General features: G+C 32.6%; 52 protein-coding genes and 4 pseudogenes (1 of these 56 cut by a window edge). 41 read left to right on the top strand and 15 right to left on the bottom strand.

Translation table 11 applies throughout. From position 1 onward, the window contains the following. A protein-coding gene (locus BAU27_RS16040; protein WP_071745563.1) for a DUF1259 domain-containing protein crosses the window boundary here: on the bottom strand, positions 1 to 19 show its 5' end (the start). 398 nt of this gene lie to the left of the window's left edge; the window shows 19 of its 417 coding nt (coding positions 1-19); it begins with the start codon at positions 17 to 19; the stop codon falls past the left edge of the window. A gap of 201 nt (positions 20 to 220) precedes the next feature. On the opposite strand from BAU27_RS16040, the pseudogene BAU27_RS16045 reads away from it, so the two are divergent. From BAU27_RS16045 to BAU27_RS16070, 6 genes and pseudogenes are all read left to right on the top strand, one after another. Next, a pseudogene (locus tag BAU27_RS16045) lies at positions 221 to 445 on the top strand (IS3-like element ISBt2 family transposase); the annotation flags it as partial. Between the two features lie 270 nt (positions 446 to 715). Beyond that, a complete protein-coding gene (locus tag BAU27_RS16050) occupies positions 716 to 1,483 on the top strand; it encodes an ABC transporter ATP-binding protein (RefSeq protein ID WP_071745564.1) in 768 nt (255 codons plus the stop codon). A 14-nt stretch (positions 1,484 to 1,497) separates the two neighbouring features. Next, complete coding sequence (locus BAU27_RS16055; RefSeq protein WP_071771434.1) at positions 1,498 to 3,381, top strand: FtsX-like permease family protein; 1,884 nt, start codon at positions 1,498 to 1,500, stop codon at positions 3,379 to 3,381. Positions 3,382 to 3,540: 159 nt separating this feature from the next. Continuing rightward, positions 3,541 to 4,803: an MFS transporter gene (locus BAU27_RS16060; RefSeq protein ID WP_071771435.1), complete on the top strand. Its 1,263-nt coding sequence runs from the start codon at positions 3,541 to 3,543 to the stop codon at positions 4,801 to 4,803. 56 nt (positions 4,804 to 4,859) lie between these two features. Next, complete coding sequence (locus BAU27_RS16065; RefSeq protein WP_071771436.1) at positions 4,860 to 5,726, top strand: ABC transporter permease subunit; 867 nt, start codon at positions 4,860 to 4,862, stop codon at positions 5,724 to 5,726. A 1-nt stretch (position 5,727) separates the two neighbouring features. Continuing rightward, the gene (locus tag BAU27_RS16070; protein WP_071771437.1) at positions 5,728 to 6,732 is read left to right on the top strand and encodes an ABC transporter permease; all 1,005 of its coding nucleotides are present in this window, start codon (positions 5,728 to 5,730) and stop codon (positions 6,730 to 6,732) included. A 49-nt stretch (positions 6,733 to 6,781) separates the two neighbouring features. On the opposite strand, the gene BAU27_RS16075 is transcribed toward BAU27_RS16070, so the two are convergent. Further along, positions 6,782 to 8,482: a pyruvate oxidase gene (locus BAU27_RS16075; protein ID WP_071771438.1), complete on the bottom strand. Its 1,701-nt coding sequence runs from the start codon at positions 8,480 to 8,482 to the stop codon at positions 6,782 to 6,784. Positions 8,483 to 8,563: 81 nt separating this feature from the next. Next, positions 8,564 to 9,301 carry a ZIP family metal transporter gene (locus BAU27_RS16080; protein WP_071771439.1) on the bottom strand — a complete coding sequence of 246 codons (738 nt, stop codon included), beginning with the start codon at positions 9,299 to 9,301 and terminating at the stop codon, positions 8,564 to 8,566. A 123-nt stretch (positions 9,302 to 9,424) separates the two neighbouring features. Here BAU27_RS16080 and BAU27_RS16085 point away from each other — a divergent pair, with 123 nt between their 5' ends. The 4 genes from BAU27_RS16085 (at position 9,425) to BAU27_RS16100 (ending at position 11,770) form a co-directional block, all read left to right on the top strand. Next, positions 9,425 to 10,213, top strand: a complete 789-nt coding sequence (locus tag BAU27_RS16085; protein ID WP_071771440.1) for a class I SAM-dependent methyltransferase — start codon at positions 9,425 to 9,427, stop codon at positions 10,211 to 10,213. 48 nt (positions 10,214 to 10,261) lie between these two features. Beyond that, positions 10,262 to 10,891: an immunity protein Imm33 domain-containing protein gene (locus tag BAU27_RS16090; RefSeq protein WP_071771441.1), complete on the top strand. Its 630-nt coding sequence runs from the start codon at positions 10,262 to 10,264 to the stop codon at positions 10,889 to 10,891. A 64-nt stretch (positions 10,892 to 10,955) separates the two neighbouring features. Continuing rightward, positions 10,956 to 11,405: a hypothetical protein gene (locus tag BAU27_RS16095; protein WP_071771442.1), complete on the top strand. Its 450-nt coding sequence runs from the start codon at positions 10,956 to 10,958 to the stop codon at positions 11,403 to 11,405. Positions 11,406 to 11,503: 98 nt separating this feature from the next. Further along, positions 11,504 to 11,770 (top strand): hypothetical protein, encoded by a 267-nt coding sequence (locus BAU27_RS16100; RefSeq protein WP_071771443.1) that lies wholly within the window; start codon positions 11,504 to 11,506, stop codon positions 11,768 to 11,770. Between the two features lie 234 nt (positions 11,771 to 12,004). Here BAU27_RS16100 and BAU27_RS16105 read toward each other — a convergent pair whose 3' ends face one another. Further along, positions 12,005 to 12,754, bottom strand: coding sequence for an alpha/beta fold hydrolase (locus tag BAU27_RS16105; protein WP_071771444.1), 750 nt, complete (start codon positions 12,752 to 12,754; stop codon positions 12,005 to 12,007). A gap of 409 nt (positions 12,755 to 13,163) precedes the next feature. Between BAU27_RS16105 and BAU27_RS16110 the strand changes: the two genes are divergently transcribed. Continuing rightward, complete coding sequence (locus tag BAU27_RS16110; RefSeq protein WP_071771445.1) at positions 13,164 to 14,030, top strand: MBL fold metallo-hydrolase; 867 nt, start codon at positions 13,164 to 13,166, stop codon at positions 14,028 to 14,030. A gap of 74 nt (positions 14,031 to 14,104) precedes the next feature. Here BAU27_RS16110 and BAU27_RS16115 read toward each other — a convergent pair whose 3' ends face one another. Beyond that, complete coding sequence (locus BAU27_RS16115) at positions 14,105 to 14,707, bottom strand: DUF2441 domain-containing protein (protein ID WP_071745574.1); 603 nt, start codon at positions 14,705 to 14,707, stop codon at positions 14,105 to 14,107. Positions 14,708 to 14,919: 212 nt separating this feature from the next. On the opposite strand from BAU27_RS16115, the pseudogene BAU27_RS16120 reads away from it, so the two are divergent. From BAU27_RS16120 to BAU27_RS16155, 8 genes and pseudogenes are all read left to right on the top strand, one after another. Continuing rightward, a pseudogene (locus tag BAU27_RS16120) lies at positions 14,920 to 15,402 on the top strand (DUF2798 domain-containing protein); the annotation flags it as partial. Between the two features lie 183 nt (positions 15,403 to 15,585). Further along, complete coding sequence (locus BAU27_RS16125) at positions 15,586 to 16,011, top strand: DMT family transporter (protein ID WP_071771446.1); 426 nt, start codon at positions 15,586 to 15,588, stop codon at positions 16,009 to 16,011. An 18-nt stretch (positions 16,012 to 16,029) separates the two neighbouring features. Continuing rightward, positions 16,030 to 16,722, top strand: a complete 693-nt coding sequence (locus tag BAU27_RS16130; RefSeq protein WP_071771447.1) for a Crp/Fnr family transcriptional regulator — start codon at positions 16,030 to 16,032, stop codon at positions 16,720 to 16,722. 19 nt (positions 16,723 to 16,741) lie between these two features. Next, positions 16,742 to 17,206, top strand: a complete 465-nt coding sequence (locus BAU27_RS16135; RefSeq protein ID WP_071745578.1) for a DMT family transporter — start codon at positions 16,742 to 16,744, stop codon at positions 17,204 to 17,206. 25 nt (positions 17,207 to 17,231) lie between these two features. After that, positions 17,232 to 17,423, top strand: coding sequence for a hypothetical protein (locus BAU27_RS16140; protein WP_071771448.1), 192 nt, complete (start codon positions 17,232 to 17,234; stop codon positions 17,421 to 17,423). Positions 17,424 to 17,465: 42 nt separating this feature from the next. Further along, complete coding sequence (locus BAU27_RS16145; protein ID WP_254797969.1) at positions 17,466 to 17,978, top strand: HEAT repeat domain-containing protein; 513 nt, start codon at positions 17,466 to 17,468, stop codon at positions 17,976 to 17,978. 747 nt (positions 17,979 to 18,725) lie between these two features. Continuing rightward, positions 18,726 to 19,133 carry a GNAT family N-acetyltransferase gene (locus BAU27_RS16150; protein ID WP_071771449.1) on the top strand — a complete coding sequence of 136 codons (408 nt, stop codon included), beginning with the start codon at positions 18,726 to 18,728 and terminating at the stop codon, positions 19,131 to 19,133. 66 nt (positions 19,134 to 19,199) lie between these two features. Next, positions 19,200 to 19,853 (top strand): MBL fold metallo-hydrolase, encoded by a 654-nt coding sequence (locus tag BAU27_RS16155; protein ID WP_071745581.1) that lies wholly within the window; start codon positions 19,200 to 19,202, stop codon positions 19,851 to 19,853. Positions 19,854 to 19,986: 133 nt separating this feature from the next. On the opposite strand, the gene BAU27_RS16160 is transcribed toward BAU27_RS16155, so the two are convergent. Continuing rightward, positions 19,987 to 20,604 carry a TetR/AcrR family transcriptional regulator gene (locus BAU27_RS16160; RefSeq protein ID WP_071745582.1) on the bottom strand — a complete coding sequence of 206 codons (618 nt, stop codon included), beginning with the start codon at positions 20,602 to 20,604 and terminating at the stop codon, positions 19,987 to 19,989. 121 nt (positions 20,605 to 20,725) lie between these two features. Here BAU27_RS16160 and BAU27_RS16165 point away from each other — a divergent pair, with 121 nt between their 5' ends. Then, positions 20,726 to 22,957, top strand: a complete 2,232-nt coding sequence (locus tag BAU27_RS16165) for an MMPL family transporter (RefSeq protein ID WP_071745583.1) — start codon at positions 20,726 to 20,728, stop codon at positions 22,955 to 22,957. A gap of 48 nt (positions 22,958 to 23,005) precedes the next feature. On the opposite strand, the gene BAU27_RS16170 is transcribed toward BAU27_RS16165, so the two are convergent. Further along, positions 23,006 to 23,191, bottom strand: coding sequence for a DUF4021 domain-containing protein (locus tag BAU27_RS16170; protein ID WP_071745584.1), 186 nt, complete (start codon positions 23,189 to 23,191; stop codon positions 23,006 to 23,008). 341 nt (positions 23,192 to 23,532) lie between these two features. On the opposite strand from BAU27_RS16170, the gene catA reads away from it, so the two are divergent. The 4 genes from catA to BAU27_RS16190 all read left to right on the top strand — a co-directional run bounded on the left by catA (position 23,533) and on the right by BAU27_RS16190 (position 26,581). Next, a complete protein-coding gene (gene catA, locus BAU27_RS16175; protein WP_071745585.1) occupies positions 23,533 to 24,183 on the top strand; it encodes a type A chloramphenicol O-acetyltransferase in 651 nt (216 codons plus the stop codon). A 269-nt stretch (positions 24,184 to 24,452) separates the two neighbouring features. After that, on the top strand, positions 24,453 to 24,932 hold the full coding sequence (locus BAU27_RS16180) for a GNAT family N-acetyltransferase (RefSeq protein ID WP_071771450.1): 480 nt from the start codon (positions 24,453 to 24,455) through the stop codon (positions 24,930 to 24,932). A 54-nt stretch (positions 24,933 to 24,986) separates the two neighbouring features. Beyond that, positions 24,987 to 25,913 (top strand): GNAT family N-acetyltransferase, encoded by a 927-nt coding sequence (locus tag BAU27_RS16185; RefSeq protein WP_071771451.1) that lies wholly within the window; start codon positions 24,987 to 24,989, stop codon positions 25,911 to 25,913. A 158-nt stretch (positions 25,914 to 26,071) separates the two neighbouring features. Beyond that, positions 26,072 to 26,581 carry a GNAT family N-acetyltransferase gene (locus BAU27_RS16190; RefSeq protein WP_071745588.1) on the top strand — a complete coding sequence of 170 codons (510 nt, stop codon included), beginning with the start codon at positions 26,072 to 26,074 and terminating at the stop codon, positions 26,579 to 26,581. Between the two features lie 42 nt (positions 26,582 to 26,623). Here BAU27_RS16190 and BAU27_RS16195 read toward each other — a convergent pair whose 3' ends face one another. After that, positions 26,624 to 27,511 (bottom strand): DMT family transporter, encoded by an 888-nt coding sequence (locus BAU27_RS16195; RefSeq protein ID WP_071771452.1) that lies wholly within the window; start codon positions 27,509 to 27,511, stop codon positions 26,624 to 26,626. Between the two features lie 171 nt (positions 27,512 to 27,682). On the opposite strand from BAU27_RS16195, the gene BAU27_RS16200 reads away from it, so the two are divergent. From BAU27_RS16200 to BAU27_RS16220, 5 genes are all read left to right on the top strand, one after another. Next, the gene (locus BAU27_RS16200) at positions 27,683 to 28,243 is read left to right on the top strand and encodes a helix-turn-helix domain-containing protein (protein ID WP_071745590.1); all 561 of its coding nucleotides are present in this window, start codon (positions 27,683 to 27,685) and stop codon (positions 28,241 to 28,243) included. Positions 28,244 to 28,276: 33 nt separating this feature from the next. Beyond that, a complete protein-coding gene (locus tag BAU27_RS16205; protein ID WP_071771453.1) occupies positions 28,277 to 29,224 on the top strand; it encodes a hypothetical protein in 948 nt (315 codons plus the stop codon). A gap of 165 nt (positions 29,225 to 29,389) precedes the next feature. Continuing rightward, positions 29,390 to 29,539, top strand: coding sequence for an aspartyl-phosphate phosphatase Spo0E family protein (locus tag BAU27_RS16210; RefSeq protein ID WP_000424364.1), 150 nt, complete (start codon positions 29,390 to 29,392; stop codon positions 29,537 to 29,539). Positions 29,540 to 29,651: 112 nt separating this feature from the next. Further along, positions 29,652 to 30,380, top strand: coding sequence for an alpha/beta fold hydrolase (locus BAU27_RS16215; RefSeq protein WP_071745591.1), 729 nt, complete (start codon positions 29,652 to 29,654; stop codon positions 30,378 to 30,380). Positions 30,381 to 30,440: 60 nt separating this feature from the next. Further along, positions 30,441 to 31,841, top strand: coding sequence for a protoporphyrinogen oxidase (locus BAU27_RS16220; RefSeq protein ID WP_071771454.1), 1,401 nt, complete (start codon positions 30,441 to 30,443; stop codon positions 31,839 to 31,841). Between the two features lie 65 nt (positions 31,842 to 31,906). Here BAU27_RS16220 and BAU27_RS16225 read toward each other — a convergent pair whose 3' ends face one another. Continuing rightward, positions 31,907 to 32,455, bottom strand: coding sequence for a hypothetical protein (locus BAU27_RS16225; RefSeq protein ID WP_071771455.1), 549 nt, complete (start codon positions 32,453 to 32,455; stop codon positions 31,907 to 31,909). A 231-nt stretch (positions 32,456 to 32,686) separates the two neighbouring features. Here BAU27_RS16225 and BAU27_RS16230 point away from each other — a divergent pair, with 231 nt between their 5' ends. After that, a complete protein-coding gene (locus BAU27_RS16230; RefSeq protein WP_071771456.1) occupies positions 32,687 to 33,238 on the top strand; it encodes a GNAT family N-acetyltransferase in 552 nt (183 codons plus the stop codon). A 41-nt stretch (positions 33,239 to 33,279) separates the two neighbouring features. Here the strand turns inward: BAU27_RS16230 and BAU27_RS16235 are convergent, their stop codons facing one another. Together BAU27_RS16235 and cspD are read right to left on the bottom strand one after the other, a co-directional pair. Continuing rightward, positions 33,280 to 33,465 carry a cold-shock protein gene (locus tag BAU27_RS16235; protein ID WP_000286203.1) on the bottom strand — a complete coding sequence of 62 codons (186 nt, stop codon included), beginning with the start codon at positions 33,463 to 33,465 and terminating at the stop codon, positions 33,280 to 33,282. 86 nt (positions 33,466 to 33,551) lie between these two features. Further along, positions 33,552 to 33,755: a cold-shock protein CspD gene (gene cspD, locus BAU27_RS16240; protein ID WP_002012849.1), complete on the bottom strand. Its 204-nt coding sequence runs from the start codon at positions 33,753 to 33,755 to the stop codon at positions 33,552 to 33,554. Positions 33,756 to 34,139: 384 nt separating this feature from the next. Between cspD and BAU27_RS16245 the strand changes: the two genes are divergently transcribed. Both BAU27_RS16245 and BAU27_RS16250 read left to right on the top strand, forming a co-directional pair. After that, complete coding sequence (locus BAU27_RS16245; protein ID WP_071771457.1) at positions 34,140 to 35,036, top strand: CPBP family intramembrane glutamic endopeptidase; 897 nt, start codon at positions 34,140 to 34,142, stop codon at positions 35,034 to 35,036. After that, the gene (locus tag BAU27_RS16250) at positions 35,036 to 35,695 is read left to right on the top strand and encodes a DEAD/DEAH box helicase family protein (protein WP_139254659.1); all 660 of its coding nucleotides are present in this window, start codon (positions 35,036 to 35,038) and stop codon (positions 35,693 to 35,695) included. Before BAU27_RS16245 ends, BAU27_RS16250 begins: the two co-directional genes overlap by 1 nt. Positions 35,696 to 35,730: 35 nt before the next feature. Here BAU27_RS16250 and BAU27_RS32925 read toward each other — a convergent pair. After that, a pseudogene (locus BAU27_RS32925) lies at positions 35,731 to 35,937 on the bottom strand (hypothetical protein); the annotation flags it as partial. A gap of 358 nt (positions 35,938 to 36,295) precedes the next feature. Here BAU27_RS32925 and BAU27_RS16260 point away from each other — a divergent pair. From BAU27_RS16260 to BAU27_RS16275, 4 genes are all read left to right on the top strand, one after another. Further along, positions 36,296 to 37,036, top strand: a complete 741-nt coding sequence (locus BAU27_RS16260) for a Cof-type HAD-IIB family hydrolase (protein ID WP_071771458.1) — start codon at positions 36,296 to 36,298, stop codon at positions 37,034 to 37,036. Positions 37,037 to 37,138: 102 nt separating this feature from the next. Continuing rightward, entirely contained in the window at positions 37,139 to 37,744 is a 606-nt protein-coding gene (locus tag BAU27_RS16265; RefSeq protein ID WP_071771459.1) for a PRK06770 family protein, read from the top strand. 122 nt (positions 37,745 to 37,866) lie between these two features. Then, a complete protein-coding gene (locus BAU27_RS16270; RefSeq protein WP_071745598.1) occupies positions 37,867 to 38,283 on the top strand; it encodes a MarR family winged helix-turn-helix transcriptional regulator in 417 nt (138 codons plus the stop codon). A gap of 140 nt (positions 38,284 to 38,423) precedes the next feature. Next, on the top strand, positions 38,424 to 39,620 hold the full coding sequence (locus tag BAU27_RS16275; protein WP_071771460.1) for an MFS transporter: 1,197 nt from the start codon (positions 38,424 to 38,426) through the stop codon (positions 39,618 to 39,620). Between the two features lie 17 nt (positions 39,621 to 39,637). Here the strand turns inward: BAU27_RS16275 and BAU27_RS16280 are convergent, their stop codons facing one another. Beyond that, positions 39,638 to 40,510 (bottom strand): LysR family transcriptional regulator, encoded by an 873-nt coding sequence (locus tag BAU27_RS16280; RefSeq protein WP_071745600.1) that lies wholly within the window; start codon positions 40,508 to 40,510, stop codon positions 39,638 to 39,640. Between the two features lie 129 nt (positions 40,511 to 40,639). Here BAU27_RS16280 and BAU27_RS16285 point away from each other — a divergent pair. Next, positions 40,640 to 41,682, top strand: a pseudogene (locus BAU27_RS16285) (aspartate-semialdehyde dehydrogenase). Between the two features lie 112 nt (positions 41,683 to 41,794). Here the strand turns inward: BAU27_RS16285 and BAU27_RS16290 are convergent. Further along, positions 41,795 to 42,226 (bottom strand): hypothetical protein, encoded by a 432-nt coding sequence (locus BAU27_RS16290; protein WP_071771461.1) that lies wholly within the window; start codon positions 42,224 to 42,226, stop codon positions 41,795 to 41,797. A gap of 392 nt (positions 42,227 to 42,618) precedes the next feature. On the opposite strand from BAU27_RS16290, the gene BAU27_RS16295 reads away from it, so the two are divergent. The 4 genes from BAU27_RS16295 to BAU27_RS16315 all read left to right on the top strand — a co-directional run bounded on the left by BAU27_RS16295 (position 42,619) and on the right by BAU27_RS16315 (position 45,972). Beyond that, a complete protein-coding gene (locus tag BAU27_RS16295; protein ID WP_071771462.1) occupies positions 42,619 to 43,743 on the top strand; it encodes a C45 family autoproteolytic acyltransferase/hydrolase in 1,125 nt (374 codons plus the stop codon). 53 nt (positions 43,744 to 43,796) lie between these two features. Then, positions 43,797 to 44,060, top strand: a complete 264-nt coding sequence (locus tag BAU27_RS16300; protein WP_071745604.1) for a hypothetical protein — start codon at positions 43,797 to 43,799, stop codon at positions 44,058 to 44,060. A gap of 201 nt (positions 44,061 to 44,261) precedes the next feature. Further along, a complete protein-coding gene (locus BAU27_RS16305; RefSeq protein WP_071745605.1) occupies positions 44,262 to 44,576 on the top strand; it encodes a hypothetical protein in 315 nt (104 codons plus the stop codon). 1,144 nt (positions 44,577 to 45,720) lie between these two features. Next, positions 45,721 to 45,972, top strand: coding sequence for a DUF3947 family protein (locus tag BAU27_RS16315; protein WP_002136277.1), 252 nt, complete (start codon positions 45,721 to 45,723; stop codon positions 45,970 to 45,972). A gap of 362 nt (positions 45,973 to 46,334) precedes the next feature. Here BAU27_RS16315 and BAU27_RS16320 read toward each other — a convergent pair. Beyond that, positions 46,335 to 47,295, bottom strand: a 961-nt coding sequence (locus BAU27_RS16320) for a YVTN family beta-propeller repeat protein (RefSeq protein WP_175546547.1), incomplete at its 5' end; no start/stop codon positions are given.

Genomic DNA, 47,295 nt, shown 5'->3' on the forward strand with positions numbered 1-47,295 from the left:
GGAAATTAAGGTTGTTCATAAATCTGATGCCCCTTTCTTAGCAGATAAAAGTTACTTCATAAATATTAATACTCGTCCATTAGCTTTTATATAAGTAATTTAAGAAATTCCCATAAAGAAAAGACACCCATATATGAAGTGAACCCAAATAGTGGTACATGAAAAAACATCTTCTGAATTCGCATACTAAGTATGCAAATTCAACGGAGGTGTTTTTTATTTGAAGGGAGGGGTACATTGCCCAGAAGAAGTAAAGTGGAAAGTGATTGAGTTGAAAAAGGATGACTATTCAAATCGTACCATTATGGAAATACTCGAAATTAAAAATGTTTCCCAAATTTAGACATGGATGAAATGGTATCGTACAGATCCAACTTATTATTTTCAACAACCTGTAGGAAAACAATATCCTTTTGGAAATGGGCCGAAAGAGCTAAGCGAATTGGGCAGATGGTTTAGGTGTTTTGATATGTGTCCCGTTTTCTGGTTCACTTCAACTTCAAAATGGTGTGTTTTCTTTTTTACCTTACAAAATTGTAAGGTAAATGTAAGAGAAATCGAATGAACAGGTCTTAGAAAGATGAGAATATTAAGGGGTGATATAATTCATATTTCTTTTTAGTTCGAAAAGTTAAAAAATTTAAGGGTTTATATGACAAAAAGATAAGAAATATGTGAGAAATTTATTCTATACAAAAGGGATGGAGTGAAAGAGATGTCAACAAATGTAGTTACTGTAGAAAGTGTAGAAAAAACGTATGGGAAAAGAAATGAGAATCAGTCAAAAGCATTAAGGGGTGTTTCATTAAGTATTAAAGAAGGGGAGTTTGTAGGGATTATGGGTCCTTCTGGATCTGGAAAAACGACATTACTAAATGTGATTAGTACACTTGATCAAGCGACAGGTGGAAGTGTAACAATAGCTGGCACAAATATTACTTCTATGAAGGGTAATGCATTATCAGATTTTCGTTCTCAAAAATTAGGATTTATTTTTCAAGATTTTAACTTACTAGAGAATTTATCAATTTATGAAAATATCGCTTTACCACTTTCTCTGCAAGGTGTACCGTCAAGTGAAATTACTGGGAAGGTAAATGGAGTAGCAAAGAAATTAGGGATTACTGAAATTTTAACAAAATATCCGACTGCTGTTTCTGGAGGACAAAAGCAAAGAACAGCGGCAGCACGAGCTTTAGTACATAATCCAGCAATCGTATTAGCAGATGAACCGACTGGGGCACTTGATAGTAAAAACGCAAAAAGCTTATTAGAAGCGATGCAAGATTTACATGAAAATCACAATGTAAGTATTTTGATGGTTACACATGATGCATTTAGTGCAAGTTATTGTGAACGTATTTTATTCATTCAAGATGGTCTTCTTTATAAAGAATTAAAGCGTCAAGGAACACGAGAAAGTTTCTATCAAGACATTTTAGGTGTGCTTGCTCATATGGGCTCAGCAACTGAGTCTAAGTAAGGGGGCGGGACTATATGTTATTCAAATTATCACGTCATAGTATGAAAAAGATGTTAAAAGATTATATGGTTTTACTTATTGGTCTCGTTATTAGTATTAGTATCTTCTACATGTTCCAAACGATGGCGATGAATAGTGAATTTACAAAAGATAATAGTCTCATTAGTAGTATTAGACTCGTCTTCTGGGTTGGTGCAATATTGCTTGCTTTCATTACAGTTTTTTACATCATATATGCCAATTCTTTCTTACTCACATTAAGAAGAAAAGAACTTGGTATGTACATGATGCTTGGCGCGAAAAAGAAAAAAGTAGCACAGTTATTATTTATTGAGACTTTTGGTATGGGTATTGTCAGTATTATTATTGGGATTTTAGTAGGGATGTTACTTGCTAGTGTAGCAGGGAATTTTTTAATGAATGGAATGGAAATTTCAGCAAAAGGTAATTACGCATCTGTGTACACACCAGCTATATTAGTTACATCTATTTTCTTCTTAATATTATTTTTCATTACTGGTCTAATGAATAGTATCCGATTATTACGTAAAACAGAATTAGAGTTAATACGTGAAGATGAAACACAGGATGAAGTGAAAAAAAGTAAAACTCGCACAGTTATTATGACAGTACTAGGTGTATTGCTAGTAAGTACAGGATACTATTTTATGGTAAATATAAAAATGTTTGCTGAACTAGGCTTTATAATAGCGACAATTGTTACGACATTAGGAACGTATTTCATTTTTAGTTCGTTACTCCCACTTTTTGTAATGAAAATTAAGGGGAATAAAAAACGAAATGAAACGGGATTAAATAGTTTTACTTATGCACAGTTACGTTTTCGAGTAACTAGTTTATCGAGAGTATTAGGCACTGTAGCGATGTTAATTGCATTAGGCGCAGGTGCGATGACGGCAGGTATGGCGTTCCAAAAAAATGTAGGTATTATGACAGACTTTTCTCGTGTATATGATGTTGTAATTCATGATCCAAATGAACAAGATAAAGCTTCATTAAAAGAAATGGAAATCGTTGAAGAAAGCAAGTACAAGTATAAAGTAGATGGAGAAGCGGTTTATTATTTACGAAACGACTTAACTGCTAAACCACCACTTGTTTCAGATCACTTTGATACAAAAACTTTAAAAGAGCCTGCTCGTAAACGTGTGGCTGAACCTTTAACTGAACCTGTCTATTCTGCTTTAGAAGCTCCTGAAGCAGCGAATAAGCTTCCTCATATGCCAAAAGATTGGGAAGATGCAGTTGTAAGAGAAATACAAATTACACATAATCAATTTAATGGAAAACCTGTAAGGATTGCAGATGAAGAACACTATAAAGGAATTCAAGGAACAGAACACACTGTAACATTAGCAAAAGTAGATGATATGAAAAAATATAAACCGTTGTTAATCGAAATAGATAAGAGACAAAAAGAACAAATTGAAAAAACAACAGGTACAAAAGTAGACTTATTTACGAAAATGACAATTTATCAATTTATGAACAGTTTCATGAGTGGGACAATGTTTATGGGATTTTTCCTCGGAATTGCCTTTTTAGCAATGATGGCAAGTTCTCTTATGTTTAAAATATTAACGGGTGCTTCTCGTGACGTACGCCGTTATGAAATGTTAAGAAAAATTGGTGTGAGACGTAGTATGTTAACAAAGAGTATATATAAAGAAATTTCATATTTATTTATCTTCCCAGCGATTATTGGAATTTCCCACGTGTTAGTAGGGCTTAACTTATTTAGCTTTATATTAGTTGACCCGTTTGTAAAGGTGTGGGTGCCAATAGGGATTTTCTTAGTCATTTATTTCATCTATTACTGGATTACCGTCCAACTTTATAAAGGTATGGTAATGCCGAAAGAAGAAGTAGCGAAATAAAATAGTTTAATGGAAAAGTCCTTGTATGAAAACAAGGGCTTTTTTAATAGGATGTTCTTTATAAAGAAGGGAAAGATTGGATAATAGTCGAAAAATATAACAAGACTTCCGAGAAATGACTGAAATAATACTATTTTGTCGAGAGAAAGGATATTACGTATGAAAGAAATGCTACAGTTATTTCGCAACAAAGTGTACGCACGTTTTTTTCTAGCAAATATTTTAGAGCGACTTGGTTCTATGATTGCTGGAATTTCTTTAATGTTTTATTTGTTAAATCAATACGGAAAACAACCAGTTTACGCAACGATGACGCAAATTATGATTGCATTACCTGCATTAATCTTTTTTCTATTAGTAGGGACAGTAGTGGATCGTTTTGATAGACAGCGTATTTGTACGGTAAGTAATATATGTTGTTCGCTTTGTAATATTGGAATTCTAATTTCGCTTTATTACGGGATGATTATACTCGTCTTCATATTTTTATTTTTGGAAAATGCATGTATACAATTTTTCTCTCCATCAGAACAGTCGATGATACAGGGGGTAGTTGAATCAGACCAATATGGTGTAGCAGCGGGTATGAATCAAATGGTAAATAGTTTGTATGCTTTGTTTGGTGTAGGAATTGCAACAATGGTGTATTGGACTTTTGGAATTTACGGAAGCATTTTAGTAAATACGCTCACCTTTATTATGAGTGGTATTTTGATTCAAACGATCTCCATTCCAGAAAAAGTTCGTTTACCAAATGGTAGAACAAAATGGAAAGAAGTTAATTTGAAGATGTTAATAACAGAGTTTCAAGAAGGGATCAAGTATATATATCAAAATGAAACTTTAAAAAAATTACTTTTAGGATTTATCGTATTTGGACTATTAAACGGTATTTTAAGCGTATCCACTACTTACATATTAAAATACAAATTAGCACCAGCAACGTATGAAAGTTTAGCAATGGTGGGCGGTGTAGTTGGAGGGATTTCATTACTAATTGGAAGTATAGTAGCAACAAGTATAGGTAAGAAATATGCACCAAAATCTATTATTGTTTTTGGTATGGCAGGCTCAGGAGTCTTCTTCGGTATGTGTTACTTTGTAAATCACGTATGGTCTTTTTATGTATGTATCGCTTTTGCGACTTTCTTTTTACCATTTATTAATGTTGCAATAATGGGCTGGATGTATGAAATTGTAGAAGAGTCATTCATGGGACGTGTACAAAGTTTACTTAGTCCATTAACGACAGGATTCCAGCTTTTATCTCTCGGTGCGATAGCAATGTTGTTCCCGAAATGGATTAGTGCAGATACATTGTTTATTATTTTATTTGGTTTATTATTTTTGGTTACGTGTTTATATCAAGCTATTTTACCTAGTGGGAAGAAGCAAATGCAGGGTATATCTGAAGAGATGTAACATATGTAGGTTTTTTATATCTGAATATTCTACCGAATTGTAAGGGGGATAGAGTGATGTTGATGCGAGTTGCTAAATGGTGTGGGATTACTTGTTTACAACTAGTAGCTGCAATCTTATGTATAATCTGCCTAGGTGCGTTACCGCGTTTATTTAAGGGATTGCAAATTGATTTAATCGGTTTTTGGAACACAGTTCTGTTTCTTGGAGAGAAGTTACTTCAACCAGGTGAAATTACTTATGGATTTCGGAACTCAAGAAAGTTATTTCCACAAATATGGATTCATTATGTAGAGACAATGTTTGTATTTATTTCGGCATTTATCCTTTCTTTACTCATTGCGTATGTTATCGTTGTGTGGGTATTGCAGCGCTCTCAATCAAAGCAACGTATATGGAATGGAGTTTTCGTCGCACTTGAAAGTATCCCGGACATTTTATTAATTTTACTATCTCAACTTCTAGTAGTAATTATCTTTCAAAAAACAGGATTTATGCCAGTGAAACATGCGGGATTTGGTGAGGATAGAGCTCGCATGTTACCAATAATATGCCTTGCTATACCTACAACGTTATTATTTATGAAGCTACTATTATTACGTTTTAGAGAAGAATTAGAGAAAGATTATAGCATATTTGCAAAGAGCAAAGGACTGAGTTTAAGACATATTTTGACGCATCATATTTCAAGAAATGTCTTGCTAACAACAGTCTATTATGCAAAAACAAATATTTTATTTATGTTATCAAATTTATATATTATTGAATGGCTATTTAATACGTACGGCATGTTTGTTTTTGTAAAAGAAAATTCTAAATTAGAAATATTTACTGTGAGTTTAGTTATATTATACGTACCGCTTTTTATACTATTTCGTATATTACATACGCTGCTGCAAAATGTTATAAAGGAGCGTGTGTAACATGTGGCAAGTTGTAAAAAGAGATGTTAGATTTTGGATAGGTGTTACTTTTTTGAGTGTATTAATGATTGTTAGTATTGGAAATACGGTGTTTTTTGACGGGAATATTCGTGAAATGACGATGATGTATAACGAAAAGGGAGAATTAGAGGCTGCTCCGTTTTCACCATCTAGTAAATTTTGGTTCGGAACTGATGTGAAAGGACGCGATCTTTTTCAATTAATAATAGAAGGGGCAAAATGGACCGTAGGAGCGAGTATCGTTATCGCAGTTTTACGTGTAGTAATTGGCGGAGCTATTGGTTTATTACTTGGTATGTACAGTAAACGCTCATTTCCAGTTATTTCATCCTTTTTTGATCCCTTTAGTATTGTACCGATGATTATGATTTCCTATTTTATATTAAAGGAAGTTTTAATGTTCGACAGTGGGGAGGCAGCTGCTCCGTTTCATTTGCGAGTTGCTTTTCAAATTTTAGTTCTTACATGTCTTGCAGTACCAACAGTTATGTTGTATGTAGCACAAGAAGTAAAACGTATTAAGAAAGAAGAATTTATGTTGGCGGCAACAGTGCTTGGAGGAAGTAAGTGGCAGAGACTGAAGCGCCATGTATGGCCACATATGTTACCATCTTTTCTTTTATTAGTAGCTCAACAATTTGTAAGCACTTTATTACTTCTTTTACACCTTGGTTTGTTACAATTGTTTTTTGGTGGAACGATACTCTTTGGTGGTATAGATCCAGATAGTGTAACAAAAGAATGGACAGGCTTAATTGGCCAAAATTTCCGACACTTAACTACACACACATGGATTGTACTAATACCAATCGATTTCTATAGTATGACAATATTGTCGGGAAATCTGATTAGTAATAGTATGCAAGATGCAATAAAACTAGGAAACGTAAGAATGCCAAAGAAGAAGGGTAAAGAAGTGAAAGTAGAGATACCATCGCAGCCTACCGTGAACGATTTTTCATTTCATAGAGAGGTATCAAAATAGAGAAAGGTAGCTGAAAATAATAAGTTTTCAGCTACCTTTCTTTTATATTTTAAAGGGGAGGTAAATCAATCTTACCTTCTTCAAATAATTCTTTTAACATATGTTTCGTATAACCAGCAGCTTGACCAAATGTGATTTTTGCTGGCATTGGTGCTTCATTTACATCTACAACTACATCAATAATGCACGGTTTATTTTGTTTTACTGCATTTTCAAAGGCGGGAAGTAAGTCATCTAAATGTTCTACACGGTATCCAATACCACCGCACGCCTCTGCGTATTTTGCGAAATCAGGATTCGTTAAGTCTGTACCAAATTCAATATTACCCATAACCTCTTGTTCGAATTTAATCATAGCAATTTTATTATTGTTTAATACAACAACAACGATTGGTAGTTTATATTTAACAGCTGTTACGAAGTCATTCATTGTCATTCCGAATCCGCCGTCACCACAAACTGCAAATACTTGTTTATCCGGGAAAGCAATTTTTCCAGCAAGGGCACCAGGTAAACCACAACCAAGCGTGGCAAGCCAGCTAGAAATGATAAATTGCTGATTCGTCATACGGAAGTGTCTTGCTGTCCATACTGTTACATTTCCGACATCGACTGATAGAATTGCGTCATCTTCTGCTACTTTCTGCAGAGCGTGCATAACTCGCTGTGGTTTAATTGGAGTGGAAGAGTCTTCTTCTTGATTGTGTAATTTTTCTTCCCACTTTTTCATCATTTCTTGGTGGTGTTCTAAGAAAGTATGGTCTTCAAGTTTTTCTACATTTTCAATTAACCATTTTAATGTTTTATCAGCATCACCAGCTAAGCCGATGTCTGTCGCATAACGTTTCCCGATTTGAGCCGGATCTGTATCAATATGAAGTGTTTTTGCTTTCTCAGGTAAGAAACCAGTGAACGGATAAGAAGTACCAACCATAATTAAAGTATCCGCATGCTTCATTGCCTCATAAGAAGGCTTTGTTCCAATTAATCCTAACCCACCGATGCAAAGAGGGTGTTCATCAGGAATAATCCCTTTAGCAGGTAACGTAAGTACGATTGGAGCACCAATGTGTTCTGCAAATGCAAGTAAAGACTCTCTTGCATGTTTTGCTCCTTTCCCGGCTAAAATAACAGGTTTTTTCGCTTCATTTATTGCGAGTTTCGCTGCATGTAAATCTTTTTCTTGCGGAAATAACTCAGGCAATGTAAAAGAAGTGTTTGTAACACGAGCACCATTTTTTATTTCGAATTTCGGAACATCATCTGGAATTGTTAGAACAGATACACCTTTTTTCGTATACGCCATTCGAATCGCTTGATTCACTACAGCAGGTAGTTGTTCTGCTGACATAATGCGTTGGTTATAAACCGCAACATCATCAAACATTCTTTCTAAGTTTACTTCTTGGAAAAAATTGGTTCCGAGTAAATCAGATTCCACTTGTCCTGAAATTGCTAATACCGGGGCTTTATCGAGTTTCGCATCATATAAACCGTTTAATAAATGAATAGCGCCAGGTCCTGCGATTGCCATACAAACACCTAGTTTTCCTGTTAATTTTGCATAGGCAGCCGCTGCTAATGCGCCAGCTTCTTCATGACGAACTTGAATGAATTTAATTTTATCTTGTTTTTTTCTTAAAGCTTCAATAATAGAGTTGATGGAATCTCCAGGCATTCCGTATATATGTTCTACTCCCCAGTCAATTAATAGATCAACTAATGCTTCACCGGCTGTTTTTCCAAACATAATTGTTCCTCCTTTTAATAGGTAGATACTATTATGTTTTGGAGAAAAAGGAAAAATATACAATTGATAAAATTTTTATCTTTAATGATGACCGGCGAATAGTGTAAATACTGTTATTAGTAAAAATCCACTAATAGACCACGATAGAAACGGAAGGAAAGGTAGCTGTTTTTTTGCTTTCCAAAGCATTTCATGAATTGTGACATATCCAAGTGAACCAATAGCACTTCCCATAATGAGTCCTTGTAAATGAAGAGCTTTTCCTTCCATAAAAATGCCAAAAACTGTACCAGTTCCGAGAATAAGAGAAAGTAATAAAGTTGTTAATAAAAAGGAAATATATTTATGTTTTGTAAAGAGAAAGGGAATAATTAATGCTAATCCTTCTGGAATATGGTGAACGACAATTGCTATTAAAAACGGAATGGCAGAGTCATTATGATTTATAAAAGCTGTACCTAACGCAAATCCACTCGGTATATTATGAATAAATATAGCGAAAGAGAGAAAAAGGAAGGTTTGCCATGCTTGTTGATCCTTTTTATGTATCATTGGATGATGACAATAGTTATCTAATAAGCTCATAACTAAAATACCGATAGCTATACCAAGTATAGGCCCAATTATTTCATAGCTTGAAAATGTTTCAGGAATAATTTCAAGTGATAATAACCCAAGTAAAATGCCGCCACATAATGCGTATAAACGATGCATTTTTTCTTCAATTAGCTGGCGTGTTGCTACTCCAACAGCACCGCCTAATAGTAATCCACCGAATGAAAAAAACGTAACAATCATTGGAATCCATAATCGTTCCATAGTATCACACTCCGATTCTATACCCTTGTTTTTAGCTTACGAGAAGGAAAGTTAGATTAGTCCAAATTATTATGATTAATTATAGAGAAAAAACTGTAAATTCATTATAATTTATATATTGAAATGAAATGGAGAATACAAATGCAAACAAAATGGAGTTTATCTGAATACGAAAATCCAAAACGGTATGATATTGAAAATAAAAGTTTGTCAGATTTTCCGTTTTTACTATCATGGGCAAAAAAACTAAATATACAAAATGAATGGATTCTAGATATTGCCTGTGGTACAGGAAGGGTTACAATTCCATTTATAGAAAATGGATATCAAATGATTGGTGTAGATATACATGAAGGAATGCTTGCTGAAGCAAAGAAAAAAACTACGGATTGTAAGAAGGTAAAATGGTTACAACAAGACTGTTTACAATTAAGAATGAATGAAACAATTCCGTTAGCATTTATGGTAGGACACGGATTCCAGCATTTTCTTACGAATACTCATCAAAATCAGTTATTAACATCTATTCATCATGTGTTAGCTGAGAATGGTATATTCATATTCGATACACGTTTTCCTTCAAAAGAAGAATTAATACAACCATCTACAGAAGAATATTGGACTACTGTTACTGACGAAAAGGGAAGAAAATGTGATCTATATACTGAAATGACATATGATTCAATTCAGCAAATACAGCACTACATAACCACAAGAAGGTTTTATGAGGGTGATACTCTAGTAGAGGAAATAAAAACAACGATAGATCTTCGTTATACGTACCCGCAAGAATTAGAAAGGTTGTTAGAGTTGAACGGGTTCGAGTTGCTACATATATATAATGATTGGGAAGGGAATGAGTTAGGAGAGGATTGTTATTCAATGGTAGTAGTTTGCCGGAAGAAAAAATAGTATTATTTTAATAAATATGAGTGTAAAAAGCCTTTAAGGAGAGAAAAAATGTCTTGGTACTTAGATAATGTTTATGAATTAAATAAAGAAGCGCCGTATACATTCTACCTTCCTAGCTCAGAAGTGTTGGAGAAATTAAAGGTTGGAGATTTGGTAAAGCTAATTTTTGTATCTAAAAATGAGGAAGAAGATGGATTTAATGGTGAAAGAATGTGGGTTGAAATCACTGAAAGAAATGAGAAGAAGTTTGTAGGGGAACTGAGCAATGAACCATATCGCTTAGATTTAAAAATAGGTGATAAAATTTCATTTGGAATTGAAAATATATGTGATACGGAATATAACGATCCAGCTTCAAAAGCTTGGGATTTTTATTTTGATACGAAGGTAATTGTTAGTAATGATGTACTTGAAAAAAGAGAATTTAACTTTATGCTTAAAGAGGATTCAAGAGAAGAAGGTGACTCTGGCTGGTCAATATTAAGTGGCTATGAAAGTGATGACTATGTAAATAATCATAAAAACTTTCAAATTATTTCAATTGGAGTCATATTGAATATGGATGATTCTATTTTAGAATTTATTGGGGAACCATCTTTATGTGCATATGAAAGAAATGATAGAGGTAGATTTTATAAGATTGAAGACTATGATTGGGATACTTATTTAAATGGATAAGGAAAGATACGACATGCTAAAGAAAATACAGTATGTATATTGTTTTTAAGTAGGTGAATTTCAAATGATTTTTTCATTAGGTAAAATAGATATTTTTCTTCCAGATGCAACATCCTCATACTTTTTTATTGTTGAGGACTTAGCAGAGATATTAAAAATTGAAACAAACTACGATGCATTAAAACAGTTTCGAAAAATACTTAGAAACGAGATAGAAAAAGATTTATACAAGCGTATAGATTTTGGTCAAGATTCAAACGAGGTAGTAATTCGTACTACTAATGCTCTTACTATACTTAAGATTGCTGTAATTATTAATGGAGTAATTAATGTTACGATTTCAGAAGAAGAAATGACAGAAGCTGAACAGAAGCTCCTTTCTCACAAACGCCCTAAAAAACAAAAGTGGAAAGTGGGAGACATATTTTGGCTTAATCTTAGTAATGTACATATGGGTTTGGACAGGTATTATGGAAACCTTTTGGTAGTCCTGTTTGTGGACTATTTGATTTAAATACAGAGACCATTCCAAATGTAGAAGAGGTTTCAAATCATTCTTTTATCTCCGTATTAACAGTACTCTCTAGTTCATTAGACAAGGGTGATTGGAAGGTGATTGACAATGCAGATGTAAGGATTGATGTGGAGAAGGTTCCTAGGCAACATCGTGGATTGGATGTTGCTGGTTCAATGAGTTATAGTGACGACACTCTTCTTGAGTTAGCAAATGCTTATTACGGACTTTTTCCGTGGAACGTTTTCTATGAAGAAGATTATTTTGACAACATTTTATTATCACCATTTAAACGCCCTAACATTGCCAAAGTTTTATCGTCAATAGAAAGAGAAGAGTTTAGAAAAGAAAAAAAGTGGAATTAAGAATAAAATGGTAGCCGAAACTACCGTTTTAATTTTTAGTTTAAATAAAAGCATCAATAGTAAGTTTTTTATATTTTTGTAATACGTATGTTTATGTAAATGAAATTGAATGTGAAATGATTAGGATATGTTAGTATATTACTTGTTTTTGCCACTGCCAAATAAGGTAAAAAGTAACTTGAAGATGTGGGAGTATATGAGATTTTTAAAGGGATTCCAAAAGAATCGCTTATTTTATATTGTTTTTAAAAAATGTTGTACTATATCGAGGTATTTATCTGGATGAATTAAACTAATTTCTCCATGTCTATTTTTTTTTATGACTTTTAGCAAACTATCATTAATGGTAGCGTGAAGTAGAGCTGCTGATTTTTTCATTATTGATAATTCTTTCTCACCAACTAATATTAATGTTTTGGCTTTAGTCTTGCATAATGTTGAAGGGATTGGATAGTCTCCATTGTTTTTCGTAATATTAATTAGGGTTTCTTTTGTCATTCGTGAACTATCTTCATAATATGTTTCAAATAATTCTTCTGGTACATTTAATGTTTTTGCCTGTAGTTTTGCATACCATCTGTTTTTAATTAATCCATAGCACATATTATACATTGGTACAGTTAATGTGACTGCTATTTTCATAGGATAAACCAACGCACTTTCGATAACAGCATTCTCTGTAATATCAAATTCTTGAGATATTATTTCAACAACGATTTGAGCGCCGATAGAAAGACCACAAATCGCAAAAACTTTTCCATTACAATTTTCTTTTATATAATTAATAACCTGTTCGGCCGATTTTTTTATACTTACAAAAGTATTATTCCAATCATCGCCATGTCCATCAATAATAGGCGTAACAATATAATACTCTTTTTTCAATGCTTCAATTTGTGGTTTTAATGACCACCATGACAGTCCACCACCATGAAGGAGAATGATAACTGGCATATTTTTGTTACCAAATTCTTTGAATAACATATTTATCCCTCATCTATATATCGAATAGTGAATAAGAAATCTTTTTTTATTACTGAACGAATACATATAATTGCTAATATATTTAGTTTCAACACCATTAAAACCTATCTACCCACGTTGTGTATTTGTTGTGTATAGGAACTGGAACGTGTATTCATTTTATCTAATCGTATTCTATAGGAGTTTCTGTATCAAAAAAAGATCAGTGATTTTCTTTTAATTATATACGATAATTATAATGGGGGAGGAACATCGCCAAAGTTTTATCGTCAATAGAAAGAGAAAAATATAGAAACGAAAAAAAATGGAATTAAAAAGAGAGCTTTTTTGTGATTTTAATATTACTAACTTAACCTATCGAGTAAAACAATTTTTTTGTTTTACTTATAAATAAATGGAGGTACTAATTATGCAGCAAATTAAAAAAATAGGAAATTCATTTTGGTATATGACACCTGTTTCTGACACGGATAGACCTATATTAGGAATGGTCGTTGGAAAAGAAAAAACTTTAATGATTGATGCAGGGAATTCAGAAGCACATGCACAATTATTTTTAGAAATGTTAAAAGAACAGAATGTATCAAGTCCTGATTTTGTGGCACTAACGCATTGGCACTGGGATCATATTTTTGGATTGTCTATACTACAAAATGCATTAACTATTGCACATACTGAAACGAAAAAGGAGATGCAGACATTAGTATCTTATGAATGGACAGATGATGCGTTGAACGCACGAGTAGAAGAAGGTACAGAAATTGAATTTTGTGCGGATTGTATCAAAAAAGAGTTTAGTGAACAACCAAGAAATATTAAAATTATCCCACCGAACTTAACGTTTCAGAATCAACTTGAATTAGATCTTGGTGAAGTGACATGCGTGTTAAAACATGTTGGCGGAGATCATGCACATGACTCTGTTGTTATGTATATGAAAGAAGAAAAGATATTGTTTTTAGGAGACTGTATATATGCTGATATTTTTTCTTCGAAGTGGAATTATACGACGAAACGAACGTTTAAATTAATAGATGAATTAGAGAAATTTGAAGCTGAGACATATATTCTTTCTCATGGGACAGCTATAAATCGGGATGAGTTTTTACAAGAGATGCATTTGCTGAAAACAGTAGGAACTTATACAGAAATACATAAAGGCGATGAAGAGAAGATAAAGGAAGCTTTTAAACGAGATATAGATAGAGAATTAAATGAAGATGAACTAGAAACAATAACGTTTTTTGTAAATGGCTATGAAATGAACAATCTGTAAAATACAAATCTAATCAAATGGCATTAAATTACACAAAAAGAGTATTGAGAGTAAGTGCAATACTCTTTTTGAAATTAAATTTGAAGTGATGAAAAGTCATCAATAATTTCCACTACTTCAATTTTCCCATTAATCAATAGCTCAGGAAGTTCATTTTCAACGTTTCCCTTCCAATACTCTTTAGCTTGTTCAATTTTTTGAGAGAATGGAATACCATCTTCTTTCGGTAAAAGATTACCGTCACCTTCAAAAGAATTTCCAGTCACTTGTAGTTTAACAATCTGCAAAACTTCTCGATTGTAGGAATCAAATAATGCTTTCCATTTCAAAGCATCTTCATAGTTTTTGGCAGCATATAAGCAAGATAATCTGGAAGGGTATTCAGGATATTCTTGTAGCCTAACCATTTCTACAATCGTTTCTCTGACCGCTCTAATTGTTTGATCCATATAACTCATAACCACTTTCGCATTTTCATTTTTTATATATAATCCGCCATTTGTATAATGATTTTTTAAAATTTGCATCGAATCTTCACCATTAGAATTTAATTGCGCTCTTTCAAAAAAGAAGCGATATAGGGTATTTGTTTGATTTTTGTCAAAATGAATGATTTGTCCTACACTCATTTTTTTCCTTGTAACGATGTGATAAGCGTAAAATTCTGTTTCATGCATGGTTCTCCTCCTAGAAGTTATATATTTCAATGTTAAATTTAATAATTCGACATTGAAATATATAAAACCTTTATAAATAAAAGTGAGAGTTCGGGTTGAGAGGAAAGAAAAAATATGAAAACGTTTTAAATTTGTTCACAAAATGTTCACTTACGAAGAGGTTTCCAATATCGATATAATGACAAAGACTCAAAGAGAAGGGATGATGAAAATTGCCAACGACAAGAAAGGAAAACCTCCAATTTGGTATGATGATGTGCCTCGGGATGGTTATAGTTATGACGTTTTACAATATATTATTGAATGGAGCAGGAGGGCCAATTCATATTAAGGAGATCGCATTAGAATTACTAATTGGATTTATGATTGCACTATTAATTGAAATATGTATCGTTGGACCTTGTGCGAAAAAAATTGTATTCGCGTTACCATTTGATAAATCGAAGAAAATAAATATTATACTTGCGATGGCGACAGCAATGGTAATCGGGATGGTTTTCTTTATGTCATTTTACGGAATGGCTATGATGTATTTACATAACGGGCTACATGGTGACTCATTTATTTCTATTTACTTTTCAATTTTTATTAAAAACTTCATGATGGCGTATCCACTACAATTAATCATTATGGGACCGTTAGTACGTTTCTTATTTGCAAAGTTTGTTATGAAGAATAAACCTGTTAATATAGCGTATTTATTATTTATAAAACGTTATATATCGATAAAATTACAAAAACGCATCTCAAATATTTTGAGGTGTGTTTTTTCTTATTCATTCCCAGTTATTTTCATAGTAATGTGACATTTGTCCTTTTGCCTTTGTAGGATTATAGCTTTTAATTAAGTCAGAAATAGAAAATTAGGAGATGATTTTTTGAAGGGCATTGTATTTGCTATTTTTGCTGGTCTATTTATAACACTTCAAGGAACCTTTAATGCGAAACTTAGTTCACATATCGGCATATGGTCAACGAGTATTATAACGCATTTAATTGGGTTTCTTATTGCAACTACTGTATTTTTGGTAAAGAAAGAAGAGAAAGTAACGGATTTAAAGGGTGTGAAAAAAATATATTTAGCAGCCGGTGCATTCGGTGGTTTGATTATTTGTGCAGAAACTATGGCGATATATTCAATGGGAGTTACATTAACAGCCGGAACACTTATGGTTGCTCAATTGTTAACAGCAACCTTTATTGAAATGAAAGGATTATTTCAAATAAAAAAGATACAGATGGAGAGATATCATATTGTGGGAACAATAGTAATGATTATAGGTATTGTTGTATTTAATATGTAAGGAATGAAGGGACTGTAAGTGGAGAATAAATCAAACTTAATTATTCAATATTTGAAAGCTTATAATATGCTTGAAATTTTTTCAGGAATAAGTACTGATTATTTTCAAGTAAATCATTTTGAAAAAGGCAAGCTTATTTGCAATATAGATGATGAAATGGATCGTTTGTATTTCGTTGTTAAAGGTAAAGTAAAAGTTTACACGATTACACCAGAAGGAAAGAAACTAATCCTTCGCTTTATCAATCCATTGGCGGTTGTTGGTGATCTTGAATTAATACAAAAAAGCAAGACGCATAATGTCGTTGAAGCTTGTTCAGATGTTGTAGCTATCTCCATTTCTAATACGGTTATTAGAAACAAGTTATTACATGATCCTATATTTATGAACTTCTTGCTTGAAAACATTGCGAACACGTTAAAAATATCGACCCGTTTTACAGCTCTTAATTTACTTTATCCTGTAGAAGTACGTGTAGCTAGTTATTTACTTTCAATTTCAACAGATAGTAACGGGAATATGTATAAAGAGGATTTGGATGCAACTTCGGTATCAAGTATTGCGGATTTTATAGGAGTAAGTTATAGGCACGTAATTCGGGTGTTACAAAAATTTTATAAAGAAAAATTAATTGAAAAGAAAAATGGAGTTATTGTAATTAAAGATTTTTTTAGAATGAAGGAAGTTGCTAAAGATAATATATATGAGTAAGAAAAGGGAGAGGAAGATTTTGATTGGATTTAGTTTAGCCATATTAGCTGGAATATTAATTAGCTTACAATCTGTTTTTAACACGAAAGTGAATGAAAATGTAGGACAGTGGTTAACAACTACATGTGTTCTTGGAATAGGTCTCATAAGTTCTGTTATATTTTATATCATTACAGAGAAAAGTATTATCATTAATTTTTATACTGCAAATTATTTATTTTATATAAGTGGATTGTTTGGCATTGGACTAATTATTTGTATAATGGGTGCAATAAAGAGTTTAGGTCCAGCGTATACGGTGTTAATTAGCCTTATTACTCAATTAGTCGTTGCATTATGTATCGATACATTCGGATGGTTTGGAATGGAGAGCGTACCATTACAAATAAATAAATTAGTTGGAATTGGTCTATTAATTGTAGGGGTAGGAATTTTTAAAAATCTTTTTTCGAATAAGAAAGCTATTAAAATAAATGAGCGATAAAGAGCGGGGATAAGTGATCCAATTTATGTTGCAAGATTTTATACAGTTTTTGGTTAATCCAGTAACAAACGAAAACCTTAAAACCCACACCAGGATAGGAATGTATAAAAAAATGAATAGAGTCATAGAAAAAGAAAAAGAAAAAGAAAAAGGCAGATCCCCACTCTCACAAGGAATCTGCCTTTTCCTTGCTACCGATAATGATGCGTTATGTTAATTGAGCATGAATGTGGTATACAATAAATTAGAGGTGAAAATTATGAATCGAGAACAAGCCATTCAAATACTTGAAAAATACTCTCCTATGCCCGATGACGAGGATTTAACTGAAGAAATGATAGATGAATACGCAAGTGCAATTACATATTTTGAGGAGAATCCACATCCAAGTTGCATAGAGCCTATTATGATGACCTTTAGTTTAGATGATTGTTATGGTGTATATGACCATGCAACAGGTGTATTATGTGAGTTTAGTAACGATGAGGTAGTACCATACCTAATTAGAGCTATACAAGATAAACATGAAGGTAGAAGGTACTGGGGAACAGAAGTAGCTAAATTCTTTCCGGATATAAGATTAATTAGTTCTTTATTGACTTGTATTGACGATCCAAACGATGAAATTCGAGAATATGTAGCTTATGTATTAAATAAGATTGGTGATAAGTCAGTTTTGCCTGTATTACTTAATAGACTACTAAAGGAACACAATGAAGATGTTTGTGAGGAATTAAAACAAGCTATCTCAAAACTAGAAAGACTTAAATAACTTCCGAGAACGATAATTATGTAAATAAGCTGTCCATATGGGTAGCTTATTGTATATTTTTGCTTAGCGTGTTTTTCTTCAAAAATGCTGGCGATACGCCAACGCCAGCATTTTAAGAAACTTATCGTTCACCAAAACGAAAAAAATTTGAAGTACTTCAAATTTTTAGCTAGATGACTATGTATCGGTCCCCCATAATAAAAAGGCAGGAACATATCAAATGTGTTCCTGTCTTTGATTTAATTAAATTAAATTTAACATCTATGACCTAAATATAAATTTATTGAGGTCTTTTTTTTTTTGTTTTTGTAGTTATGTGAACTAAAGTAGAGGAGTATTAGAAGTGGTTTTAGGAAAGAAGAATATGGCCGGAAATAAAATATTACTAAACATATATAACTAATGAATGCAATGTCTTTTTCAGTTATTATGTTGTAAATCATTTTATGATAAAATCTATTACATAATTAAATAAAGGGGTAATATTCTGTGGGTTATTTCTCAAATAGTTTATTAGTTTTGTTTGTTCTTATCGTATGTAGCTGTATGATTTTTGGTTGATAATATAATGATAGTCTTATATAAAAGAAGTTAACTCTGGTGAGGTAACTTCTTTTTATTTTATGTTGAGAAGGAATTCTATTTTTCTTATTGAAGTTTGTACTAGTTATTTTCACGTCGATCAGAATTTTTTTATAAAGGGTAGTTTTATGAAATATAAACAAGCCAGAGAATAGGGAGTATTACATGGAAAATAGTATACGCTACACAAGTGAACATCCTACAGATTTTAATGGATTATTAGTCTTATACGAATCTTTAGGATGGAATTCTCTTAAATTAACGGTTAACGAATTGGAACAAATGTGTAAACAAAGTTGGTATGCAATTTATGTTTTTAAAGAGCAACAATTAATTGGGATGGGGCGTGTTATATCCGATGGAGTAATAACAGGTGTTATTTGTGGTGTATGTGTATTGCCAGAATATCAGTCCATTGGTATTGGAAAAGAAATAGTAGAACGATTAATCCAGCACTGTGAACAAAACAAGGTTATTCCGCAACTAATGTGTGTAGATAAATTGCAATCTTACTATGAAGCTATAGGGTTTCAGGCATTCTCTATTGGGCTGACAAAACAAATTATAAGATAGCAGTGCTTTAAATTCTCGGTGTAATCGTACATATTTTCAAACTTCATTATAAAGGAGAATTACTGTATGGAGATTGCTAAAGGAGTAGGAATGCTATATCTTGAGTTTCAAGAGTATATTATTCACCCGATTCTTTTATGGGATGATGAAATGGCAGTTTTAATAGATACTGGTTTTCCTGGACAATTTAGAGATATACAAGTAGAGATGGAGAGGATTGGGGTATCATTTGAAAAGCTAAAAGTCGTGATTTTGACGCATCAGGATATAGATCATATAGGTAGCCTTCCTGAATTATTGGAGAACGGTGTAAGCGATATTAAAGTTTATGCGCATGAGCTAGATAAGCCATATATTGAGGGGGATTTACCTTTATTGAAAGATGGAAATGTAGAGAATCCACCAAAAGGAAAAGTAAGTACTACTGTGATTGATGGGCAAGAACTTCCATATTGCGGTGGGATACTAATTCTCCATACTCCAGGGCACACACCGGGTCATATAAGTTTATATTTGAAACAAAGTAAAACGCTTGTCGCTGGGGACTCTATGTATAGTTTGAATGGAAAGTTAGGAGGAGTTCATGCCCCAACTACACTAAATGTAAAGGAAGCACAACAATCTTTAGAGAAGTATTTAAATCTAGATATCGAATCTGTAGTTTGTTACCATGGGGGATTAAGTAAGGAGAATATAAATGTTCAACTTCAAAAATTGTAAAAGTTGAGGATAAATTTTTTTTGTTAAATAGTGCTAAAGTATCATCTGAATACTAGTATATAAATAAATAATAAAAGAGCATGTTTGAAAAAAATTCAAACATGCTCTTTTATTAAAGGAAATCTATTTAATTTTAATGACTTAACCCATTCCAATAAAACGAAACGATTTCTTTTGCTAATTCATCTATATTTGCAAGAATAGGATTGTGATTTTCATCTTTAAAATTCCCGATTGATAATAAAGATACGAATGCATGAGCCGTAAATTTAGCGTTTCCTTTCGGGATTTCTCCAATTTGCATTGCATTATCGAGTGCCTTTTCTAATACTTCATACATGCTATCTTCAGCATTTTTTAATTGTTTCAATTGCTCTGCAGATAACGATAGTTTTGCATCTTTCATAAAGTTCTTCATATCAATATCCATCGTTGCGTGTAAGTATACTGTAGCAAAGTCCAATAATCTTTCTTCTAAATTCTTATTTGTAGAGAGGATTTGATCCATATTTTCTCTTATTCGCACCATCATTTGAATCATAGTAGCGGTAAATAAATCCGCTTTTGTTGAATAGTAATAGTAGACGGTTGCTTTTGTAACACCACATTCTTTCGCGACCTCATCCATCGAAACAACTTGATAATTTTGAGTGAGAAATAACCTAGTTGCAACTTCTAAAATGATTTCTTTTGTAGATTTTGTATTTTTATTTTGACGAGGCCTTCCGAGAGGACGTTGTTTTTGTTCCAACTACATTCGCTCCTGACATTTATTATTGAGATAATTATAACATAATTTTTAATCATTCTTGATTAATTAACTGACCAGTATATATAATTAATATTGGAAGGAAAAAGGAAGGTGGGTTTTTATGAAAAAGCACCCGTTACATATGTTAGGAAAGCTTGTAGCAGGGAAGAATACGCAATGGATAACATTATCGGTATGGATTCTTATTACATTAGTACTTTCATTTACGTTACCACAAGTAAATAGTAAGAAAGAGCCGAATCCGAAAAATTTACCTGAAACAGCTATGTCACAGCAAGCTGAAGCACTTATGAAAAAAGAATTTCCTAATAATGCAGGAAATCCGTTGTTAGTAGTATGGCATAGAGATGGTGGATTACAGTCAAAGGATTATAAACTCATACAAGACGTTTATAAAGAATTAAAGGCCAGTCCTTTAAAAGAACAATCAACATTACCACCATTTGATACAATTCCAGAGCAAGTATTATCAAAAAGCGCATCAAAGGATGGTACATCATTTGTTACACCGGTATTCTTTAATAAATCTGCTGGAACGGATATATTAAAAGGTAATTTAGAAGAGTTACGAAAAATAGTGAATAGTAAAGTGGAAGAAGATCCATTCAAACAAAAGATAAGTGATTCTGGTTTACATGCTCGATTATCTGGACCTGTAGGTATTCAAACAGATGCAGTTAGTTTATTTAGTCAAGCAGATGTGAAATTATTAGTTGCTACCGTATTACTCGTATTAGGTTTATTAATTTTATTGTATCGTTCACCAATTTTAGCAATTTTACCTTTACTTGTTGTGGGATTTGCATACGGTATTATTAGTCCTACACTTGGTTTTTTAGCCGATCACGGATGGATTAAAGTAGATGCCCAGGCGATATCAATCATGACAGTATTATTGTTTGGTGCTGGAACGGACTATTGTTTATTTTTAATTTCGAGATATAGAGAGTACTTGTTAGAAGAAGAAAGTAAATATAAAGCGCTGCAACTTGCGATTAAAGCATCTGGCGGGGCAATTATAATGAGTGCCTTAACTGTTGTACTTGGATTAGGAACATTATTACTTGCTCAGTATGGTGCCTTTCATCGATTTGCAGTACCATTTAGTGTTGCTGTATTCATAATGGGGATTGCTGCTTTAACAATTCTTCCGGCATTTTTATTAATTTTCGGCAGAGTTGCATTCTTCCCGTTTATACCGAGAACAACTTTGATGAATGAAGAGTTTGCAAGAAGGAAAAAGAAAGTAGTAAAAGTCAAAAAATCAAAAGGCCTATTTAGTAAAAAACTTGGAGATATTGTAGTACGAAGACCGTGGACAATTATAATGTTAACCGTATTTGTATTAGGTGGATTAGCTTCATTCGTACCGCGCATTCAATACACTTATGACCTATTAGAATCATTTCCAAAAGATATGCCTTCACGTGAAGGGTTTACGTTGATTAGTGATCATTTTTCGGCTGGTGAACTAGCACCTGTAAAAATTGTTGTTGATACGAAAGGAAAAGAGCTTCCTATTAAACAAGAAATTGAGAAATTTTCTTTTGTAAATACAGTGAAAGAGCCAAAAGAGGGAAAAGACAATAAACAAATACAAATGTATGAAGTTTCTTTAGCGGAAAATCCGTACTCTATTGAAGCGCTAGATCAAATCCCTAAATTGAAAAATAGTGTAGAAAAAGTATTAAAAGATGCGGGGATTAATAATGTTGAAGATCAATTGTGGATTGGTGGAGAAACAGCGTCACTATATGACACAAAACAAATTACGGAACGTGATGAAGCAGTTATTATTCCAGTAATGATCAGTATTATAGCTTTACTATTACTTGTCTACTTACGATCAATTGTAGCGATGATTTATTTAATAGCAACAGTTGTTTTATCATTCTTCTCTGCATTAGGAGCAGGATGGATATTACTTCATTTTGGTATGGGAGCTCCAGCAATACAAGGTGCGATACCGTTATACGCATTCGTATTTTTAGTTGCTTTAGGTGAAGATTATAATATCTTTATGGTTTCAGAAATATGGAAAAATAGAAAGAATCAAAGTCATGTAGAAGCTGTAAAAAATGGCGTAATGCAAACAGGAAGTGTCATTACATCAGCAGGTTTAATTTTAGCAGGGACTTTTGCAGTGTTAGGCACACTTCCAATTCAAGTTCTTGTCCAATTTGGTATTGTAACTGCAATTGGTGTATTACTAGATACATTTATTGTAAGACCATTACTTGTACCAGCAATCACAGTTGTTTTAGGCCGCTTTGCTTTTTGGCCAGGGAAACTTTCTAAAAAGAGAGAAGAAGTACAAAAATTGGATATATAATAGAGAAGAGCCAAGGATATTTTCATTGGCTCTTTTCTATGTAGTTCATTAATTTTTTGAAGTCAAATCATCAGTTACAACGTGATCAGCATCTTCAATGGTTGTTTCGGGCATTCCATATAAGCCGTTCATTGCTTGTTCTTCGATATTAAGATTTGCAGTATTATTATTATTTTGGATAGAGGTAGTGTTTTCGATAACATTTTCTTTTTTATTTACACTTTTGTCATTCATGTTTGAATCCTCCAAACGTCATTTGATTTATCCCGCATTAACGGGCAGTAAGACCTCCACCTCAAAATTCGGCGAAAACAAAGAAGATCAACTGCCCGTAAAAGCCCGATTGGTTCAACTAATAATCAGTGGGGGATGAAGTGCCCCTCCACTGATTAAAGTTTCACTTTATTAATAGTATGTGGATGGATTTCAAGAAATATGTGAATGGATTTTTGCAAATGTTATATAATTAAATAAAAACTTGAGTATAAATTTAAACTATAAGGAGTGAGCAAGTGTGGTGAAAACAAGAAAGTTAGCCTTCTAAAATAAAAATGAAATTTTAGGAGGCTAATGAAATGAAGTTTCATGTAATTGACAGAGCAAATTGGAATAGAGAGCAGTATTTTGAACATTATTTAAAATTAAAGTGTTCGTTTAGTATGACAGCGAATGTTGATATTACGATGATGCTAGAGGAAATACATCAAAAGGAAATTAAATTTTATCCGACTTTTATTTATGTAATTTCTAAAGTGATAAATAAACATACAGAATTTCGAACATGTTTTAATGATGAAGGAGTTTTAGGGTATTGGGAGGAAATGATACCTAGTTATACAATCTTTCATAAAGATGATAAATCTTTTTCAAGTATATGGACGGATTATTCTAGCGATTTTCACATTTTCTATAAAAACTATGAAGAGGATATGAGATGTTATGCTAATGTTCATGGTTTCTTCACGAAAGAAAATATTCCGCCAAATGTTTTTCCGATTTCTGGTATACCTTGGACTAGTTTTACAGGATTTAATTTAAATATTAATAATGATGGTGATTTTTTATTACCAATTATTACTTGTGGGAAATATTTCAATGATGGAAGCAGGGTTATGCTACCTGTTTCATTGCAAGTACATCATGCGGCTTGTGATGGATATCATGCGAGTCAATTTATAGAGGATTTACAGGAGCTAGCTAATACTTGTAACGAATGGCTTAAGTAATATCTAATTATTAATTATATAAAATTGAAAATGAATAAGCGTTAAAATAAAAAGAAGAGAACATACGTATATTACATGTTCTCTTCTTTTTATTCATTCATACTAGGTAATGGTGGAAAATATAGGTTGATTTGTAGTTTAATAGTAAAGAGAGTGATTGGTTTTAATTTTCTTTATTTTATAATTATTTAAGGGTTCAAATGTTTTAATAGGGGGAAGGTAAAGTAAAATTCATACGTATTGAAAAAGATGAAAACCTAATTAATAATATGGCAAAATTGTATTGTAAAGCATTTGAGAAAACAAATTTTACTGAAATGATTGAGAGAATGAAAAGACATATAAAATATGTAGATTTTAAAGGTATAGTAGCAATAAATGATGAAAATGAAGTAGTTGGTTTTACTTATGGTTATCGCTCAATGGGGGGACAGTACTATAATCAATTAATGAGAGAAGCATTACATCTGGAGCAAGTAGATCAGTGGCTGCAAGATTGTTTTGAATTTGTAGAGTTAGCGGTTCACCCACAATATCAAAATGAAGGTCTTGGAATGAAATTACATAATGAATTATTAGAAGGGATTTCAAATAGAACGAGTATTTTAACAACACAAATAAACAATGAAAAAGCGCGTTCTTTATATAAAAGATTGGATTGGGTGGATGTATTAGAGCCATTTCACCCAAGTGAAAGTGATGTTCCATATGTAATAATGGAAAAAATATTAAAGACAAAAGTAAATTAATAACTATATCGTTCACACAAGTAATCGGATTATAACAATGAAGGGGAAAACAAAATGACAATAATTTCTATAGAAAAAGCTACAATTTTAGATGCTGAAAAGTTAACAGAAATAATGAAAAGAACATTTGATGAAGAAGCGAAGCGATGGTTATACGGCCAAGATGATGTAATTGATTATAACATCCAACCACCAGGCTATTCTTCAATTGAAATGATGAAATATTCAATCGAAGAATTGGATTCTTACAAAGTGATAATGGATGAAAAAATAATTGGGGGAATTATAGTTACGATTTCTGGTAAGTCGTACGGTCGAATTGATCGTATTTTTGTAGAGCCTGTTTATCAAGGAAAAGGAATTGGATCATATGTTATTAAATTAATAGAAGAGGAATATCCGAACATAAGGATTTGGGATCTCGAAACATCTAGTAGACAAATTAATAATCATCATTTTTATAAAAAAATGGGCTATGAAATAATGTTTAAATCTGAAGATGAGTATTGCTATGTAAAAAGAAAAAATGTAGATGCAGTTGGAGAGAACCTAATTAAAAATAAAGATATGAAAAATGGTCAATACGAAAACTGTAATTTGGTTAATACAGAATATTATCAAGTAAATTTAAAAAATAGTGCATTTGTTGGTAGTAATATAATGCATATGAATATGAGTAATTGTAATGTAAGTCAATCAAAGTTTAGAAATATAAATTTTAGAAGGTCCTCATATGCAGATTTAAATCTTTCTAGTAGTAAATTTAATTGGGTGACATTAGGTGGAGTGCAATTCCAAAATACAAGTCTTGGAGATGAGAAGGAACCTATTTCATTTGAAAACTGTGATTTGGAAGGTAGTACAATACATAATAGTAACCTGAAAAATATTGAAATAGTAAATTGTGATATAACTGGTATGAAAATAAATGGTATCCCAATAGAAAATTTGCTTGAGTTATATAATAAGGTGAAAATTTAAAGCGTATCGGTTGGTTGTTAGGATAAGATGTTTGGAAAATAAGTGTTATACCGAAATAGCTGTGTAAAAATAACATAAAGAAATACAGGTGAGAAAGGATTTAATGTAGGGTTCTAGAATGAGATAATATATTGGTATTTATATGGAGGGGGACGAATATGGGAATCAATATACGAGCAGTAGAAATACAAGATGCTAGAGCAATTCATCGTATATGTATACAGGATGAGGTTTTACCTTATATGGTTTTCTTACCTAGTATGCGTGTAGACGCTATGGAAAATAGAATTCGAAACTTAGCACCAAATCAATTTGAATATGTTGCAGAGTATGACGGGGAAGTAGTAGGTTTTATTGGCTTAACACAAAGTCCCGGACGAAGATCTCATTCAGGCGATTTATTTATTGGGGTAGACAGTGAATATCATAATAAAGGTATTGGCAAAGCACTTCTTACAAAAATGCTTAATTTAGCTGATAATTGGTTAATGTTAGAGAGAGTAGAACTTGGTGTTTTAGAAACGAATCCGAAAGCGAAAGATCTATATGAAAAATTCGGATTTGTAGTAGAAGGGGTAAAGGTAGGGAATTTGAAGGCTCACGGAAAGTTTATAAATGAAATTATGATGAGTCGTTTTAGACCTGATGGTTTAATTGTACATAATTAATATGTAAAAGCATGACAAATCAATGTCATGCTTTTTTAATTGTTATTTGCGATTCGGTAGTTTCGGTTGTAATAAAAATAATGTTAATCCAATGAAAATAATTGAAATTCCTAGTGCTTGTTGTAAAGTAATGCTTTCACTCAAAATAAAATAGGCTAGAATACAAGTTCCAATTGTTTCTCCTAAAATACTCATCGAGATAACAGTAGCACTCATCCATTTTAATAACCAATTAAAAATTGTTTGCCCTAAAATCGTTGCAACAAACGCTAAGCCAATAAAACACAACCAAGTTTGCGTAGAGTAATGGATGAAAGATTGTTGCTGCATATAAGCAAATATACCGAGAAAGCATGCACTACTTCCATAACTAATTACCGAATATGGTATAAGAGATAAATCTTTACGAATGTGTTGACTAATGAAAAAGTAAGCTGTAATAATTCCGGCCGCCATAAATGCTAAAATATCTCCGTATAAAGCGTCGCCACTAATTTGGAAATCTTGCCAACCAATGACGATACTTCCTGAAATGGCAATGAGGCAACCGATAACCGCTCCTTTCGTAAATCTCTCTTTAAATAAAAAGTAACCACCAATCATTGAAAATAAAGGTTGTAACGTTACGATAACTGTAGAACTTGCTACGGAAGTATATTGTAAGGATTCAAACCATAGTACATAATGTGCAGCTAAAAATAGCCCGGATAGAAATCCGAATCCCCATTGTTTTTTCGATAATGTTTTTAGTTCGTTTCGATTCCTTTTATTAAATAGTAATAACGGTAACAGAATTACTGTAGCAAATAATAATCGATAAAAAGCAATGATTGCCGCAGGAGCATCTGCCAATTTCACAAAAATTGCTGAAGTTGATAAGGCGAATACACCGAAAAATAAGATGAAATATGAAAGAATAGGTGATTTCAAAGTCTGTCCCTCCGATAGAATGTTTATTATAATAAACTTAATACGATATAATGTACAAAGGTAAGTATATAAGACCCTGAGACGATAGGAAAGGATTAGTTGCCTTTGTTTAGTATGTCAGCACAAAGGCAACGAAACATGCAATATGATGGACGAAAGGAAGTTTTTACTATGATACATGATAGACTCGGACAAACTGTATTAAGTTATCGTAAGAAAAATAATATGACAATACGTGAATTTGCTGATTATGCAGGAATTAGTACTTCACTAATTAGTCAAATTGAACGAGGATATGCGAACCCTTCTTTAAGTGTATTGGAATTAATTGCGAAAGCATTAAATGTACCGCTATTTACACTTTTTATTAATGAGATTGATACAGATTCACTCATTTCTAAGAAAAAAGATCGAAAAAAAGTATATCGGGAAAATAATGATCACATTGTATATGATGTATTAACACCTGATTTTATGAAAGCACGTATTGAAATGTTGATGATGGATTTAAATAAAAAAGCAAACACAACGGAAAGTCACTACTCACATGAAGATAAGGAAGAGATTGCGGTTATCATGAAAGGGGAAGTGTATGTGGAATTAGAAGGAAAAGAATATTTTTTAGAAGAAGGTGATGTTGTGCGTATCCCGCCAAACGTGAAGCATCGATTTTTGAATAAAAGTGATGAATCGAATCACATTTTATTTGTATTAACGCCATCTTTAGGATGAGTATAAAGTGAGTTTTATAATGGGGGATAGAAAATGGAAGGTAAAAGTGTTTTAAAAGGCGGCCTTTCAATTATTTCTCAATGCAAAAAACAAACAAATGATATTTGGCATGCACATTACGGGGGAGCTGCAATTGCTAGTTATTTTTTCATGAAAGATAATAATATTGAAGAAGAGATAGCTCGTAATATGCATTCTCATACAAAAATGATGCTGAACAAGCAAAAATTAGATGAAATCATCGATGGTAAAGAAGAAATTGATTTTCAAAGTGCCGAAAAAATGATAATAAAATCATTGGAAAATACAATTGATGAACTTCATTGGGTGGGGCATAACGTTATTTATGCGGCATTAAGTTTATTAGCTATGAAAGAGCTACAAAAATGGGGCGATAATCAAGCAATAGAAGGGATAACTGACCTTATATTATCATTTCAAAAAACAATTCCCGGTAGATCGTGGATTGGTTTTACGACGAAAGAAGTTAAAAAATTAAGTATATATGACGAGATACAAAGTGAATTAAGAAATCCAAAACAATTATCTAAGTTTATTTTAAATGAACTATCGGAGTTTAAGATTATTTATAGAGCAGAATCACATCATGATTTAATTGGCCATATGCTTACTTTTTCCCACGCAATTAATATAATGTATGATTTAGGATATAAATATATATTTCAAAGAGGAATACGTCCACTTTTAAAACTAGTATACGTACTGCGTGCTAGTAAAAAACTTATGCTGAATACTGAAATAAATCTACATTCTCCTATAGATCATTTACCTTTAATTGAATCTAAACGTGCTCACGTATTACCAACTGAAAATCAATTTTGGCTAAAAGACTATAGTGAATTTGATTGGGATTTTGGACATGTTTTCAAATTCTCATATAGTTATTTTGATCATATAAAGAGAGCTCCGGAATATAAAGATATAACCTTAGAACAATTCCGATTTGTTATTAATACGTAATGAAGTCAATGATCTGTATAAAGGGGCAAAATTTAAAATTTCTTTGTTGATTGTATATTATTTTTATATTTGTAAGGTTTTACATGCGTATTTTACTTTTACTTATTATGTAAGTAGGCTATACTAAAATACATATATTTTGAAATTGGAGCGAATAAAGACGACATGGAATTAGTAAAGTTAGAAAAAGTAATTGAATTGAAAAAAGAAGAATTATTGAATCTAGTCTCAAATTATGGACTTCAACATGAAAAAGTAATAGAGCTCAGCCAAGAAATTGACAAATTAATAAACTGGTTTATGTTTTTAAAATAGAAAGAACTATGACGTGGTTTGAATATGTTATAGTTCTTTGTTATTTAGTAATAGAAATGTACTCGATATACAATCAATAAACAGAATATTCATTATAATAGGAGGGGAATAAATGATTTTACATACGCACATCTCAGGCGAAGGGGAACCAATCGTGCTTTTACATTCTGGTGGAATGACAGGTTTAGTAGAGTTTGAAGAGCAGGTAGAATTTTTTATAGAAAAGCATTTTAAAGTAATTCGTCCTGATTTAAGAGGACATGGCGAATCAGGAGGTACATTAGATAATTATTTTCTTTGCTCTGCTGATGATATAAATGATACGCTAGAACATTTGCGAATTAATAGTTGTCATATAGCGGGTGTTTCACTAGGGGGATTAGCCGCTTTATTATTTGCAAAAAAATATCCAGATAAAGTGAGGACATTAACTTTTTCAGGTATCTTTCCTGTTGAGCGAGATAATTGGGAAGAATCTCAGGAATATGAAGCGAAGTGTCATCAACAGTTGATGGAAAATGAAGAAGTTGTAACTTATATGAATCAAATTCATGTAAAAAGTGATTGGAAAGGATTGCTTGAATCGTGGCAAGTTAAGGATTGGTACCCATTTCATGAAACGGGTGATGTAGCTAATCTTCAAATACCTACACTGTGTATTGTCGGGGGAGATTCAGAAGATGAAGTTACAGCCGCTACAACTTTTAAACAATTAAACAATAATATACATATTGCCGTTATTCCGTTTGCAAATCATTTAGTGCATAATGATCAACCAAAAATATATTCATATATATTGTCTAATTTCTTACAGAATGCGCAAGCCGCTAGTCGAATATGAGGGATTTTGGGTATAATAAAATAGGATTTATTAATTGTATCGGTTAGGAGCGCAGCAAATATGAAAACAGTCGTTGTCATCGGTGGAGGTATTACTGGACTTTCTACTATGTTTTATTTAGAAAAATTAACGAAGGATTATAATATAGATTTGAATTTAATCCTTATTGAGAAAGAAGAGTATTTAGGTGGTAAAATCCACAGTGTGGAAAAAAATGATTTTATTATGGAATCTGGAGCAGATTCTATCGTTGCTCGTAATGAACATGTTTTGCCGCTTGTAAAAGATTTGAGTTTAGAAAATGAAATGGTGTATAACGAAACAGGTATTTCTTACATATACTCTGATAACATATTACATCCAATTCCTGCTGACACTATATTTGGGATTCCTATGAGTGTTGAATCATTATTTAGCAGTACACTAGTCTCAAAAAAAGGGAAAATCGTTGCTTTAAAAGATTTTATTACGAAAAATAAAGAGTTTACAAAGGATACATCACTTGCTGTATTTTTAGAAAGCTTTTTAGGGAAAGAGTTAGTGGAAAGACAAATTGCGCCTGTACTTTCAGGTGTATATTCTGGCAAATTGAATGAGCTTACTATGGCATCTACATTACCGTATTTAGTGGATTATAAAAATAAATATGGAAGTATTATTAAAGGTTTTGAGGAGAATAAAAAACAATTTCAATCAGCAGGAAATAAAAAATTTGTATCATTTAAAAGTGGACTATCTACGATTATTAATCGCTTAGAAGAAGTGCTGACTGAGACTGTCATTAAAAAAGGTGTTGTAACGACTGCTGTAAGTAAAAAAGGTGATCAATATGAGATTTCTTTTGCAAATCATGAGACAATACAAGCTGATTCTGTCGTTTTAGCGGCCCCGCATGATATCGCACAAACTTTATTGCGGTCTAATGAATTAAACGAGAATTTTAATAAATTTAAAAATTCATCGCTTATAAGTATTTACTTAGGTTTTGACATACTAGATGAACAACTACCGGCTGACGGAACAGGTTTTATCGTAACGGAAAACAGTGATTTACATTGTGATGCTTGCACATGGACAAGCAGGAAGTGGAAACATACATCGGGTAAACAAAAGCTATTAGTAAGAATGTTTTATAAGAGCACTAATCCAGTATATGAAACGATCAAAAGTTATAGTGAAGAGGAATTGGTACGAGTAGCTTTATATGATATTGAAAAAAGCCTTGGAATTCAAGGTGAACCAGAAGTAATTGAAGTTACAAATTGGAAAGATTTAATGCCGAAATATCATTTGGAACATAATCAAGCGGTGCAATCATTAAATGAAAAATTAACGGCTCTTTATCCAAATGTATACTTAGCTGGAGCTTCATATTACGGTGTCGGAATTGGTGCTTGTATTGGAAACGGAAAGAATACTGCCAATGAAATAATTGCGACATTGAATGAACAATCAAAATAATAATATTGAATACATATGTAAATAAAATGTCCCTCCAACATAATGGAGGGACATTTTATTTGTAGTTACTTCACATTAATTGAAATCTTTTTATAATTAGCTTTATTATTTTTAATAGTTAATGTTATTTCTCCAGATTCTTTAAAGGAGTACGGTGAGAGTTGATAAAGTTCTTTAATATCATGTTCTTCTTGTAATTTATTTGTAGCTATTATTGTTATATTAGGTTTCCATGTTTCCTGTTTTCCTGAAGGGTAGGCTACTACTATTTCTGGATTACTTAATTGTATTGTTTCCCAAGAGGCAAAATACAGTTCAACTTCTGCATCTTTTTTTAGTAATTCTTCTGAGAAATAACCAAATTCACCAACATTACCGAAAACAGTAAAATTTTGATTTTGCAATTCAATATCTAAATATCTAGGTTGATATGTTGCTGCGTGATAAATTCCGTATGAAAGAGAGAGTGTGGCAGCGGTTAATATACCAACTGAAAACGTCTTAAAGCTATTTCCTTTAAAACTAGTCATCATGAATGAGTTTGGTGTAAATTTTTTTGCGAATAAAAAAATGAGTAAAATGAGCAAGAGGGATAGACCAATGAAAATATACATAAAGTTTAAGTACCTCCGTAGGAAGTATTTACTGTTTTTCTATATTTTAACATGATACGGTATAAATTAGGGTTGGTTTTTAGAGGGTAAATTAATAAATACAACGAAGTTATATATTATTAAGAGGATAAGCATCGCTAGAAATATTTGATTTGTGGGACATTGAGGACTTTCCTAATTATAAATACTTTTTCTGCTATAATAAATGAGTAGAGAGAAAGGAGTGATCCTATGGCATTTCCTATGTTAGAAACAGAACGCTTGCGCTTAGTTGAAATAGAACAATCTTATTGTCAAAAAATATATGAAATATTCTCATTAGATGAGGTAACGTGTTATTACGGTATGAATTCTTTTACTGAGTTTGGACAAGCTTCACGTATGATTGAATCTTTTTCGAAAAATTACTTTGAGAAAAAGGCGATACGTTGGGGGATTGTATTAAAAGAAACAAATACTTTAGTAGGAACAATTGGATTAAATAATTTACAACTTTGGAGTAAACGATCTGAGATTGGATATGATTTACATCCTCGTTATTGGGGGAATGGTTATGCTTCAGAAGCTGCTCGAGAAATTATTACTTATGGATTTCGAGATTTAGGTTTATTTAGAATTGGAGCTATTACATATCCTGAAAATATAACTTCGTGTAATATGTTATCTAAATTAGGTTTTCAAAAGGAAGGACTGTTACGCGGATACATTCATCAAGGAAATAAACAACACGATGCATTAATGTATTCTGTTGTGCGAACAGATGTAGAGGATAATCATTATTAATAAAAAGCCCCTCTTAATAAAATAAGAGGGGCTTGTAAAAATTAACCTAACTTAGGTAATAAACGTTCTCCACTTTTCATGCTACTTTTACATAAAGGGCATTTAGGCTCTTCTTCAAATGAAAAGTTCTTTCTCATCCATCCTAAACAATCCTCTGATTCACATTCCCAAACAGGTGTTTGTTCTGGTGGTACTTCTGCTACATCGTTCTTTCGATTGCGATACATGTAACCACTCCTTTTATGTAAAAATTTTTAGTTATATATTAAAAAGGTTGTTAACCGAGCTGGTAACAACCTTTTTATTGTTTGAATTATAGCTTTACAACGTTTTTAGCTTGAGGTCCACGGTTACCGTCTTCAACTTCGAAGCTAACTTCTTGACCTTCGTCAAGAGATTTGAAGCCGTCGCCAGTGATAGCTGAGAAGTGAACGAATACGTCGCTACCGTCTGCAACTTCGATGAAACCGAAACCTTTTTCGCTGTTAAACCATTTTACTTTACCTGTTAATGTCATGGTAATGCCTCCTAAAATTTAAAAAGATTACAATATGATCGGCCTTATTTGAATGAAAATAAAAGTTCACATATTATCAAAAACCCATAAGGAGTACGAAATGGTCCTGATTGATACTTGATAATATGCAAAGAAAATATATTGTTAAATTGACCTTAATTACTATCTTACAACAAATGGTGTGAAATAGCAAGTGCTGGTAATGCCAGTAAATTATTTGGGTGATAATGGTAAAAAGCACAAAGGCATCTCTTTTATTTATATATTATTCCTAATCTGAATTTATTCCAAACAGAAATCATTTATATTAAAAAGTATGTTTAAGGGAAACGATATATATATTTTAAGAATACAGATGATCACAATAATAAGGAGGATAGAATATTGCTAAATAAAAAATTTAAAATAATTGAAGCAGCAAAAGAAGGGAGAAGAAAAGTTCATCCTGTTTTCGCTGTTATACTTGCTATTATATTCTTGACTTTAGGTGAATTATTTATGTTATTTATGCTGTTTTTACCGAAAACAGAAATAAACTTTATGAAGGCAATTTATAGCAATATTGAGATGATATTAACGTTTGGCGGGGCTATATTTTTTGTGTTTTTATGGATTAAATTTGTAGAGAAAAGGTCATTTTCATCTATTGGTTTTTGGAAAGAGGAATGGATGAGAAAGTATTTGAGGGGTGCATTAATAGGGTTTATTTTCATTTCGATACCAGTAATTTTACTCGTATTAACAGGAAATGTAAAACTACAAATGCAAGAAATTACGATGACAGCTATATTTAGTATTGTAGGGTCTTTAGTTGCATTTTTAATACAAGGGGCAACTGAAGAAATTGTTGTACGAGGTTGGTTATTCCCAGTTCTCTCTGTTAGAAGCCGTATATGGATTGGGATTGTTGTGACTTCTTTTTTATTTGGTTTTCTTCATTTACTTAATCCAGGTATTACAATTCTTTCGATATCGAATATAATATTAGTTGGTGTATTTGCAGTTTTTTACGTATTAAAAGACAGTAGTCTTTGGGGGATATGCGCGTGGCATTCTATTTGGAATTGGGCGCAATATAACATCTATGGTTTTGCAGTTAGTGGTATGACGTTATATTCAACACCACTATTTAAACCTGTAACAAATGGATCAGAAGTGCTCCATGGAGGCTCATTTGGTATTGAAGGTAGTATCATTACAACAATAATGCTTTCAATTGCTTCAATCGTTTTATGGAAACAGTTGTGGGGGCGAAAGTCGAAACAAAGAGATATTAGCTAATGAAAGAGGGAGAAAATATGGGGATTATAGCGTTTGAGGGAGCGAGCGCAGTTGGTAAGAGTACAACATGTCGAGAATTAGAAAGAAATTACGGTGCATTTATTATTCCAGAAGTTAACGATTTATTTGAAAGACCTAGAAATGAACATAGAACATGGTATTTTGAAAAACAAGTGGAGCGCTGGAATATGGCAGTGCAGAAATCACAGCAATATGAAATTGTAATACTTGATGGTGATATTTATCAGCCACTTAGTTATAATTGGTGTTTTCATTTTGATATATTTAATCAGCCATTATCTTTAATAGAAAACTTTTATAAAGAAAAGATGATAAATATGGAAATTGGTTTTCCGGATCAATATTTTTATTTGTACACGAATGATGAAGAACTTCGAAAAAGGAAAGAATCTGATGAGACGAAAAGAAGAAGAAACTTTGAAAAGCATTTACATATATCAAAATCGTTTCAGCGTTATTATGAAAATTTAAATACCATAACGGACGGATACTGTAAATTGATTGAAGCGAAAAGTGTAAAGTCGAATGAATTAGAAATTGTGAAAAGTTTAAATAGTTTAAATGTGTGTGAAGAGAGACGTTTTGATGTTTCGAGGTTAGATGCTATTACGAAGTGGTTAAAAGAGAATCGTGCATAAAAAACAACGAGTACCTTATAAGGTACTCGTTGTTTTTATACATATTGAATATGTGAGTTCGTATTATATATTATTTTTAATATTTGTAAGTTTGCTGTTTCATTTTTCTTAAGAGCATTTGTATATTTAGGAAGAAAGAGTTGAGAAGGATAAACTGTTCGTTCATCACAAACATCGATACTATAAACAGAATTATTCATGGTGAGAGAATGAATACATTTTAAGGGTGTAGATAGTTTCATCAAAGTTTGAAGATGCTAAACCATCATACAATAAACTCATATTTATGCAGCTACTATAAATATTAGGCTAGCATATATTTTTATAAATTTAAAACGAAATACTTAGAGTGGAGTTAGCATTTGAAAAAGACTGTGCTTTTTAACGGAATAATCTTTCAATTTATAAAGAAAAGAAATACAATATAAGGAAATGCATATATGATTCAGGGAATAGAAAATATGTAATAAATGAAAATGAGACTTGAAATTGAATTGAGACAAAAAGTAGGTAGAGATTAACTACCAGCAAAAGCTCAGTCGATTCAACAAATAATCAATGTTTCGAGTTATTATTTGTGAAAGGAGAATAAATGTAAGCATGAAAAAGATTATTATTTCAGATCTTGATGGGACTTTATTAAGAAGTGATAAAACAATTTCAGAGAAATCTATTAATATTTTGAGGGAATGTAAAAATAATGGAGACGAATTGATTTTTGCTACTGCAAGGCCTCCAAGGGCTATAAAACAGTATATTCCCAACGTGTTAAAAAGTGAGATTATCATTTGTTATAACGGAGCTTTAGTTCTTAAAGGTAATGATATTTTAGAAATCATAGAAATAGCAAAAAAGTATAATCTTCATCAGATTTGTCTTGAAATAAATGATAAGCTGTACTCAAATTTTGATGTTACTGATTATTTTGGTGATGTACCGTGTGAAGTCATGGATATAAGAAAGTTAAACTTTGAAAAAGCTTCTAAATTAATCGTTTGTACTAATGGCTCAATAAATAAGGAGTTCACTAAGGAATTGCCTGATGAGTGTAAAGCAGTCATTACAGATAACGGAACATTGTGTCAAATTATGCATACGGATGTTTCAAAATGGAATAGCATTCAGCATGTTCTACAGCACTTAAATCGAGACGTATCAGAAGTAATTGCATTTGGAGATGACTACAATGATATGGAAATGATAGAGAAGTGTGGGATTGGCGTAGCGATGAGCAATGCTGTTGAAGAATTAAAATCTGTCGCTAAATTTATTGCCAAAAGTAATGATGAGGATGGAGTTGCTACATTTCTGGAAAGTAATAGTTATAGTTATGTTAATTAGTATGGAAAAATGAATCGCAGCAAGCTGCGAAAAAAGAGATGCTACATTTGTTTTTGATAGATAGAAATTATGAAAAGGACTATGTGGGAGGAAATAGGCGAGATGAAAACACTATTTAAAGTATTAGGGATTATCGCGGGGATGGTAGTAATCGGGGTAGGTGTAACATATGGTATGCTGTATTATCTGAATAATAGTAAACCAGCTGCGAAAAAGGCATCACCAGCCGCTCCGGCAGTAGAAGTGCTAGCTGATAGTAATGTAAAAGCTGAAGATGCAAAGCTTTTGGAAAATGGCAATCATTCATTACCGAATAGCGGTTTTAATAAAAATTTTAAGTGGACAGATGAGAACATACAGACAGCATTACATGAAATGGCACATCAAAAAACAAAAGCTGATCAAAAATGGGGCTATATTTTTATTACACAAGAACGTATTGAAAGTTTACTTGAAATTATAAATAGTAATGATGTTGCACAAAAAAGTACATATGTGGATATTTTAGAACGATGGAAACAAGGAAAATATGAAAAGGTTGATGTGGACCACAACAAGATTTGGAAATTACAAAGTGGGAATTTAGGAGAAGGGAAAGGAGTAATGTCAGAAAAGGAACAAAAAGAATTAATTAATCAAGTTTTTATACAAAAAGGTACATATTCAGGTAGTAAATTAATTGCAGGTGAGGTACAAGCTAATAAATAATATACATATTGATTTTGAAACACCTTTGTTGGTATAAATGCAAAGGTGTTTTTTATTGACACAAGAAATAAATGGGAATATGATTCATATATGAAATAAATTAGAGGGGCTTAAATATACATATGAATAACAGAGAGCTTTACGGAAATATTCGTGATGTTTATCATTTACTCCAAAGAAATTTAGATAAAGCAATTGAACAATATGATATAAGCTATGTTCAATTCGGAGTAATTCAAGTACTCGCAAAATCTGGGAAAGTATCCATGTCAAAATTAATTGAAAACATGGGATGTGTTCCAAGTAATATGACAACAATGATTCAACGGATGAAGCGTGATGGTTACGTTATGACAGAGAAGAACCCCAATGACCAACGTGAAACGCTCGTTTATTTAACTAAAAAAGGTGAAGAAGCAAAAAAGCAAGTAGATGTGCAATATAGTGATTTTTTAAAAGAGAACTGTGGTTGTTTTACGAAAGAAGAAGAAGAGCATTTAGACGCTTTATTATTAAAGTGGAAGAGGCATTTGAGTTAAATATAATAAAAATGTAACGCTTTGTTACATTTTTATTTATATAAATACTTCATATATGAAGTAAAAACTAGTGCAATAAAAAAAGAAGGGGGATAATTATAAAGAGTTATTTCATATATGAAATAAAAGGGGAGTTTTATATGGAGGTAAAGTCGATGATACGTATTTTGGCAATTGTAGCTTTTTTTGTTGGGCTAGATTCATTACTTGTGGCCCCTTTATTACCAGCTATTACAGAAACAATCAGTATGCCTGATGGGAGTGGAGGACTTTTAATTACTATTTATGCACTTTGTTATGGAATAACTGCACCTTTATTCGGACCAATGTCTGATAGAGTTGGAAGGAAACGTATGATCATAATGGGGTTTGTTATTTTCTCCATTTCTACATTTTGTACCGGAATAGCTAGGAATTTTGAAATGCTTTTATTATTTCGTGGTCTAACAGGTTTATCCGGTGCAATGATCATGCCAAGTATATTTGCATTAGTAGGAGATAAAGTTACATATGAGTCAAGGGGAAAAGCAATGGGAACGATTATGGGAGCAATGGTAGGTTCGACAGTCATCGGAGTACCTATAGGAGCATTTTTATCTGAAGTAGGAAATTGGCAGTGGACATTTTATAGTATAGGACTATTAACTTTATTTATTACATTACTAGTTAATCAGCTATTAGAAAATGAAAAACCGAGAGATGAGGTGCGTGTTTCTATAACGAAGACGTTGATTGCATCGTTAAAAATGGTTTTAGTAAATGTATCAGTTTTATTTGCATTATTAGCAACTTTCCTATGGACAATTGGATTACACGGAATGTTTTCATACATAGGTGTTTATTATGGAAATAACTTTGGACTTTCTGTTGGCGAGATAGGTATTGTCATCTTTCTGGCGGGAATTGGTAGTGTGGCTGGAAATATTTTTGGTGGAAAGTTAGCTGATAAAGTAGGAAAGAGGAATGTTGTTTCCATTGCCAGTATTGTAGCCTCAATTAGTGTAATGATATTCTCGCTTTCTATAGAAAATCTAGCAATTGCAATTACTGTACATATAATTTGGAGTTTATTTATTGGATTTGGCCAAGCATCATTAACGGCTTTAATTTCAGAATTAAAACCAGCTGTGCGAGGGACTGTGATGGCATTAAATAGTTCTGCCATGTATATTGGGATGACTATTGCTTCTGGAGCAGCTTCACTTGCAGTAAGTAATGGATTGCCGTTTTCTTCTTTAGGAATTATGTGTGCAATTGCTAGTTTACTAGTTCTTCCAATCGTATATGCTTTAGTTAAAGAAAAGAAAACGTCTAATAAAAAGAAAATGACTATATAAGTTAAATACTATCTCTATTATATTTTTGTCTTTTTTAATAGTGTAAGAAACGATTGTAAAACGGGTGATATCCATCTAGATTTATGATAGATTACATGGCTTTGAATGACTGTTGGAGTTTCGATGGGCTGAAAACAGAGTTGCTCTTTTTGACAACTTTCCTGTACAACGATGTAAGGGAGAATGGAAATTCCTAACTCACACATCACAGATTGTTTAATGACTTCAACATTGGAAGTTTCGAATGTTTTAGCGGGAATATTCCCACTTTGACGTAAAAAACGATCTACCATTGGTCTATAGCCGCAGCTTTGTTCAGTAAATATAAATTGAGTATTTTGTAATAAAAAGAGTGGATCAGTGTTTGAAGGGAAATGAGCAGGGAAAATCCATCCAAATGTTTCATTACATAAATTACACGTAATAAAATCATTATGCTCTATACTTTCTCCAATTATGAAGATAACATCGGTTTCTCCTTCATGTAGTTTTTTCAATGCTTGCTCATTGGTATTTGTCTCAAGTACGATATTTACTTTCGGATTTTCCTGTTTGTAAGTACGTAATAATTGTGGTAACCGATACACTGCCAATGATTCATTAGATGTAATAGTCAATGTTCCTTCTAAATGGTCACTGTTTTGAGGGATTTCTTGCGCTTTATCATAAATAGTAAGTAATTCTAATGCGTACGGATGAAATTGATGACCTGCTTTTGTAAGAAGTATTTTTTTTCCTAATCGATCGAATAGAGGAATGTTTAAATCGCTCTCTAATGATTTAATATGAGCTGTCACAGTAGATTGCGCATAACCTAATGCATGAGCAGCTTTAGAAAAGTTGCCATATTTAACAATGGCACAAAATGTTTTAACATGTCTCATTTCCATAAGTGATACCCCTTTTATTATCATGATTTGTGAATGATTATATCATGTATTTCAATTTTTCAAATCATTAAATTTCTTTTAAAATTAAGTTGTGGAGAAATTTATTCAAGTGAAATTGGAGGAGAAAAAATGAGTGAAAAGAGCTACCATGTAGCTGTAGTTGGGGCTACAGGTGCAGTAGGACAAAAAATTATTGCATTGTTAGATAGAGAAACGAAATTTAATATAGAAGAAATTACATTACTCTCGTCAAAACGATCTGCTGGTAAGGCAGGAAAATTTAAAGGAAGGAGATTAAAATACAAGAGGCAAAATCAACTAGTTTTGAAGGTGTAGACATTGCATTTTTTAGTGCTGGAGGAGAAGTTTCTAGACAATATGTAAATCATGCAGTTTCTAGTGGTGCAATCGTAATTGACAACACAAGTGAATACAGAATGGCACACGATGTACCACTCGTCGTTCCAGAAGTAAATGCGCATACTTTAAGGAAACATAAAGGGATCATTGCAGTTCCGAATTGCTCAGCACTACAGATGGTAACAGCACTTCAGCCAATTCGAAAATCATTTGGTTTAGAACGAATTATTGTTTCAACGTATCAAGCCGTATCAGGTTCAGGAATTCATGCGATTCATGAATTAAAAGAACAGGCTAAGTCAATGCTTACAGGTGAAGAAGTGAAGAGTACTATATTACCAGCGAAAAAAGATAAAAAACATTATCCAATTGCATTTAATGTATTGCCGCAAGTGGATATATTTACAGACAACGATTTCACATTCGAAGAAGTAAAGATGATTCAAGAGACGAAGAAAATTTTAGAAGATCCAAATCTGAAAATGGCAGCTACTTGCGTTAGAGTTCCAGTTGTATCGGGGCATTCTGAATCGGTTTATATTGAACTTGAAAAAGAAGCTACCGTTGCAGAAATTAAAGAAGTACTACTGAATGCACCAGGTGTTATTTTACAAGATAATCCTAGTGAACAAATTTATCCAACGCCACTATATGCAGAGGGTAAAAGAGATACATTTGTAGGTAGAATACGCAAAGATCCGGATATGCCAAAAGGATTCCATCTTTGGATTGTTTCTGATAATTTATTAAAAGGTGCGGCTTGGAACTCAGTTCAAATTGCAGAGACATTGGTGGAAAAGGGGATTATTTAGTATAAATTTATATAAACATTGAAAATAGGAGAATATATGGGAAACCGTTAATTATAATGGTTTCCCATTTTTTACTTAATGAGTATTCTCCTATCTTCAATTTGAATTTAATTTAATCTAAGTTAGTTTTTATAGTGTTTTTATAGATATCAATTTTATTTGCAGAGAATTTTAAAAATCTAGGCTCTCCATTAATTGTGAGATAAATATTAATTGAGATTGGCATCTCAACCTTTTTTACTACATCTTCTATAGCAATATACTCATTTTCTTTTTTGTTATAAAAAACAACGGAACTAATTAAGACCGCGTTATTTTCAATATCAATACTACACATCATAGGGAATTTCTCATCATTATGTATTATTAATTCGCCCAGTACTATTGAACCGTTTAATTCTTCTGTGAAATTTATAGTTTCAACTGGTTTTACCCACGTTTCATCGCACTCTTCGTATTCCTCTTCATCTATTGCCCATTCCCATATTGGGTTTTGTTTTAAGTCTTCAATGGTTAATTCGTCAACGGGTTTGCTTTTACTCATAAGTACTTTCCTCTCTTAACATAATAAATGGATGATTAAAAAATATTCTTTCATTAACTGAACAATATGGCCATTTGCATCCGTTTGAAATACAAGTTTTCGCATTTTCATAATCAGTTGAACGCCAATAAACAGGTTCAATGTAGAGTTTATTCCATTTGATATTATTTTAACTAGTTCCGAAATACTGTACTCATCCTAATAATTTTCCGACCGTTTGTTCTTATAGTAATTTTAACAATGTTTTGAGTAGGTATCAAATAGTTATTAACTGACCTGATTGAAAAGAAAAAAGGATTGTTAATGTAAGTGGAAAAGAGCGGAAAACATCAAGAATGAACAAAAGGATTTCGGTATGATATGGATATATACAATGTGAGGGGGAATTTAAGGTGTATCAAATAAAGGGGTATTTTTCGTCACTAAAAGGAAATTATTATGAAATTGGTAAGCGACAAGGAGAATTCGTAAAGAAACATCCGTATCTCATTCCACAATTTATACAGCAAGAAAATTTTATATCAGATAACCACTGGACAGAATCTAGAAATGTATTAAATCAATATTGTTCAGGAATTAATGAAGAAATTGAAGGGTTTTGCGAAGTGTTAAAAATTCCGTCTAGAAATATGATGTATTATTATCAAACGCTATTAAAGGCAGGTTGTAGTCATTGTGCAGTATTACCACAAAAGACGGATTCAGAGCATACGTATGTATTAAGAAATTATGATTTATCACCAAAAATAGATGATATGCGTTTTTGCTCGACGCATGTTGAAGGTGCGTATACACATAGTGGCTTTTCTACTCAATATTTTGGCCGAACAGAAGGAGTTAACGAGCATGGATTATCTGTTACATTTTCAGCATGTGGGCAACCAGTAGGGAATATTGAAGGTTTAAGAAAGCCAATGGTAAGTGGTTTACAATGTTTTGCGGTAATTCGAGTATTATTGGAGAAATGCAAAAATGTACAGGAGGCTAAGTCACTAATAGACGAAATGCCAATTGCAAGTAATATTAATATTATTGTAGCTGATCCTTTAAATGCAGCACATATTGAAATATTTGACGGGCATAAATCCATAACAACAATTGAAGATAATAATCATGCTTTTATTGTATCTACGAATCATGCGGTTAGTTCATCCATTAAAAAGTTAAATAATAGAAGGCTAGAACAGTCTACTAAGAGATATCAAATATTACAAGACTATTTAAATCAAGGTGAACAAATTAGCAAAGATTCTTTAAAAAGTTTGGTAGAATGTGAATATCCAAAAGGGCTAACAGTACATAATTATGAAGAGTGGTTCGGGACTTTGCATTCTGTAATATTTGATTTAAAGGATCGTACATTGAATATTTGCTTCGGGTCGCCACTTTTGAACGAGTGGTACTCATTGAAAGTTGGAGAGAGCCTTCCGTTTTCTGAGGTGAATGTGAACTTTAAAAATAGTAAATATACTGATTTTTGGAGAGAAGACAAAAATGAATGGATTCCTAAAGATTAAAAAGGAATAAAATGGTAAAATCAAGGGGTGGAAATAGATAGGAGGGATTGACTTTGCTACAAGTTATGTTAGCAATTGTTTTTATCTTTTTTTTAGTCGTTTCGATGTATATAACTTATCAAAAAAGAAAAAAAGCAGGGATAAAAGGATTAAAAAGTTCATTAACTTCTATTTGTTGCTTTTTAATTGCAATCTTAAATTTGTTTGCATATTGGCTTCATTTTGGCGGTATTTTTACTTGGCTAGTCTCAATAGTATTGTTGCTAGTGGGGGCGTATTTTACAAAATATATTCCAATCTCAAAAAAGGTGCACTAAAATTATATGAGTTTATATGTAATGTTTTATTTCAATGAGCTATAGATGCCTTTAAATCAATACTTTTGAGCATTTCGATATGTGTTTGCAAACATTTTGTAAATACATATCAAAATATACTCTTCGCGAATGTTTTCGCTGCATCTTCTTGCATATTGGGTAAGACATGAGGATATACTCTTAAAGTTAAAGAGATATCAAATGCCGATGACAGAATTCATGAAGTTTGTAAAGTGCGAGAACGAAGGTGTTTTTGACATCAAGCAGATGTACAGCGCGGAAAAAGCTTTCAAGAAAATGGAGAACCACCGAAATCTACATTTTGCTTACATGGGTATGCGAGTAAATGTAGCTGGCAAGTGGGGTACGATTGTTGGAAAATGGAAGACTAATTTTTTCGTTTTGTTCGATGGGGAAATAGAAGCGTACAACTGCCACCCTTATTGGGAAATTGCTTACTTCGATGAAGAGGGCAATGTGGTCCATAGCTGTCAAAAGGGAGAGTATGCGATATAAGTAAAAAAGGACGAGCAGTCGTACCTACTGTCCTTTATAGGAGAAAAATTATTCTGGACTAGAACTACGAATAACCAGAAAACGTGCTTTTAACCAGTGTTGTCAAAGATGTAATAATCTATGCAACAAAAAAGCTTAGTCGGAATTCAAAACACCAAAATGGTTTGCATTGGTAAACAGGCTCAAAAGTAGTATATGCAAAATGAAAAATTCCATACAAAAAGCAGACAACAATTTTGATTGTCTGCCAGTGAGTCGAATGAGTTAGCTAATTGTGATAAATTGCTTTCCCATTACAAGAAGAGTGAAGCTGCTAGTTCAAACAGCTTGTAGGTAGTCTTTTCGATATTTAAAAAAATATACAGAGAAAGCAGATAAGTGACGTATCTACCTGCTTCTGCTGTAAAAAAAGAAAGAAGTATTAGCCGTGGGTACGGCGGCTTGAGAATAGTATGTATTGGTTTTGAAAAAATATTCAAGGAGTGAAGGGAAATGGGATGGGTACGAAGCTATTCACTCGAACAGCTTCGTACCCGTCACAGTCGTTATCCTATTGTGACGGGTATCTGACTTATATTATTGAGGGAACGGGACGGAAGGATGCCACGGTATTGTTGCAGGAATCCAGACGGACCTGCGCGCTTACCCCAGCATTCGTGAGTTGCGTCACGGCATTCAAGATAGCAGATCTTCTGCCAGACTCGACGGCTACGTTATAGTTCACGACTAGGGGACGAACTGGGTCCTGATGGGGAAAGCGATTGAGAATTGCTTGATGATAGGTTGTTCTTAACGTGACGTTCGCTGTCAACGTGAATCCTTCTATAGTAATGCCAGTCAGCGTTGTCCCGTTAAATGAGGTGAGTTTGACTGTAAGCATGTAACGGTTTTGCATATTTATTTTTCCTTTATTATTAGACTCAATTTATTTTATGCTTGTCTAACAATTTAGTGTAGACACTTGCATCATAATAAGTTGAAAGATATATAAGATTATATTTTGATAAGGCGTGGGGATTAAAAGAAGGCAGTTGAACAAAAACGCTATTTGAATAAAAGCTAGTGGACTAGTTTTTAACACTCACTGAAATTAATACTCATAATATACTTTGTAATAACTTATATGGAAGGGAGTTGAATACTAATGTTTTATTCATATTTTGATACTCGAGATAGAATGCGTCCGTATGGTACGGCGGGTATTACGTATAGCGGAGCACAAAGTACAATTCAAGCTGTTCAACAAGCGTTACAAGCACAGCAGCAAATGCAACAAATACAGCAAGGCATACAACCGTACTATTCATCTATGGAGTATTATTATCCAATGCATCATATTACACCATACGGAATTTCTGTTTCAACAATTCCATATGGAACTGTATACAATTTATAAAAATATGCGGGGGAATAAATTTGAGTATTTATATAAGGGCGCAAGTACAGAGTGCCCTTATAAGAAATGATTCGTATCTGATGAATTAATATTCAATTAAATGTGTAATTAAGATTAATATAAAAATTTTATTTTTTATGTATTTGAAACACGAAAAGAGCACTTAATAAAGTGCTCTCATGACGAGATCATTCACTCAAAAGAAAGGAATACACCATATCATACGAAAATATTTTGAAATGCTCTTGGATAAATTAATTATTATTTGTAAAAAAAGCAGCTAGCAAAAGCTAACTGCTCGGATATGATTGGAATTAATGGAAGAACAGAGAAATATGATTAGTGTCTCTCTGTTCTTTATATTATTCGCAAATAAATCCAGTTGCTATACCAGTTGGAGCAACACCTACTGGGACCGTATCAATAACCGTATTTGTAGCAGTATTGATGACAGAAACAGTATTACTAGCTTGGTTTGTAACATAGGCGCGAGTGCCATCTGGTATGATAGTCACTTGGTCTGGTGATAGTGCAACCGGAATGGTATCGATGACGGTGTTTGTCAACGTACTTATTACAGATACATTATTACTTACTTTATTTACAACGTAAATACGAGCTCCGTCCGGTGTAATAGCTATACCAACAGGTTCGGTACCTACGCTAATGGTATCAATAACGGAATTGGTAGCGGTGTTAATAACAGAAACAGTATTGCTGTTTTGATTTGTGACATAAGCACGAGTCCCGTCTAGTGTGAAGACGATTATCCTTGGACGAATGCCGACAGGAATGGTAGCACTAACTGTATTGAGAGCAGTATTAATAACAGAAATTGTGTTACTTAATTCATTTGCAACATATGCAAAGGCCCCATTCGGAGAAACAGTGATCCCTTGTGGAGCGTTACCGACAGAAATAGTATCAACAACTGTATTTGTAGCAGCATTAATAACAGAAACAGTATTATTACCATGATTTCCAACATAAACAGTTGTGTTATTTGGCGAAACAGCTACACCGATTGGATTACTTCCAACAGGAATGGTAGCGATGACTGTATTTGTAGCAGTATCAATAACGGAAACGGTATTAGAGAAAATATTAGTAACATAAGCACGAGTCCCATTTGGCGAAACTGTTACTTCAAGAGGTGCATTATCTACAGTAATTGTAGCGACAACTGTATTTGTTCCGGTGTTAATTACAGATACTGTATCATCTGAAGGGTCATCAATGGCTCCTGCGTTGGTAGCATAAACAAGGAAATTACATCCAGGTCCCGTCGGCCCCGTCGGCCCAGTAGGTCCCGTCGGTCCAGTT

The organism is Bacillus sp. NH11B (assembly GCF_001884205.1).
GTDB lineage: Bacteria > Bacillota > Bacilli > Bacillales > Bacillaceae_G > Bacillus_A > Bacillus_A proteolyticus.

What these genes read in the sequence shown, in the direction of transcription:
- BAU27_RS16050 (WP_071745564.1), top strand. Translation starts at nt 716, where the DNA reads ATGTCAACAAATGTAGTTACTGTAGAAAGTGTAGAAAAAACGTATGGG.
- BAU27_RS16055 (WP_071771434.1), top strand. Translation starts at nt 1,498, where the DNA reads ATGTTATTCAAATTATCACGTCATAGTATGAAAAAGATGTTAAAAGAT.
- BAU27_RS16060 (WP_071771435.1), top strand. Translation starts at nt 3,541, where the DNA reads ATGAAAGAAATGCTACAGTTATTTCGCAACAAAGTGTACGCACGTTTT.
- BAU27_RS16065 (WP_071771436.1), top strand. Translation starts at nt 4,860, where the DNA reads ATGTTGATGCGAGTTGCTAAATGGTGTGGGATTACTTGTTTACAACTA.
- BAU27_RS16070 (WP_071771437.1), top strand. Translation starts at nt 5,728, where the DNA reads ATGTGGCAAGTTGTAAAAAGAGATGTTAGATTTTGGATAGGTGTTACT.
- BAU27_RS16075 (WP_071771438.1), bottom strand. Translation starts at nt 8,482, where the DNA reads ATGTTTGGAAAAACAGCCGGTGAAGCATTAGTTGATCTATTAATTGAC.
- BAU27_RS16080 (WP_071771439.1), bottom strand. Translation starts at nt 9,301, where the DNA reads ATGGAACGATTATGGATTCCAATGATTGTTACGTTTTTTTCATTCGGT.
- BAU27_RS16085 (WP_071771440.1), top strand. Translation starts at nt 9,425, where the DNA reads ATGAAATGGAGAATACAAATGCAAACAAAATGGAGTTTATCTGAATAC.
- BAU27_RS16090 (WP_071771441.1), top strand. Translation starts at nt 10,262, where the DNA reads ATGTCTTGGTACTTAGATAATGTTTATGAATTAAATAAAGAAGCGCCG.
- BAU27_RS16095 (WP_071771442.1), top strand. Translation starts at nt 10,956, where the DNA reads ATGATTTTTTCATTAGGTAAAATAGATATTTTTCTTCCAGATGCAACA.
- BAU27_RS16105 (WP_071771444.1), bottom strand. Translation starts at nt 12,754, where the DNA reads ATGTTATTCAAAGAATTTGGTAACAAAAATATGCCAGTTATCATTCTC.
- BAU27_RS16110 (WP_071771445.1), top strand. Translation starts at nt 13,164, where the DNA reads ATGCAGCAAATTAAAAAAATAGGAAATTCATTTTGGTATATGACACCT.
- BAU27_RS16115 (WP_071745574.1), bottom strand. Translation starts at nt 14,707, where the DNA reads ATGCATGAAACAGAATTTTACGCTTATCACATCGTTACAAGGAAAAAA.
- BAU27_RS16140 (WP_071771448.1), top strand. Translation starts at nt 17,232, where the DNA reads ATGTTGCAAGATTTTATACAGTTTTTGGTTAATCCAGTAACAAACGAA.
- BAU27_RS16145 (WP_254797969.1), top strand. Translation starts at nt 17,466, where the DNA reads ATGAATCGAGAACAAGCCATTCAAATACTTGAAAAATACTCTCCTATG.
- BAU27_RS16150 (WP_071771449.1), top strand. Translation starts at nt 18,726, where the DNA reads ATGGAAAATAGTATACGCTACACAAGTGAACATCCTACAGATTTTAAT.
- BAU27_RS16155 (WP_071745581.1), top strand. Translation starts at nt 19,200, where the DNA reads ATGGAGATTGCTAAAGGAGTAGGAATGCTATATCTTGAGTTTCAAGAG.
- BAU27_RS16165 (WP_071745583.1), top strand. Translation starts at nt 20,726, where the DNA reads ATGAAAAAGCACCCGTTACATATGTTAGGAAAGCTTGTAGCAGGGAAG.
- BAU27_RS16170 (WP_071745584.1), bottom strand. Translation starts at nt 23,191, where the DNA reads ATGAATGACAAAAGTGTAAATAAAAAAGAAAATGTTATCGAAAACACT.
- catA (WP_071745585.1), top strand. Translation starts at nt 23,533, where the DNA reads ATGAAGTTTCATGTAATTGACAGAGCAAATTGGAATAGAGAGCAGTAT.
- BAU27_RS16180 (WP_071771450.1), top strand. Translation starts at nt 24,453, where the DNA reads ATGGCAAAATTGTATTGTAAAGCATTTGAGAAAACAAATTTTACTGAA.
- BAU27_RS16185 (WP_071771451.1), top strand. Translation starts at nt 24,987, where the DNA reads ATGACAATAATTTCTATAGAAAAAGCTACAATTTTAGATGCTGAAAAG.
- BAU27_RS16190 (WP_071745588.1), top strand. Translation starts at nt 26,072, where the DNA reads ATGGGAATCAATATACGAGCAGTAGAAATACAAGATGCTAGAGCAATT.
- BAU27_RS16200 (WP_071745590.1), top strand. Translation starts at nt 27,683, where the DNA reads ATGATACATGATAGACTCGGACAAACTGTATTAAGTTATCGTAAGAAA.
- BAU27_RS16205 (WP_071771453.1), top strand. Translation starts at nt 28,277, where the DNA reads ATGGAAGGTAAAAGTGTTTTAAAAGGCGGCCTTTCAATTATTTCTCAA.
- BAU27_RS16210 (WP_000424364.1), top strand. Translation starts at nt 29,390, where the DNA reads ATGGAATTAGTAAAGTTAGAAAAAGTAATTGAATTGAAAAAAGAAGAA.
- BAU27_RS16215 (WP_071745591.1), top strand. Translation starts at nt 29,652, where the DNA reads ATGATTTTACATACGCACATCTCAGGCGAAGGGGAACCAATCGTGCTT.
- BAU27_RS16220 (WP_071771454.1), top strand. Translation starts at nt 30,441, where the DNA reads ATGAAAACAGTCGTTGTCATCGGTGGAGGTATTACTGGACTTTCTACT.
- BAU27_RS16225 (WP_071771455.1), bottom strand. Translation starts at nt 32,455, where the DNA reads ATGTATATTTTCATTGGTCTATCCCTCTTGCTCATTTTACTCATTTTT.
- BAU27_RS16230 (WP_071771456.1), top strand. Translation starts at nt 32,687, where the DNA reads ATGGCATTTCCTATGTTAGAAACAGAACGCTTGCGCTTAGTTGAAATA.
- BAU27_RS16235 (WP_000286203.1), bottom strand. Translation starts at nt 33,465, where the DNA reads ATGTATCGCAATCGAAAGAACGATGTAGCAGAAGTACCACCAGAACAA.
- cspD (WP_002012849.1), bottom strand. Translation starts at nt 33,755, where the DNA reads ATGACATTAACAGGTAAAGTAAAATGGTTTAACAGCGAAAAAGGTTTC.
- BAU27_RS16250 (WP_139254659.1), top strand. Translation starts at nt 35,036, where the DNA reads ATGAAAGAGGGAGAAAATATGGGGATTATAGCGTTTGAGGGAGCGAGC.
- BAU27_RS16260 (WP_071771458.1), top strand. Translation starts at nt 36,296, where the DNA reads ATGAAAAAGATTATTATTTCAGATCTTGATGGGACTTTATTAAGAAGT.
- BAU27_RS16265 (WP_071771459.1), top strand. Translation starts at nt 37,139, where the DNA reads ATGAAAACACTATTTAAAGTATTAGGGATTATCGCGGGGATGGTAGTA.
- BAU27_RS16270 (WP_071745598.1), top strand. Translation starts at nt 37,867, where the DNA reads ATGAATAACAGAGAGCTTTACGGAAATATTCGTGATGTTTATCATTTA.
- BAU27_RS16275 (WP_071771460.1), top strand. Translation starts at nt 38,424, where the DNA reads ATGGAGGTAAAGTCGATGATACGTATTTTGGCAATTGTAGCTTTTTTT.
- BAU27_RS16280 (WP_071745600.1), bottom strand. Translation starts at nt 40,510, where the DNA reads ATGGAAATGAGACATGTTAAAACATTTTGTGCCATTGTTAAATATGGC.
- BAU27_RS16290 (WP_071771461.1), bottom strand. Translation starts at nt 42,226, where the DNA reads ATGAGTAAAAGCAAACCCGTTGACGAATTAACCATTGAAGACTTAAAA.
- BAU27_RS16305 (WP_071745605.1), top strand. Translation starts at nt 44,262, where the DNA reads ATGCCGATGACAGAATTCATGAAGTTTGTAAAGTGCGAGAACGAAGGT.
- BAU27_RS16315 (WP_002136277.1), top strand. Translation starts at nt 45,721, where the DNA reads ATGTTTTATTCATATTTTGATACTCGAGATAGAATGCGTCCGTATGGT.